The following is a 43,807-nucleotide window of genomic DNA, read 5'->3' as shown; positions in this document are numbered from 1 at the left end:
GGCTATAGGGGGGGCTTTTCCCCGCCGTTTCCGCTCGCGCAGGCCTTCTGGTTTTGGCGCATCGTTCATGGAGCGCTCCTGCCATGACCACTCCCCGGATGCGACAAGAAATTTGGCGTATGTTCAAGTCCCGTCATTGCACCTCGCCATAATGGCGCCATCAATTTATTGCACTGAGTGCAATTATTGATGCTCCCCCCAATACGCCCCGCCGGGCGCACCCAGTCAGAGGCATCCATGGCAGCTTGCTTGCGTTCCCGTCGCGAGGCTCACATCGCCCCGGTCGATCCGGGCGCGTGCGGCGCGGATCACCGCGTAATATGGCCGTTTGTGCTGGTCTTGAGCATGCTCGCGGTCGGCTGCGCGTCCGCGCCCTTGGATCAGGTAGGCTCGCTGCAATCCTATGACGAGTTGAAACCGTCGGACGGTTGGTTGGCCCGCTCGCTGATGCGGGTGAGCAAGGACGACGTGCTCGCGGCAAGAACCGTTCGGATCATTCCGACGGGCTTTTCACCGCCCGCCGCCGGAAAATCGACATTGACGCCGGCGCAGCGCGGCCTGATCACGAATGCCGTCGACAGGACCCTCTGCTCAGGCCTCAGCCAGCGCTTTCAAGTGGTCGCCCTGACCGAGCCGGCCGACCTGACGGTCCACGCCATGGTAACGCATGCGACGCCGACGAATGCGCTGGCGGTCGGCATTTCGAAAGTCGCGTCCACGGCGGTTTCCGTCGCGCTGCCCGAAATGCACGTTCCGGTTCCCCGCCTGCCGATCGGATTGGGCAGCCTGTCGCTTGAAGCCGAAGCGGTTGGCGTCAACGGCAAGCAGGCGGCGGCCATGATCTGGGGACGCGGCGCGAACGCCCTGCTGGATTCGGGCCGGGTCGCCCGGGAGGGCGACGCCTACGAGCTGGCGGCGAAGTTCGGCCACGATTTCAGCAAGCTGCTTGTCACCGGCAAGACGCCCTTCGGCACGCTGCCGTCTCTCCCAACCAGGGCGGAGATGCGCGCCATGATCGGCAGGGAGCCGAAATATCCGGCCTGCAAGGCATTCGGCAAATCGCCCGGACTGGTCGGCTTCGTCGGCGACCGGATGGGACTGCCGCCGGCCTGGACCGACAAGGGAGCCGCGGTGCGCAACGATTGAGGCGACGACGCAAATGCAGAAGAAGTCACCGATGCCGCTTGCCGCGGCGGTTTTTCAACAGGGCAGAAGGATCCGTTTCCTTTGGCTGGCTGCTCCCGTCGTCCTGGCGCCGGCCCTGCTTGCGGAAAGCGGGTGGCCGCAAGGCAGCACCTTTCGCGAAATGCTTGAATTTGCGGGTACCGTGCTGATCCTCCTCTGCATAGGCGGCCGCTGCTGGGCAGCGCTCTATGTTGGCGGACGCAAGAACCGTGAGCTCGTCACGACCGGCCCCTATGCCTATACGCGCAACCCGCTCTATTTCTTCTCGGCCCTTGGACTGGCCGGCGTCGGGCTGACATTCGGGTCGCTGATCCTTTCGGCGTCTCTCTTTGTCTTCACCTGCTTGGTCTTTTCCTATGTCGCGGCTCGCGAAGTGGTCGCGCTGGACGCGATCTTCGGAGAGGCGTATCGGCGCTATCGTCGAAGCGTGCCGGCCTTCTTTCCCCGTCTGCGGCGCGATGACGACGACGTCCTGGGCCCGTCTCCCGTCACCTTCGATTCGGTGGCGCTGAAGCGGACCGCCATCGACGGCTCCTACTTCCTTGCGGCGGTACTCGCGGTCGAATTGTTCGGCTGGCTCCAGTCGGCAGGGCTGGTGACGCCGATGTTCCGATTGTTTTGATTACCGGCTCGCCAGTCCCTTCAGCCGGTAGAGCGCCTCCAGCGCCTCGCGCGGCGTCATCTCGTCGGGATTGATCGCAACGAGCGCTTCGCCCAGCGCATCGCTCTTGACCGGCTTCGGCGCTTCGCGTTTCACCGCCACCGAAAACAGCGGCAAATCGTCGACCAGCCGGTTGGTCTTGCCCGAAACCTCGCCCTCTTCCAGCTGATGCAGGACTTCCCTGGCGCGGGCGACGACCGCTTCCGGCAGGCCGGCCAGCCGCGCCACCTGCACGCCGTAGGAGCGGTCGGCCGCGCCCTTGCCGACCTCGTGCAGGAAGACGACGTCGCCTTCCCATTCCTTGACCCGCATGGTGACGTTATGGAGTCGGGGCAGCTTGCCCGCCAGCACCGTCATCTCGTGGAAATGCGTGGCGAAGATCGCCCGGCAGCGGTTCTTCTCATGCAGGTACTCCACCGCCGCCCAGGCGATCGACAGCCCGTCGAAAGTCGCGGTGCCGCGGCCGATCTCGTCGAGGATCACCAGCGCCCGTTCGCCCGCCTGGTTGAGGATCGCCGCCGTCTCGACCATCTCGACCATGAAGGTCGAGCGGCCGCGCGCTAGGTCGTCCGAGGCGCCGACGCGCGAGAACAGGCGATCGACGACGCCTATATGGGCGCTTTGCGCCGGCACGAAGGAGCCGGTCTGGGCAAGGATGGCGATCAAGGCATTCTGCCTGAGGAATGTCGATTTACCGCCCATATTCGGACCGGTGAGCAGCCAGATGGCGCCGGCCTTGGCGCCGCTTTCGGGCGAGAGGTCGCAATCATTGGCAACGAACGGCCCTTCGCCGGAACGCCTGAGCGCCTGCTCGACCACCGGGTGGCGCCCGCCGACAATTTCGAAAGCGAGGCCGGCATCGACGACCGGCCGGCACCAGCCCTCGCTTTCGGAAAGAAGCGCCAATGCCGCCGACACGTCCAGAGCGGCAAGCGCCTCGGCGCCGGCACGGATGCTGTCCGCCTCGCCGACCACTTCCGCCGTCAGCCGATCGAAGGCGGCGAGCTCGATGCTCAGCGCCCGGTCGGCGGCGTTGGCGATCTTCGATTCCAGCTCCGCCAGTTCCGTCGTGGTGAAGCGCATGGCATTGGCCATGGTCTGGCGATGGATGAAGCGCGCTTTGGCCGCGTCGCTGCCGGTCATGATCGAGTGATGGTTGGCCGTCACCTCGATGTAATAGCCGAGCACATTGTTGTGCCGGATCTTCAGCGAGCGGATGCCGGTTTCCTCGATCAGCGAGCGCTCCAGCCCGGCGATCACCTTTCGCGATTCGTCGCGCAGCGCCCGCATCTCGTCGAGCTCGGCGTGATAGCCGGTGCGCACGAAGCCGCCGTCGCGCCTGATCAGCGGCAGCTCGTCGTCGAGCGCTTCGCTGAGGTGGCGGGCAAGCGCCTCGGGCAGGGCCTTGATCGCGGCCAGCGCCGCGGCGAGCTCGGCGGGCAGCGCGGCCGCCGCGAACAACTCGGCGATCGCTCTCGCAGCCTCGAAGCCGGCGCGCAGAGCCCCCAGATCGCGCGGCCCGCCGCGGTTGAGCGCCAGCCTGGACAGCGCCCTCGGCATGTCGGCGACGCTTTTAAGGCTCGCCCGCAGGCTCTGGCAGAGCCGCACTTCGGAGCGGAAGAAGGAGACCGAATCCAACCTTGCCGCGATTGCGGCCGGGTCGGTCAGCGGCGCCATTAGCCGATCGGCGAGCAATCTCGCCCCGCCGCCGGTCACGGTGTGGTCGATCGCCTTGAACAGCGAGCCGTCGCGGCTGCCGGAGAGCGTGCGCAAAAGCTCCAGGTTGGCGCGCGTCGCCGGATCGATGAACAGCGTCGAGCCCTGCTCCTCGCGCTCCGGTCGCGACAGCGGCGGGCGTTCGGCTTTTTGCGTCTTTTCGACATAGGCGATGGCGCCCGAAATTGCCGACAATTCGGCGCGCGAGAAGGTGCCGAAACTGTCCGGCGTCGCGACCTCGAAGAAGCGCGCGATGCGGCCCGTGGCCGAGGCAGAATCGAACAACGACGGCGGCTGCGGATTGGCGACCCGGCCAAGCACATCGAAGACCGGCCGCAAGTCCGGATCGTGGAAAACCGGCTCGGCGACGATCAATTCGCGCGGGTCGACGCGAAAGATGTCGGCAAGCAGCCGCTCGGCGCTCGTCTCGGCAACGCGGAACGCGCCGGTCGAAATGTCGATCCAGGCCAGCGCGAAGCTCGCCTGGCTGGCAGCGGCGCCGCCAGCCTTCACGCGGCCAAGCGCCATCAGGAAACTCGATTCCGAGGGCGCGAGCAGCTTGTCCTCGGTGATGGTGCCGGGCGTGACCAGCCGCACCACGTCGCGGCGCACCACCGATTTTGAGCCGCGTTTCTTGGCTTCCGCCGGATCCTCGATCTGCTCGCAGACGGCGACGCGAAAACCCTGCGCGATCAGCTTCTGCAGATAGTCGTCAGCCGCATGCACCGGTACGCCGCACATCGGAATGTCGTGGCCCTGGTGCTTGCCGCGCTTGGTCAAGACGATGCCGAGCGCCTGGCTCGCCTTCTCCGCGTCGTCGAAGAACAGCTCGTAGAAATCGCCCATGCGGTAGAACAAAAGCGAGTCAGGGTTCGCCGCCTTGATCTCGATATACTGCTCCATCATCGGCGTGACGCCGCCGGTGGCGGGCGCAGGCGTCGCCGTCTCCTGGGCGTCGGTATCTGTCGGCATGTGCATGTTCATGCCGGGACGCTAGCAGAAGTGGCAGCTCGGTTTAATGCCGGCGGCGCGAAAAGCAGGGGAAGACTGGACGGTTGCGCCGTCAGCAGGAACAGGGTGCTCAAGGCGTGTTGCCTCACGAGGTCGGCCGACATATGGATCGTCCGGGCCCATGAGAAACATGGTGGGGCGATGAAGCAGGACGGACACGAGACGTTCGAGGAGATGGTCGGCCCCGCCGGCTCGCTCGGCCGCATTCGGCTTCTTGCCGCTAACCGAGCCAACCGAACCAGAACCAAAATCAAGGCGTGGACGCGGATACGGCTGCCCTTCATCCTTCCGGCGCGCGGGCCGATTTCGGGCCTCGATGGCGGCATCGACATGCCTCTCCACATCTTCAGTCGCGATCCGCTGATCCTCTATGTACCTGTCGGCGGCAGGCGCCCGCTCTACGCGCTCGCCGCCTTCTGCCGACGCCTTGCGCGACCGCGCGCTACCTTCCTTCTGATGCCGAACTGGACGCTGGAACGGCCGGCCGTCGTCGAGCAGATACGCAAGGATCTCGCCTGGTTCGCCAGGACCTGCCCCAAACACGAGCTGATCTTTCTCTGCAACACAGAGAAAGAGCGACGCCTGATTGCAGGCGTTGGCGGCAATGCAATCTTCTCCAATCACAATCTGATGATCTCGGAAGACGTCTTCCGGCCGCTGCCTGACGTGCCGGTCGAGTACGATGCCGTCTACAACGGCCGCATCTCGCACACCAAGCGGCACTATCTCGCCTTCGAGATCGAAAGACTAGTCCATGTGACGTCCTCGATCGGCGAATTGCCGCCGGCCGGCGACTGCGCCTTCATCCGTCGCCTGCAGGCGCAATCGCCGCTTCACAGCATCGCCAATCCGCTCGTTGATGGCCTGCCCGGCCGGCTGACCTCCGCCGAGGTCAACCGCGTCTACAACCAGGCTGCGGTCGGGCTCTGCCTGTCGGCGGTGGAAGGGGCAATGTATTCCAGCATGGAGTATCTGCTGGCCGGGTTGCCGATCGTCTCGACACCGAGCATCGGCGGCCGCGACGTCTATTTCGATCCGGACTACTGCATTATCGCAGAGCCGGAGCCGGCCGCGATCCGCCGCGCGGTCGAGCGGCTTCGCGACCGGGCCATACCGCGGGAGGAGATTCGCGGCCGCACGCTTGAAAGGGTAAAGGCGGAACGGTTGGAACTGATGGCCTATCTCTCGGCGCTTAAGCGACGCATGGGAAGCGATGATCCGCCCTTCTCCGAATGGCCGTTCGCCGGCACATCTGGGCTGACGCGCTGGGCTTCGGTCAGCGAGCACCTTCGCGAGATTGCCGCGATCTCATCGGGCAAGATTTGACTGTCGCCGGCAGCGCGGAGGAACGCCGTCACTTGATCGCTTGGCGGTTTACAGCGGCTGAGTATGGCCTTAAGCGGTAGTTCAAAAGAATGCGCTCGCCTCAAGAGCGCGAATTGGTGAGGAAAACGTCAGGCATCATGGCCAGGAAAACCGAAAGCAGCGGCCCTTCCGTCAGTCCCGAGGAGGCGCTGGAATTCCACGCCATGGGGCGGCCCGGCAAGCTCGAGATCGTCGCCACCAAGCCGATGGCAACGCAGCGCGATCTGAGCCTCGCCTATTCGCCGGGCGTCGCCGTTCCCGTGCGCGCCATCGCCGAGGATCCGAGCCGCGCCTTCGATTATACGACGCGCGGCAACATGGTCGCCGTCATCTCCAACGGCACCGCCATCCTCGGCCTCGGCAATCTCGGCGCGCTGGCCTCCAAGCCGGTGATGGAAGGCAAGTCCGTGCTGTTCAAGCGCTTCGCCGATGTCGATTCGATCGACCTTGAAGTCGATACCGAGGATGCCGACGAGTTCGTCAACTGCGTGCGCTTCCTCGGGCCTTCCTTCGGCGGCATCAATCTCGAGGACATCAAGGCGCCGGAGTGCTTCATCATCGAGCAGCGGCTGCGCGAGCTGATGGATATCCCGGTCTTCCACGACGACCAGCATGGCACGGCGATCATCTCGTCCGCCGGGCTGATCAACGCGCTGGAGATCACCGGCCGCGACATGAAGACCACCAAGCTGGTCTGCAACGGCGCAGGCGCGGCCGGCATCGCCTGTATCGAACTGATGAAGGCGATGGGCTTTGCGCCGGAAAATGTCATCCTGTGCGACACCAAGGGCGTCGTCTATCAGGGTCGCACCGAAGGCATGAACCAGTGGAAGTCGGCGCATGCGGTCAAGACCGAGGCGCGCAGCCTTGCCGAGGCGCTGGACGGCGCGGACGTCTTCCTCGGCCTGTCCGCCAAGGGCGCGCTCACCACCGCCATGGTGCAGTCGATGGCGAAGAATCCGATCATCTTCGCCATGGCCAATCCCGATCCGGAGATCACGCCCGAGGAAGTGGCCGAGATCCGCACCGACGCCATCATGGCGACCGGCCGCTCGGACTACCCCAACCAGGTCAACAATGTTCTGGGCTTCCCCTATATCTTCCGGGGCGCGCTGGATGTGCGCGCCACCACCATCAATGACGCGATGAAGATCGCGGCGGCCCGGGCGCTGGCCGAGCTGGCGCGCCAGGACGTGCCGGACGATGTCGCCGCCGCCTATCAGGGCAACCGGCCGAAATTCGGCCCCAACTACATCATCCCCGTGCCGTTCGACCCACGCCTGATCTCGGCGATCCCGCTGGCGGTGGCCAAGGCGGCGATGGAGTCCGGCGTCGCCCGCAAGCCGATCCTCGATCTCGACCGCTATGCGCAGGAACTGTCCGCCCGCCGCGACCCGATCGCCTCGACGCTGCAGCGCATCTATGACCGCGTCCGCCGCCAGCCCAAGCGCATCGTCTTCGCCGAGGGCGAGGAGGAGCAGGTGATGCGCGCCGCCGTCTCCTATGTGAACCAGAAGCTCGGCACGGCGATTCTGCTCGGCCGCGACGACGTCATCAAGGACAATGCCCGCAATGCCGGCATCGACCTGAACAAGCAGGGCATCGAGATCATCAATGCCAGGCTGTCGCGCCGCAACGGCATCTACACCGACTATCTCTACGAGCGCATGCAGCGGAAAGGTTTCCTGTTCCGCGACTGCCAGCGGCTGATCAACAACGACCGCAACCACTTCGCCGCCTGCATGGTGGCACTGGGCGACGCCGACGGCATCGTCACCGGCGTCACGCGCAACTATTCCACCGCGCTCGACGATGTACGCCGCATCATCGACGCCAAGCCCGGCCACCGTGTCATCGGCGTGTCGATCGTGCTCGCGCGGGGTCGCACTGTGCTGGTCGCAGACACCGCCGTGCACGACATGCCGAACGCCGAGCAGATCGCCGACATCGCCGAGGAGGCAGCCGGTTTTGCCCGCCGCATGGGCTACGAGCCGAGAATTGCCATGCTCGCCTACTCCACCTTCGGCCATCCGCAGGGCGAGCGCTCCGAACGCGTGCAGGAGGCGGTGCGCATCCTCGACAAGCGCCGCGTCGATTTCGAGTATGACGGCGAGATGGCGGCGGACGTGGCGCTGAACCCGCGCTCCATGGCGCAATATCCGTTCATCCGGCTGACCGGCCCGGCCAATGTGCTGATCATGCCGGCGTTCCACTCGGCCTCGATCTCGACCAAGATGCTGCAGGAGCTCGGCGGCTCGACCGTCATCGGCCCTCTGCTGGTCGGCTTGAACAAGCCGGTCCAGATCGTCTCGCTGAACGCCAAGGATTCCGACATCGTCAACATGGCGGCGATCGCGGCCTATACGGCGGGGAATTGACGAGCCGGCGTATTCAACGACATTGATCGGGAACAAACAAAAGGCCCGCGGCGGCGCCGCGGGCCTTTCCATGTGAGATCGCAGCTTCGATCAGAACGAGCGCTGGAAGCGGACGATGCCGCCGACGCTGTTTTTCTTGTCGGCCTTGGTCCAGTTGAAATCGTCGGCGTCGCCGAACTTGCCGTCGTGGACATAGTCAACTTCGGTCGTGATCGTGAAGCCGGGAACGATCGTATAGGCTATGTTTGCCGCGACGGCGGCGTTCTTGGCATCATCAGCCGAGACCTGAAGGTTGAAGGCAGTCTTTTCGTTGAACTTGTAGGTGCCGCCGCCCCAGACTGCCCAGTTGCCGCCCCACGGCTTGTAGAAGCCGCGGCCTCGACCTGGGATCGCGTAGGCCGGATCGTTGAGATTGTCGTCGGTACCATAGCCGCCCATGATGAACAGCGACAGCTCTTTGCTGACATTGACATCCAGGCGGACCTTGCCGGCCACTTCCTCGTAGTTGCTGTCATAGGCGACGACGCCGGTGATCGCACCCCAGTCGCCCTTGTACTTCAAGCCGCCGACCACATGGGGAACATAGCTGTCGATCGTGCCGGAAATGCCCGTGGAGCCCGTAGTGTCCGAGCCTTCTTCGAGCGAAATCACGCCCGTGATGCCGCTGCCGGCGTCGAAATAGTAGCTGACAACGTTGGTATCTTTCTGGCCGTAATGGATCAGCGTGTCCTGAATGACGTTGCCGGCGTAGCCGATAAACGCGTCATACGGCGATTCATCCTTACCGACTCGCAGTCCGCCGAGCTGAATCCAGGCGAAGCTCAGCGAAACACTGGTGGCGCCGCCGTTCGGAAAGTTGAATTTGGTCTCGGTGTAGGTCTTCAACGTGCCAAGCTCGGTTTCCTGGCCGGTCCAGGTCTTCAGGTTGAAGCGGGCGTTCTTCTTCCAGGTGTCCTGGGCGTCGCCGTCTTCATGGTCGGTGGCCGTGCGGCCGTCGAACGAGCCGACATCGCCCACGCCGGCGTCGTAGCGGATGTAGCCGCCAACGCGCAGGCAGGTCTCGGTGCCGGGGATGTAAAAGTAGCCGGCGCCATAGACGTCGCAGATCTTCACGTATTCGGCCGGTTCCGGCTCGGCGACGGTGACCGCGTCGGCGGCGCGGGCGCCCGAAACTGCGATCAGGGCCGCAGCTGAGCCGAGAAGAAGGCTCTTGATGTTCATTTTCTTGAATCTCCAGTCAAAGGTTCAAGACAGGCCTGACATGCCGTTCGGCTTCTGCCACCCCCGTCCCCATCGTTGAAAAAACACGCGCACCGGGCGCCGCTTCTTCGCTCCGGACATGGCCCAATCGGCGATCGCGCACAACAGAGATTGTGTCGGAAGGGCGGCCTTATAGACTATTGAAAAGGTCTTGTTGCCCAAATATCACGTCATATATTTGTAAAATCGGCACAAATTGCACAATTTATACAATCGGAACGCCAAGGAATCCTGCAAATGTGCAAAATGTGCCAATTATTACAGTTATATGACGCCTAATTATCCGGCGAAATTCTTTCGCTCGGTTGGGTGGGAACCGTGCCGCCGAGCCAGCTCAGGACACGGTGCGCGCGGCGCGGACGACGTCCGCGACCATGTCTTCCCTCAACATCTCTATAGGGACGCGGCCATTAAGCTCGGGCGCGGGGCGGGTCAGCCAGAACCAGGCGAGCCTCGGATTGGCGATCGCCGACAGCACGTCGCTTACGCCCAGGACCGGCCTGCCATCGACGAATTGGGCCAGTGGGAAGACATGTTTGCGGCCGCCCTTGCGCAACGCGACGACCTCGCCGCGCCTTTGCCAGCGATGCAGCGTCGAGCGCGGGATGCGCAGCTTCTCTTCCAGATAGGTCGAGCCGGCGACTTCGCCTGCCCAATCCTCAAGCAGCATCGATTGAAGACCGGCCGCGCGTTCCGCGATATTCTGAAGCCGTCCCGCCCCCGGCGGCGCGCGCCCGGAAGCCTGATCGGACAGCATCGGATTTCCGCTTGCGATTCTGTCCGGCACCGTCCTGAAGAACTCGGAGATGAGCACGGTCCAATCGGCCTTCAAGGAATCGATCGCATGGCGCTGCGCCGGCGGCAGGAAGGGGAGGGCGGCCGCCACGCTGCCGGCGAGCACACTGGCTGAAACCAGGGCCTGTGCGTCCAGCAGGACACCGTGCTGCATCAATGTCTGCTGCACGGCTTCGGTCACTAGGCCTGCCAGGGCCTCTTGCGAAATCCCCTCGGGCGGGGTCTGAAGTTTGGTCATGCGTTCGTCTTGTGGCCCGCGCTCCTCCCAGACGCCGGCGGCTGCTGAAATTCTATCGCGGAAAGCACAGATTGCGGCAGCAATGGACGCCGCGGCCCGGCAGGTTGCTGGCTTGCATCTCTTCACACCCCTGGTCTGGCGTGCCGAAATGTCAGTCGCGGAACGCCCTATCTTTGCGTGTAGGAGCGCTCTGTGACAGGGGCACGACAGACAGGCCGGTTCCGAGCCTGTCCGCGATGACGCAACGGTACGGCGTTCTTATGCAATTTGCCTCGCCGGGCCGTTTAGAGCAGCCCTGCCTGCTCGGCCTCGCGGCGGAGATTCTGGCGCGGGCGCGGGCCGATCTGCTGGATCACCAGCCCGGCGGCCAGCGAGCCGAGGTCGCCGCAATCCTTGAGGCTGCGTCCGGTCGTGTAGCCATAAAGGAAGCCGGCGGCATAGAGGTCGCCGGCGCCGGTCGTATCGACCAGTTCCTTAATCTTCGTCGCCTCGATGGTGACGGTCTCGTCGCCGCGCACGATCACCGAACCTTTTTCGGAACGGGTGACGGCAGCTATTTTGCAGTCCTTGCGGATGGCGTCGAGCGCCTCCTCGAAGGAAGCGGTCTGGTAGAGCGACTTGATCTCGTGGCTGTTGGCAAAGACGATGTCCACGGTGCCTGAGCGCATCAGCTCGAGGAACTCGTCGCGGTAGCGGTCGACGCAAAAGGAATCCGACAGCGTCATCGACACTTCGCGGCCCGCGGCGTGCGCCAGCTTGGCGGTCTGGCGGATGGCCTCCTTGGCGCGCGGCGGATCCCACAGATAGCCCTCGAAATAGGTCACCCTGGCGCCGGACGCCTTGTCGGCCTCGACATCCTCGGGCCCAAGCTCGATGCAGGCGCCGAGATAGGTGTTCATCGAACGCTCGCCGTCGGGCGTGACGAAGATCATCGAGCGTGCGGTCGGCGGCTCGCCAGTGAGCGGCCTGGTGTCGAAGGCCACGCCCTGGGCGTGGATGTCGTGCGTGTAGATTTCGCCCAGCGCGTCGTTCGACACCTTGCCGAAGAAGGCGGCGCGCCCGCCGAGACTGGCGACGCCGGCCGCCGTGTTGCCGGCGCTACCGCCGGAAGCCTCGATCGCCGGTCCCATGCGGCTGTAGAGCAATTCGGCGCGCCTGGCGTCGATGAGGTTCATCGCCCCCTTGATGATGCCGTTGGTCTCGAGAAAAGCCTCGTCGCACTGCGCGATGATGTCGACAATGGCATTGCCGATGCAAAGCACGTCATATTCCGGCATCAAAATCTCCGCCAAGAACCCACCCCGGCTATCTGGCATGCCGGCCGGGCGCGGGTCTAGCGAGTTGCCGCTGCTTTGCCTACCCCGAAAATCGCCATCGCCTTGCTTGACGCCGAACTCGCCGCCGATTGTTCACCGGCTGCGGCAGCGTTCGCGTCGAAACTGGCTCATATCGACCACGGCCTTCGCCGTTATGGTTTCACGGCGATCGAAACATTTCCGCGCCGCCTTGGGCTAGAGCAATTCCGGGAGAAGTGCGCGGCGGTTTCCGTCCGGAATTGCGTAAATCAAAGTTGATTGTTCCCGCAACGGAAGGCGCAGACATGTCCGAAAAGACCGAAATGTCCACCGCCCTCGCGCTGCTCGGCGTCCTAGCGGTGCTGTGGGGCGCCTCCTACACCTTCATCAAGATCGGCGTCGAGACGATCCCGCCTGTCACCTTCATCGCCGCTCGGACCCTGATCGCCGGGGCCATTCTGCTCAGCGTCATCCGCTGGCGCGGCCTTGCCATGCCTGCCGACGCGGCAATGTGGCGCCGGTTCGCTTTCCAGGCCTGCCTCAACAGCGTCGTGCCCTTCACCCTGATCGCCGCCGCCGAGCGTTCGGTCGATGCCGGTCTTGCCACCATCCTCAACTCGACATCCCCTATCTTCACCTTCCTGCTGACGGCCTCGATCACGCGCCATGAGCCCGTCACGGCGCGCAAGCTCCTCGGTGTCGGCGCCGGCATCGTCGGCATCTGCCTCATCATCGGCACGGAGGCGCTTGGCGGGCTTGGCCGTCAAATGTGGGCGCAGCTTGCGATCGTCATCGCGACGGTTTCCTATGCCGGGGCGGCGATCTTCGGCCGCGGCTTCAAGGGCCTCGACCCTATGATACCCGCCGCGGGTTCGATGCTTTGCGGCGCGGTGATGCTCGTGCCGCTCAGCCTGATTGTCGACCGGCCATGGACGCTTGCGCCGTCGGCGGCATCGATCCTGGCCCTGCTCGGCCTGTCGGTCTTTTCGACGGCGCTGGCCTTCGTCATCTATTTCCGCTTGATCCATACGCTGGGCTCGGTCGGCACCACCTCGCAGGCCTATTTGCGGGTGCCGATCGGAGTCGGTATCGGCGCCGTCTTCCTGGGCGAAAGCCTGGGGCCGGCCGCTTGGGTCGGCATGGCTTTCGTCGTCGCCGGCGTTGCGGCAATGACCATTCCGACCAGGCGGGCAGGAGCGATCACGGGAAAAGCGTGAAGGCCGGGCGACGATTTCCCCTTGCAGTTGCGCCGCTCTTCCTCGCCGCCTATCTCGGGGACGTCGTTTCTCGATGAGGGGTCTGCACCCGCCGTGATCCTAGATGCTGCCCGAGCCGCCGCCAGCCGGCTGTTCTCGCCTGAATTCCGCTTCGTCTTCCTCAAGACGCTGGGGCTGACGCTGCTTGCTCTGCTGGCGCTGTGGGCCGGCCTGGAGAGCCTGCTCGAATGGTTGGCCTGGCCATGGCTGCAGACGCTGCTCCCGGGCCTGCCGTCCTGGGCCGGGTGGTTGGGCGGCATCGTTGCCGGGATCGTGCTGGCGGTGGGATTGGCTTTGCTCATCGCGCCTGTGACGGCGATCGTTGCCGGCCTGTTCCTCGACGATATCGCCGAAGTGGTCGAGCGCACCGACTATCCCGACGATCCGCCCGGCCGCGCCGTGCCGGCGCTGCATTCGCTTGTGCTCGCCATCAAATTCTTCGGCGTGGTCGTCCTCGGCAACATCGTCGCGTTGCTTTTGCTGCTGGTGCCGGGCGTCAACATTGCCGCCTTCTTCATCGTCAACGGCTATCTGCTCGGCCGCGAATTCTTCGAATTCGCCGCCATGCGTTTTCGCCCCGAGGCAGAGGCCAAGGCGCTGCGCCGCAAATATGCCGGCACGGTGTTCCTGGCTGGACTGGTCATCGCCGTGTTCCTCGCCGTGCCGCTGCTCAACCTTCTGACGCCGCTTTTCGCGGCCGCCATGATGGTGCATCTGCACAAGGCGGTTTCGGCGCGGGGCCCGGTCTAGTCCTGCTCAGCCGCGCCGCCGCGGAACAGCGCCTGCAGCTTGCCGAACGGCATCGCCGCCCGGGTGAAGCCGAAAGTGCCGTCCTGCTGGATTTCGCGCGCCGCAGTCTCCAGCATGCCATAGGCGAAATTGGTCAGCCACGGCCCGAGCGAGATGCGCTTGACGCCGGCCATGGCAAGATCGGCGACGGTGAAACCGGGGCGGGCCATGACATTGACGGGCCGGCTCACCGACGAGCAGATGGTGCGCACCATGTCGACGTCGCCGATCCCCGGCGCATAAAGCACGTCGGCGCCGGCTTTCTCGAAGGCCTGCAGCCGCTTGATGGTGTCGTCGAGGTCGGTCTTGCCCCAGAGGAAATTCTCGGCTCGCGCGGTGAAGACGAAATCGTGCTTGAGCGCCCGGGCCGCCTCGACGGCGGCCGCGACGCGTTCGGTCGCAAGAGAGAAATCGTAGATCGGGTTGGCGGGGTCGCCCGTGTGGTCCTCGATCGAGCAGCCGGCGAGCCCGGCGGCTTCCGCCGCGAAGATGGTTTCGGCGGCCTGCTCGGGACTGTCGCCCTTGCCGCGTTCGAGATCGGCCGAAACCGGCAGGTCGGTTGCCGCGGTCACGTCGCGGCAATGGTGGATCATGGCTTCGAAGGTCACGGCGCCGTCAGGCAGGCCGCGCGAGAAGGCGAAGCCGGCGCTGGTGGTCGCCAGCGCTTTGAAACCGAAGGATGCCAGAAGCTTGGTCGTGCCTATGTCCCAGGGGTTGGGCATGACGAAGGTGGTAGCATGCAGATCGCGAAAAATCTTGCCCTTGTCCATGGCGAGTCCTCAATCATGAGCGGGGTCCTGCGAGGAATTTATCGCGGCCGTTCGACCCGGGCAAACGAATGCGCTTGGATCAGAAGCGTTTCTCGTTCTCTGCTGACAAACGTTTGAAGGCATCTGAATCCGCCACGTAGCGCGACGTTTTCTTGTTCCAGTGATAGGTGACGGAAACGTCGTGCGAGACCGCCTTGGGCGCCGGCTCCTCGCAGCTTTCACCGCTGGGGTTCGTGGCGTCGGTCACGGTCACCCTGATCGCGGCATAGGGCTTTTCACTTCCGCGCGTCTGGAAGGAAAGGTCCTGGGTACGTTTGTAGGCGCAGACATTCTCGTCGAATGTGTTGATCTGGTCGATCGGTTCGAAGCGGTCGTTGCGGACCAGGATCAGGATCGTGCTGACATAGCCCTGGTTCGAATTGAAATGTGTGCTCATGGTGATGAGCGCGTCGTTGCCGGGACCGATCGCGAGCTTTCCCGGATCGCGAAAATAAGTGCTCTGGTCGGTTCCGACATTGACGGCGTCGAGCAGCTTCGGCTTGCCGGTGAGGTCGTAGAGTGCCAGCACGGCAAATCCCTCGGCGCTGTCTTGCGCCTGGCCGAGGTCGAGAAGCATCGCCAGCCGTTCCTTGCCGCCGGCCTTGATGGCCAGCACCGCAGCGTTCGGCAGGTTGATGGTTTCGGGCGGCGATCCGCCATCGTTGCCGCCGAGGATGTCACGCATCTCGATCGGCGCGCTGCCCTTGTAGAAACCGTCGTCGCCGGCGGCCAGATCAGGCACAATCATTTTCGCGAGCTCGAAATAGGTGACGTTCTGATGTCCGGGAATGGTGCTGCTTAGTTCCGGAAAACTGACGGCTTCGGCGCGCGCGACCGTCCATATGGAAGGCAGCAGCAGGCAGGCGAGCATGAGACGGGATAGAATGGAAATCATCGAAAACACCCCCGGGCCGCACGCTAGCACGGAGTGCGCAAGCGCGCAGCCAGAGCACGATCAGCGGATCGGTACCAGCTTGGCCAATTCGCGCATGTCGTCAAACAGGATACCGCCGGCCGCCGCCAGGCCGTCGCGGTCGGTGAATGGATCGGCGTAGTAGGAGAACACCCGCATGCCGGCGGCAATGCCGGCTTGCGTTCCCGCGACGCTGTCCTCGATGACGATGCAGTCGGCCGGCGCGAAGCCCGTCGTCCTTGCCGCATGCAGGAAGAGGTCCGGGAACGGCTTGCCGCGCCCGACCATGGTCGAGGAGAACATGGCATGCTCGAACAGCGGCAAAAGCCCGGTTTGGCCGAGGGTGATATACATTTTCGAGACCCGAGCCGAGGAGGCGACGCAATAGGCGATGCCGGCCGCGCGGACGGCTTCGACGAACTCACGCACATAAGGGACCGCCTCGACGCCGTGCGAAAAAAGATCCGGCAGGCCGGCATTCCAGCGCTCGACGAAGTCGGCGCCGAGCCTCACCGCGGTCGCCTCTTCGATCTCTTTCTGCACCGAAACCATGCTGCGGCCGGAAAAGTTCTTGCGGCAATATTCGAAGTCCGTCGTAAAGCCGGCGGCAGTAAGCCATTCGGCGAGACGCCGGTTGGCAAGGTTTTCCGTGTCGACCAGGACCCCGTCGCAGTCGAAAATGACCAGCTTTGGAACTTGCATCAAGCCGTGCCGGTCGACCCGAAACCGCCGGCGCCGCGCGTCGTGCCGCCGGCCAGCGCGCGCTCTTCGACCGTAACCTGGGTCACGGCGGCAAAGACGATCTGGGCGATGCGCATGCCGCGCGTCACCGCGAAATCCTCATCGCCGAGATTGACCAGCAGCACCTTCACCTCGCCGCGATAGTCGCTGTCGACGGTGCCTGGCGAGTTGAGGACGGTGAGGCCATGCTTGAACGCAAGGCCCGAGCGTGGCCGCACCTGGCCTTCCATGCCTGCCGGGATTTCCAGGACAAGCCCCGTCGGTACCAGCGCGCGTTTCCCTGGCAGGATGAGCAGCGGCCGGTCTTCCGGCACCGCGGCCCGCAAATCCATGCCGGCGGCGCCCGCGCTCTCATAGGCCGGCAGAGGCAGGCCTTCGCCATGCGGAAGCCTGACGAAACCGACGGTGGGGCCGATGACGGAGGAAGAATGGACAGCCGTGCGCATGAGCCCATTCCTATGGGAGCGAATGCCGATTCGGTCAACTCGACCGTGAAGCTATCCAAGGCTTTCTTTGAGGCGTCACGATGACTTCGCTTTCCAGGTGAAGAAGACAAGATCGTTGCGCTGGTGGAATGCTCATTTGGTGATTGGCGATAACGCCCATCACGTCGTCATCCTCGGGTCTACGCTCCGCTACGCGTCGCTCCGCCCGCGGATGACGAAGAGGCCTTGGCTACCTCAACGCAGTTCCACCGGCACCACGGTCGTCTCCTTGATCTCCTCCATGACGAAGGAAGCCGAGACGTCCGACAATGCCACCTTTGCGATCAGCCGCTGGTAGAGGCGGTCATAGGCCTTCACGTCGGCGACGCGGGCCCTCAGCACATAGTCGAGATCGCCTGACATTCGATAGACGCCGGTGATCTCGGGAAAGCCGGTCACCGCCGCTCGGAATTTCTGCAGCCAGTCCGGGTCATGATTGGAGGTGCGGATCAGAATGAAGACGGAGAGGCCGAGTCCCAGCTTCTCGGCATCGACCAGCGCGACGCGGCCGGTAATGATGCCGTCCTCCTCGAGCCGTTTGACGCGTCGCCAGCAGGCGTTGCGCGACAGCGCCACCCGCTCCGACAGCTGGTCGACGGAAAGCGTGCCGTCGCGCTGCAGTTCTGCCAGCAATCTTCGATCGATGGCATCGAGTTCATGGACCATATTGGGATAAATGTCCCAAAAATGTCCAATATTCAAGGACAATTTGAGATCGATGAACCAAAGCCGTGTGGCACGATACCCACCATCGGGACTCATCCCGGCAGGAGGGATCACCATGACGACCAGGCTTACGGCACTCTTCACCGCTCACCCGGCCAAGGTCGGCGAGACCTATTTCGGCCACATGGCCTTTGCCGCCTGGTTCTGCTCGCGCTTGTCGATGGCGGCCGGTGCCGCGCTCGTTCACGCTTTCTTGCCATTTCTGTTCGAAACTACGGCGAGCCGAATCGTTCGCGAGCTCTATGAGCGCACGCACAATCGAGGCTCGCACGCGGTCAAGGAGCCCCAGGCTCTGATGGATCGCGCCTAGGAACGGTGGAAAGCGATGTGCCGGTGGGCGGCCTATCTTGGTGAAGCAGTCTTCCTCGAAGACATCATCACCGCGCCCTGCCATTCGCTGATCGCCCAGAGCCATTGCGCCCAGGAAGCCAAGTCGCCAACCAATGGCGACGGTTTTGGTCTGGCGTGGTATGGCGACCGGCCGGAGCCCGGCCTCTATCGCGACATCCTGCCGGCCTGGTCAGATCCAAATCTGAAAAGCCTCTGCCGGCAGATCAAATCCGGCTTGTTCCTTGCCCATGTCCGCGCGTCGACCGGTGGCGCCACCAGCCGCATGAACTGTCACCCCTTCATCTCCGGCCGCTGGTCGTTCATGCATAACGGTCAGATCGGCGGCTTCGAGAAGATTCGCCGCGCGCTGGAGAACTCGCTCGCCGACGAAGTCTTCGACCAGCGCGAGGGCACGACCGATTCCGAGCTCTTCTTTCTCCTGATGATCGACCAGGGGCTGGCGACGGACCCGCAAGGCGCGGTGTCGCGGGCAACCGGCCGCGTCGTCGAAGCCTCGCGCCGTGCCGGCATCGAGCCGGCCCTGAAACTGACGGCCGCCTTTTCCGATGGCGAAACGCTCTACGCCGTTCGCTATGCCACCGACAACCATGCGCCGACGCTCTACACCGGCGCCTTCGCCAGGCGCGCCGGCCATTGCATCGTCTCCGAACCCTTCGACCGCGATGGCGGCGACTGGCAGGCGATCCCGCCATCGAGCTTCGTCACCATGACGAGGAGCGGCACCAGCATCCGGCCGTTTGCGCCGGCGGCCCGGTTGGCAATGGCGGTGTAGTCGGAAATAGCGCAACGTCGCGGGACAGTGCCAGCTTCTACACCCTGTCGCAATTCCAATCACGACGGTGGGGTTCGTCGCCCCGCGGCTTACCGGGCGAAGCGCGACAGCGCGTAAGGCGCTAACAGCACATCGCGTTCGCCCTCAAGGATTTCGCGAGCGGCGAACAAGCCGACCGCCGGCGCCAGCGTGATGCCCGAATGCATGACGGCGATGTAGAGGCCGCCGACCCCATCGGCGCGGCTGACGATCGGGAAGCCGTCGGCCGGAGTAGGGCGGTAGCCGACGGTGTGAAAATCAAGCTCCAGTCCATCCGCGCCGCGCAAGGCTGCCTTGGTGATCGCAAACAGCTCCCGCGCGGTGGCTTCCGCGTTTTCGCCCGGATCGCCGCCAGCGAAATCCGAGCCGGCGATGATGCGGCCCTCGGCCGTCTGGCGCATGTGCAATCTCTCGGCATGCACCAGCCCGTTGAGCAATTTCCTGTAAGGCCGGGAGTGCACGATGAGGCCTGGCGGCGTGTCGAGCGGCAGCTCGATGCCGGCTGTCGCGGCAATGGCCGGGGAGCCCGCACCCGCCGCCACGACAATTTCTTCGGCGCTGAGGGTTTCGCCCGAAACAACCGCGCCTGTCACCTTGCCAATCGATAGGGTCAGCCTGTCCACAGCGCCAACAATTACCCGCGCGCCGAGCCGTTCGGCGTCCGCTAGAAGCGCCTTGGCGGTTGCCACCGGCTCGGCGACGCCTTCCTCCGCGACGTAGACGGCGAAATCGGGAGGCGCGACGAGGTTGGGCTCGATCTCTCCCGCCCGCTTGGCGTCGACGCGCTCGATGCCATAACCCCATGACGAGTGTTCGGCGGCATAGGCTTCCAGCCTGTCGGGCGGCAGGTCGAAGCACAGGCCGCCGCACCAGGCGAGCGGTAGTCCGGGCACGTCCTTCGCCAAGCGCGCCCACTCGGCCATGGCGCGGATGCGCAGCCGGAAATAGATCTCGGGATTGCCCCAGCTTGCGTTGATCCATGCGAAGGAATTGGGCGTCGCGACACCGCCGGCGCCACTCCCGGAAACGACCGTCACCCCCGCGCCGGCTTTCGTCAGGTGCCAGGCGATAGAAGCGCCGATGATTCCGGCGCCGATCACGATGACTTGCTTTGGACTGCTCATGCTGGGCCTCAGGGAGATTTTCCCCGTCATGCCACCCTACCGTCCGGACCTCAAGCAAGAAGCAGCTACGCGCTGTCCGCTATTGCCTTCTGGCTCCCGGCGAGCAGGCTCGCCAGCTCTTCACAGCGCCGCATGAGACGGGACGAATCGACCTTCTTCGCCACCGCCAGCGCCGTGCCGAGCTCCAACTCCGCGCCAGTATGATCGTCGAGTTGGATGAGAAGCGCCGCGAGCGAAAGCCTCGCCTCCGCGCAGTTGGTGGGCGAGCCGATCTCGCCCCAGTGCGAGCATGCGGTCTGCAGCTCCCGCACCGCTTCGGTGAAGCGATTTTCCCGCATCGACAGTTCCGCCTTGGCCTCGGCGGTCAATGCCCGGATCGAGGCCATCGGCCAGCGTTGCGGTTCGCTTTCCAGGTCGGCGATCACCGCTTTCGCGCGCTCCAGCCGATCGGTCCGCGCCGCTACCTTGGCGAGCGTGGCGAGAACCATGCCCCGACGCTGCAGCGCCGGCCAGCCGTTCCCGACAAGCGACCGCTCGAGGGCGCTGAATGCGGCTTCCGCCTGGCCCAGTTCCATCTGCAGCATCGCAAAGCCAGGCTGCGGATCCCAGCCAGCGGCATGGGACGCGCGGTAGGCTGCATCCGCCTCGGCGAAATCGCCTGCGGCGAGATGGATGTCGCCCAGCACACGTAAGGCATCGCCTTTCGCCCAGGGCGCATCGAGCGTAAGCTGATCGAGCGCCGCGCGCACCAGCGCCTCAGCCTCCCTCAGCGTGCCATGGACGCCGAGCACCTCGGCCCGATGCAGCCGACACGAGCCCGTAAGTTCCTCCAGCCCATGCCCTCTGCACCAGCCCTCGTAGCTGAGGCTCCATTGGTTGGCTCGCGCCCAGTCGCCGAAATTGCGGCAGGCCCAAAGGATGTTGCAGTAGAGGATGCCGCCGACGATCGGGTCGACATCGCTGGAGAGGCCGAGCGCGGCGGCAAAATCCTGGTCCTCCTGACCGGCTTTTGTTTCCCCAAGGCAGAGCTTGAAGAAGCCGCGATAGATAAGGCCGAGCGATTCCACGACTGGATCTTCGAGATTTTTGCCGACCTCGAAAGCTTGCTCGGCAAGAGCAAGCGCATGCTCCGGCTCGGCCTCCGCGCCCTTGATGCGCGCGCCCATCCAGCACCAGAGGCCATGTTCCCTGCTCTCGGTTGCTTTGTCGATCAGCTGCGCGGCACGCTTGTGCCAACCCTTGGCCGCAGCAAGCTCTCCCCTCTCGAGATGGATCATGGCAAGGGTGATTGCCGGGGAAGCCGCCCGCAGGCGTTCGCCGGCCATGCCGTATTCCGTTGCCGCGCGCGTCAGGAGCGGGATCGCCTCTGAGGGCCGCCCCATGCATTCCAGCGCCAGCGCCCATTCTTCGAGGTCGGCCGTCAGCAACTCGTCGGCGGCGTCTGCTTCCCTGAAAGCGGCCGCGGCCTCGTGCCATTTTCGCGCCGCGACGGCCGCGCGTGCGGCCAGGATTTGCATGCCTGGGCTGGAACGCCTGCTGCCCGTATCGGCCGGCGCCGGCCCCTTTTCCGAAGTGGCTGCCTGGTCGAGGCAAATACGGTAGCCGAAGCGGGGCAGGTTGCGCAGCGCCGCCTCCATGCCGCCCTGGCGCAGAACGCTCCGGGCTAGGCTCGCGACACGCTGCAGCGAAGCCTCGGTCACCGTCACGCCCGGCCAGAGCGTTTCGAGCAACTCGTCCTTGCTCAGGGCGCGGTCCTGGTGGCGCAGCAGGATGGCGAGGAAATCGAAGACGAGGGGCTGCACCTCGATCTCGTTTCCGGCGAGACGAATGGCGCGGGAGCTCTCGTTAAGCTCGAAGTCGCCGAAGCAATGAATTCCCATCGGCAGCAATCCCGGTAACGGCAATAGGCAAAGGATCAGAACAAGATAAGGACGGCGTAAGGACTGTCGGCCGCCTGTTCCGTAATTCTGCGTCTGCCTGGCGGGCCAAGCGAGAGTTTACCTCAGCTGCCCCAGGGATGTCACCGGCACCGATTTGGTCGAGTGCCCGGCGGCATTTGAACCTCAGATGAAGGAGTTTGTGACATGCAGAAATACATCATCGAGCGCGAGATCCCAAAGGTCGGCACTTTCGAGCGCGAGCAGCTTCGCGACGCGTCCAAGGCCTCGAACGCAGTCCTTGCCGAGCTCGGCCCGGACATCCAGTGGGTGGAATCCTTCGTGGCGGACGACAAGACCTTTTGCGTCTATCTCGCCAAGGACGAAGCGATCATCCAGCGCCACGCCAAGATGAGCGGCTTCCCGGCGACCAAGATCACTCAGGTCAAGCGCCTGTTCGATCCGACGACGGCCTACGCCGCCGCCTGATGGGAGGGGATCGATCGTGAAGCGCTTTGCGGAAATCGTCCTTGCCGTCGGCGCCTCGGCGCTGCTTTGCGGCACCGCGGTCGCCCATGACATGCCCGATCCGGTGCTCAACCGGTCTCGGGACATGGCGGCCAAGTACCTCGACATCAAGGTTGCCAAGGCGGAGGGCTACCAGCAGCTGTTCGAATGCACGACGCATGACGAGCACGGCACGATGGGGGTCCATTTCATCCATCCCGGCCGCGCCGGCGACGGCAGGCTGGTGCTCGGCGAACCCGACGTGCTGACCTACGAGCCCGAAGCCGATGGCTCGATGCAGCTTGTCGGCATGGAATACCTCGTCTTCGAGAAGGACTGGAAGGGCAAGGGCGTTCCTGAATTCCTCGGCCGCACGCTGCAGCGCAAGACGACGGTGGGTATTCACCCGGTGGATCCCTATTACGAGCTCCATGTCTGGCACTGGCGGCACAACCCGGCCGGCATGTTCGCCGACTGGAACCCGTATGTGAGCTGTGAGCACGATCGGTCCTGAGGACCCGTCGGCACAGCCTCCGGGAGGGCCGTGGACGGCCCTCCCGCTTTCATCACTCAACCGCAAGGGAGATACGACCATGTCCATCCTTGGGCAGGAATTGATCACCGACCGGACGGTTCTCAGGCGCCTCTTTGCCGCAGCCGTCGAAACCTGCCACTCCGGCATAGTGCTCGTGGCGCGCATCGTGCGCATTCGCAGGGACCGGGCCAGGCTGGACGATCTGCCGGATTATCTGCTGCGCGACATCGGCGTCGGTCGCTCGGAGATACGATCGGTCACCAGGTTCGGCTGCAGGGAGCATGGCGAGGCCTGACTATGTGCAGGGCCCTGCCGTGGCGGCGAACACGCTCCCTGCGAACCGATCCGCCCGAAACTGTCGACAGGCCGGCCATGCGCTGCTAGAAGCCCGCGCCACAGACAGGATTCCAAAAAATTGGCAGAAGACATCGAACAGGCGGTATCGCGCCGCCGCACTTTCGCGATCATCGCCCACCCTGACGCCGGCAAGACCACGCTCACCGAAAAGCTGCTTTTGTTCGGCGGCGCCATCCAGCTTGCCGGCGAGGTCAAGGCCAAGAAGGACCGCATCCAGACGCGGTCCGACTGGATGAAGATCGAGCGCGAGCGCGGCATCTCGGTCGTCACCTCGGTGATGACCTTCGAATATGACGACAACGTCTTCAACCTGCTCGACACGCCCGGCCACGAGGATTTCGCCGACGACACCTACCGCACGCTGTCTGCAGTCGACTCCGCCGTCATGGTCATCGATGCCGCCAAGGGCATCGAGCCGCGCACGCTGAAACTTTTCGAGGTCTGCCGGCTGCGCGACATCCCGATCATCACCTTCGTCAACAAGATGGACCGCGAGAGCCGCGATCCGTTCGAGATTTTGGATGAGATCGAGCAGAAGCTGGCGCTCGACACCGCGCCCGTCACCTGGCCGATCGGCCGCGGGAGGACCTTCTCGGGCACCTACCATCTGGCGCAGAACGCGGTGCGCAGGAGCGACGATGAGAAGGAACGCACGCCGGTCAACGGTCCGGATTCCAACCGCGTCGCCGGGCTTTTGCCCGAAAACGAGCGCAACGACTTCATCGAGGAGTTGGAGTTGGCGCGCGAGGCCTGCCGGCCTCTCGATATCGACGCTTTCCGCGAGGGCCATCTGACGCCGGTCTATTTCGGCTCGGCGCTGCGCAATTACGGCGTGCGCGACCTGATCGAGGCGCTCGGCGCCTACGGCCCGTCGCCGCGCGCCCAGGAAGCCGATGAGCGCACGGTCGAGGCGACCGAGGACAAGATGACGTCCTTCGTCTTCAAGATCCAGGCCAACATGGATCCAAACCACCGCGACCGCATCGCTTTCGTCCGCGTCTGCTCCGGCAAGCTGGAGCGCGGCATGAAGGCCAAGCTGGTTCGCACCGGCAAGCCGATGAGCCTGTCCGCGCCGCAATTCTTCTTTGCCCGCACCCGCGTCACCGCCGACGAGGCCTTCGCCGGCGACGTCGTCGGCATCCCCAACCACGGCACGCTGCGCATCGGCGATACGCTGACCGAGGGCGAGGAGATCCTGTTCCGCGGCGTGCCGAACTTCGCCCCGGAAATCCTGCGCCGCGTGCGCCTCGGCGACGCCATGAAGGCCAAGAAGCTGAAGGAAGCCCTGCACCAGATGGCCGAGGAGGGCGTGGTGCAGCTTTTCTCGCCGGAGGACGGTTCGCCGGCCATAGTCGGCGTCGTCGGCGCCCTGCAGCTCGACGTGCTGAAGGAACGGCTGAACATCGAATACACGCTGCCGGTGGATTTCGAGATGTCGCGCTTCTCCGTCTGCCGCTGGATCTCGGCCGACGACAAGGCGGAGGTGCAGCGTTTCATCGAATCGCATCGCGGCGACATCGCCCGCGACCTCGACAACGATCCGGTGTTTCTGGCCCAGCACGCCTTCTCGCTGAACTATGAGGCCGAGCGCTGGAAGGCGATCCGCTTCACCGCGGTCAAGGATTACCAGGTCCGCGATAAGGCGGCGTGAGCTGTTTTTCCCTGCCCCCCTTGTGGGGGAAGGTGGCCTCGCGAAGCGAGGTCGGATGAGGGGTGCTCCAGGGATCGCCAAGGTCTCACTCCGCTGGAACACCCCTCATCCGTCTCGGCGCTGCGCGCCGATCCACCTTCTCCCACAACAAGGGGAGAAGGCAAAGTCGCGCTCACCCCTTCGCCGCTTCCTCGATCTTGGCGATATCGATCTTGCCCATCTGCATCATCGCCGACATCACACGACCGGCCTTCGCTCTGTCCGGATCCAGAAGCAGTTTCGGCAACTGCTCCGGCACGACCTGCCAGGAGACGCCGAATTTGTCTTTCAGCCAGCTGCACTGGCCGGGCTCGCCGCCCTCGGTGAGCTTCTCCCAGAAATAGTCGACCTCTTCCTGCGTCTTGCAGTCGATCGACTGCGACATCGCCTCGTTGAACTTGAAGTACGGACCGCCATTGAGCGCCTGGAACGGCACGCCATCGAGCTCGAACGTGGTCATCAGCACCTTGCCCTCATCGGGGTGACCCGCGGGCCAGCGCAAAACGCTCAGCACCTTCGAGTTCTTGAAGATGGAGATGTAGTGGTTCATCGCCTCCTCGGCCTGGCCATCGAACCACAGGCAGGTGGTGATCTTTTGCATGTCGTGCTCCTCGGACTTATGTTGCTACATCTTCAACGGCGGGTCGGCGATTTGTGCCGTTCATACCGTCTGTCTCAAGGACGGATCGATAGGGCACGATCCGACAGTGATTTCAAATTTTCCTGAAGAATCCTGGCGCAGCGCAAAATTGTGGCAAGGCCGGGTCATGGCCGCTATAACCGCTGCCGACCAAAATTTGAGCGCCGCCCGCCGCGCAGCGGCGTGGCCAGCCAGCAAGGACAATTCAATGCCTGCCTATCGTTCCCGCACCACCACCCACGGCCGCAACATGGCCGGCGCCCGCGGCCTGTGGCGCGCCACCGGCATGAAGGACAGTGATTTCGGCAAACCGATCATCGCGGTGGTCAATTCCTTCACTCAGTTCGTGCCCGGCCACGTGCACCTGAAGGATCTCGGCCAGCTCGTCGCGCGCGAGATCGAGAAGGCAGGCGGCGTCGCCAAGGAGTTCAACACCATCGCCGTCGACGATGGCATCGCCATGGGCCATGATGGCATGCTCTATTCGCTGCCGTCGCGCGAGCTGATCGCCGATTCCGTCGAATACATGGTCAACGCGCATTGCGCCGACGCCATGGTCTGCATCTCCAATTGCGACAAGATCACCCCCGGCATGCTGATGGCCTCGCTTCGCCTCAACATCCCGACCGTCTTCGTTTCCGGCGGCCCGATGGAGGCCGGCAAGGTGGTGTTGGCCGGCAAGGCGCAAGCGCTCGACCTGGTCGACGCCATGGTCGCCGCCGCCGACGACAAGATATCCGACGAGGACGTCAAGGTCATCGAGCGCTCGGCCTGCCCGACCTGCGGCTCCTGCTCGGGCATGTTCACCGCCAATTCGATGAACTGCCTGACCGAGGCGCTAGGCCTGTCGCTGCCGGGAAATGGCTCGACCTTGGCCACCCATGCCGATCGCAAGCGCCTGTTCGTCGAGGCCGGCCATCTCGCCGTCGATCTCGCCCAGCGCTATTACGAGCAGGACGACGAAACGGCGCTGCCGCGCAGCATCGCCTCCAAGGGCGCTTTCGAGAACGCCATGGCGCTCGACATCGCCATGGGCGGCTCGACCAACACGGTGCTGCACATCCTCGCCGCCGCCCATGAGGGCGAGGTCGACTTCACCATGGAAGACATCGACCGGCTGTCGCGGAAAGTGCCGGTGCTCTGCAAGGTGGCGCCGGCCAAGTCCGACGTGCACATGGAGGACGTCCACCGCGCCGGCGGCATCATGGCGATCCTCGGCCAGCTCGACCAAGCCGGCCTGATCAATCGCGACCTGCCGACGGTGCACACCGCTACGCTCGGCGAGGCGCTCGACCATTGGGACATCGCCCGCACTTCGGCCGAGAATGTCCGCGACTTCTTCCGCGCCGCCCCCGGCGGCGTGCCGACCCAGGTCGCCTTCAGCCAGGACCGCCGCTGGGACGAACTCGACCTCGACCGGGAGAAGGGCGTGATCCGCTCGGCCAAGACGCCGTTCTCGAAGGATGGCGGCCTTGCTGTGCTGAAGGGAAATCTGGCGCTCGACGGCTGCATCGTGAAGACCGCCGGCGTCGACGAGTCGATCCTGAAATTTACCGGCCCGGCCCGTGTCTTCGAGAGCCAGGACGCTTCCGTCAAGGCGATCCTCGGCAACGAGATCAAGGCCGGCGACATCGTCGTCATCCGCTATGAGGGGCCGCGAGGCGGCCCCGGCATGCAGGAGATGCTCTACCCGACCAGCTACCTGAAGTCGAAGGGCCTCGGCAAAGCCTGCGCGCTGATCACCGACGGCCGCTTCTCCGGCGGCACGTCGGGCCTGTCGATCGGCCACGTCTCGCCGGAAGCCGCTGAAGGCGGCGCGATCGGCCTGGTCCAGGAAGGCGACACGATCGAGATCGATATCCCCAACCGCACCATCCGGCTCGCCGTCAGCGATGCCGAGCTCGAAGCGCGCCGCGCGGCGATGAACGTCAAGGGCGCCGACGCCTGGAAGCCGGCCGAAAAGCGCAAGCGCAAGGTGACGACGGCCCTGCGCGCCTACGCCGCCTTCGCCACCAGCGCCGACAAGGGCGCGGTGCGGAAAGTGCCGGAGTGAGGAGCGCTTCTCCTTCTCCCCTTGTGGGGTGAGAAGCGGTCCGCGTTAGCGGACGAAAAGCCAATTGCTTGGCTTTTCGAGCTTCGAACGCCCTGAGCCTGCGAAGGGCCGGGTGGTGTCGCCGAAGGCGCGGGTGCTCCAGGGAAAGGCAGCGTCTCACTCCGCTGGAACACCCCTCATCCGTCTCGGCGCTATCGCGCCGATCCACCTTCTCCCACAAGGGGAGAAGGTGGAAGTCGGCACTACGGCATCAGCTGATATTCATAAAGCTTCTGATAGAGCCCGCCTTGCTTGAGGAGGGTCCTGTGCGGGCCGCTCTCCTGCACCTTGCCCTTTTCCAGCACCACGATGGTGTCGGCTTGATGCACGGTCGACAGCCGGTGCGCGATGACGATCGTCGTGCGTCCGACCGTCAGCTGCTGCAGCGCGTCGCGGAACAGCGCTTCCGACTCGGCGTCGAGCGCGCTGGTCGCCTCGTCGAGCAGCAGTATCTCGGCATTGCGCAGCATGGCGCGCGCGATCGAGATGCGCTGGCGCTGGCCGCCGGACAAAAGCGATCCGTTCTCGCCGACCTCCGTCTCGTAGCCCTTGGCCATGGCGCTGATGAAGTCATGTGCGTTGGCGGCCTTGGCGGCGGCGATCACCTCTTCATCGGTCGCGTGCTCGCGGCCGAGGCGGATATTGTGCATGATCGTGCCGGCGAACAGGAATGTGTCCTGGCTGACATAGGCGATCTTCTTCCGGAGCGAATCGAGCGTCGCGAAGGAGATGTCCTGGCCGTCGAACATCACCCTGCCGGTCTGCGGGTCGTACATGCGCATGATCAGGTTCAGGATCGTCGACTTGCCGCTGCCCGACGGCCCGACCAGCGCCGTCATCTTGCCGGCCGCGAGCGCCAGGTTGAAGCCCTCGAACACCGGCGGGCTTTCCGGATAGGCGAAGCTGACATTGTCGAAGCGGATTTCGCCCGGTCCAGGTTGCAGCGGCCTCGCGCAAGGTTTTTCCGCGAGCGTAAGCGGCCGGTCGGCGAGCTGGAACATCATGCGCACGCCGACGATGCCGGTCTCGAGCGAGATGCGAACGCGGGCCAGGCGCTTAGCCGGCTCATAAGCGAGCAGCAGCGATGCGATGAAGGCCATGATGTTGCCCGGCATCTGCCCGCCCTGCAGCACCAGGAACCCGCTGATGAAGACCGCGCCGGCGATCGCCAGGCCGGCAATGGTTTCCATCACCGGGCTGGTGGCCGCCTCCAGCGTGGCGATGTTGTTGGCGCGGTTCTCGACGTCGGAGACGGCCTGGTACATGCGTTTGCGCATCGCGCCTTCAAGGTTGAAGGATTTGACGACGCGTACGCCGATCGCCGTCTCCTGCATGACATGAACGATCTGCCCAAGCGAGCGGAATTCCATGGCGGCGATGTTGCGGACGCGCTTCAGGATGCGGTTGACGCCGTAGATCGCCACCGGCCCGACGACGAAGCAGATCAGCGACAGCGCCGGCTGTTGCCAGATCATGACGCCTACCAGCACGGCCAGCGTCACCAGGTCGCGCACATAGGACGTCACGACGAGATCGAGTACGCTGCGCGCCGCCTGCGCGTTGCTGGTCATGCGGGCGATCAGATCGGCCGACGAGGTCGAGTGGTAGAACTCGATGCCTTGTTCCAGGATGCGATCGTAGATCTTGCGCTGCCGGTCGGCGATGATGGCGTTGCCGACGCGGCTCATGAAATAGGCCTGGACGAAGGTGGCGAGCCCCTTCACCAGGAAGATCCCCGCGACCCCGGCAGCGATCAAATTGACGCGGTCGAGCCTCTTGAAGACGACGAATTCGTTGGTGATCTCACGCAGGATCCAGGCGCTGGCGCCGGTCATGGCGGCCACCACCAGCATCGACACGATGGCGGCGCCATAGCCGAATTTGTGCTCTTGGAAGGATTCCCTCACGAGCCTCGCGACAAGGCGCTGGTTCTCCGTGGAGCGGAAGAAGCGAAACAACGGCCGATCCTGTGTCTGACTTGCAAAGAATTTCGGATTCGCCACGAGGGCGCGAGGCGGCTTATAGAGCGAGTTGCGGCGCGATGGAACCTTTCGGCTGCCGGGGAAAGAAAAGGCTGCGCGAGGCCGCCTTTTCGGCCACGATGATCGCCAGGTCTTGAGAGGGTGACGACAGATGGATTTCGACCTCATCGTGCGCGGCGGCACGCTGCCGGACGGCAGGGTTGCCGATATCGGCATTGCCGGCGAAACCATCCGCGCGATCGAGCAGAAGCTGACAGGGTCGGCGCCCACAGAGATCGACGCGCGCGGCAACCTTGTTTCGCCGCCCTTCGTCGATCCGCATTTCCACATGGACGCCACCCTGTCCTACGGCATTCCGCGCATCAACGCGTCAGGCACGCTGCTCGAGGGCATCGCGCTTTGGGGCGAGCTGAAGCCGCTGCTGACGCATGAGGCCGTGCGCGAGCGCGCGCTCGCCTATTGCGACTGGGCCGTGTCGATGGGCCTGCTCGCCATCCGCAGCCATGTCGACGTCTGCGACGACCGGCTGCTCGCGGTGGAGGCCCTGCTCGACGTCAAGAAAACGGTCGCGCCCTATATCGACCTGCAGCTGGTGGCGTTTCCGCAGGACGGCCTCTATCGCTCGCCGACGGCGCTCAAGAACACCGTCCGGGCGCTCGACATGGGCGTCGACATCGTCGGCGGCATCCCGCATTTCGAGCGCACCATGGCCGACGGCACCCGCTCGGTGACGGAGCTTTGCGAGATCGCGGCGAAACGCGGCCTGATGGTCGACATGCACTGCGACGAGACCGACGATCCGCTGTCGCGCCATATCGAGCAACTCGCTTACGAAACGCAGCGTCTCGGCCTGCAGGGCAGGGTGGCCGGCTCGCATCTCACCTCCATGCATTCGATGGACAATTACTACGTCTCGAAGCTCCTGCCGCTGATCGCCGAAGCCGGTGTCTCGGCCATCCCCAACCCGCTGATCAACATCATGCTGCAGGGGCGCCACGACACCTTCCCGAAGCGGCGCGGCCTGACCAGGGTGAAGGAGATGCTGGCGCTCGGCATCCGCGTCGGCTGGGGGCAGGATTGCGTGCTCGACCCCTGGTATTCGCTGGGCACCGCCGACATGCTCGACGTCGCCTTCATGGGTCTGCATGTGGCGCAGATGTCGAGCCCGGCCGATATGGCGCGCTGCTTCGACATGGTCACCAACGTCAACGCCGCGATCATGGGGCTCGACCACCTCGGCCTCGCCGTCGGCAAGCGCGCCAGCCTTGTTGTGCTCGACGCCGGCAACGCGATCGAGGCCGTTCGCCTGCGCCCCGAACGTCTCTGCGTCATCGCCAGGGGCAAGATCGTCGCCGAACGGACCAGGCAGGAGACGCGGCTGTCGATTTCCGGACGTCCGGCGCAGGTGAACCGGCGGCACAGGGCGGGTTAGAACCAGCCGATTTCCGCCGCTGGTCTTACCGGTTGGCCGATTTTCCCTCGTCAAACCGGCGGCCTGCGGCTAGGGAGCGGCATGGCTCAGACCATCGCCCGCAATTTCACGATCCGGAACATGTTGCTCGCCGGCATCCTTTTGATGCTTGCCGGCGACTTCATGTTCGCGCTGAACGATGCGATGGGCAAATGGCTGGTCGCCAGCTTCTCCGTCGGCCAGGTTGTGCTGATCCGCTCGATCGGCGCTTTCATCGTGCTGGGGCCCATGATCGCCAACCAGGGCGCGGGCAAGCTGTTCCAGATGGAAAGGCCGGCGCTGCAGCTCCTGCGCGTCGTGGCGACGACGCTCGACACCGGGCTTTTCTATGCCGCCGTCGTCCACCTGCCGCTCGCCGACGTGATGAGCTTCTACATGGCCGGGCCTATCTATGTCGCCGCGCTTTCGCACCTCTTGCTCGGTGAAAAGGTCGGCTGGCGCCGCTGGCTGGCGATCCTCGTCGGCTTCTGCGGCGTGCTGATCATCCTGAAGCCGTCCTCGGCGGCTTTCTCGCTGTCGTCGAGCTATGCGCTGATCGGCAGCGTGGCCTTCGGCTTCGCCATCATCCTTGGCCGGCGTTTGCGTGGAACGAGCGACACGACACTCGTTACCTGGCAGACCATCGGCACGCTGATTGTCGGCGCCGCGCTGACCATCGGCGCATGGAATACGCCCTCGGCGCTCGACTTCGGCGCCATGCTCTTGCTTGGCGTTGTGTCCTGCGCGGCCCATCTGATGATCACAAGGGCGCTGAAGCTGGCACCGGCCTCGACGCTGGCGCCGCTGCATTACAGCCTGCTTCTGTGGGCCATCGTCTTTGGCCTGGTTTTCTTCGGCGATGTGCCGAGCCCGCGCATTCTGTTCGGCTCCGCTATCGTCGTGCTTGCCGGCATCTTCATCTTCCATCGCCAGAAGGTGGTGGAAGCCGTGGTGCCGCCCGAGAACGTGCCGAAGGGCGTCAATTAGCTTCTTAGCACAGAAATTTTGACCGGTCGGCTATGCGTGCGTTGGCAGATACATGCTTTGGCGATTGGCCGAGACGCCTATCGGGTCGTCATCCACGGGCGGAGCAAGGAGCGAAGCGACGCGCGCAGACCCGAGGATCCATGCCGTGACTTCAAAGCGCTGCGGCGGTCCAGAATTCTGCACCGTTGCACACTTCGGTCCAGGTAACGGCATGGATTCCAGGGTCTGCGCGCGTCGCTTCGCTCCTTGCTCCGCCCTGGAATGACGAGGTTCGGGAGCCTTCGGCTCATCGCCAGCGTTTGCGCTGACTACCCCAAACGGACGTTGATAGCCTTGCCCGACAAGCTTGCAATTCAAAATCACTGTGTTGAGGAACCAGGGCAACTTCACGAAAGTTTTTTGCGGTGCAAATCGCCATCCGGATGCAATCTGTGATTGATTCCGGCAGGGCCGGCAGGATATCTATAACCTGGAAAATTGCGCTATTTGGGGGGAAATCATGGGCAGTTTCTCGATATGGCATTGGCTCATAATTCTGATCATTATCGGCTTGCCATTCTTGTTTGTCTTGAGGGCGCCGCCGGCCGGCGTCAATCGCTTCGGTGACACGCCGCCGTCGATGAACTTTGGTGAAGCGATTGCAAGCTTTTTCCGAAATTATGTGAACTTTTCCGGCAGGGCCAGTCGCTCGGAGTTCTGGTATTCCTACCTCTTCATAATCATCGTCGCCGTTCTTATGGGGATAGTCGATATCTTTGTGGGAAACGAAGCCGTTTCGTCGCTTTGGAATCTTGCCGTTCTTCTGCCGACACTTGCCATGACCGCGCGCCGGCTGCATGACATCAACAGAAGCGGTTGGCATCAGCTGCTTGCGGGATTCTTCCCCATCGGCACCATCGCGCTACTCATCTGGTATTGCAAAAAGTCCGACGAAACAGGGTCGTTGAACGAGATACAAAGGGTTTTCAGGTAACGCGCTGGGATGGCTCTAGCCCAGGCGTACGGCGGCGAGGTGTCGCGAAAACTCCGCCGTTTCCATCAGCGTCTTGCAGCGGGCGAAGCGGCCGTCGGCATAGGCGCGGAAATCGTCGGCCGGATTGTCGTTGGCGAGCTGGATCAGGCCCCACAGCGTCCACAAAAGGTCGCACATCGCCTTGTAGATGACGACGCGGCCCCGCTCCGCCGGCCGCGCCTCGCCGGTGAAATAAGCGCGCATCAGTTCCTCGTCCTGGGCGGCATCGAACCTGCCCTCGACCGAGAGGTCACCGAGGTCCCAGAGCGGATCGTTCATGCCGGAATATTCCCAGTCGACGATCCACATCCGCTCGCCCGTATCGAGGAAGTTCTCGCACAGCGGGTCGCAATGGCAGGCGGCAAGCGGGATGGCCTGCGCGGCAAGCGCCGCGCGCACCGCGCCTGCCTCGCGCACCACGTCGTGATACCCGGCGGGCAGCGCCACGTCCTTGGTCGACAGGACCTTGAGATAGTCGTCGATCATCGCGAACAGCTCGAAGCGGAAGGGAAACACCGCACCCGAAGAGTGGAGTTTTCGGAAGGCCTGGCCAGCCCGCGCCGGGCTGCCCGGCCGCACCTTGAATTTTTCGGGCGACATCGTCTCGGCGCCGGCGATGAAGCGCGTCGCCATCACACCGGACGCCGGATCGGCATAAAGCACTTCGGGGCTGACGCCGGCCCTGGCCGCTTCGCGCGCCGCCACCGCCTCGTTGGCGCGGTTGATGTATTCCTCCGTGCCCTTGCCGGGGATGCGCAGGCACACGTCACCCGCCCTGTAGACCCTGTTGGTTAGGCCGCCTAAGCGCTCCAGCGGCCCATCATAACTCGCCAGCACCGGAACGGCCGCCAGCGCCGCGCGCAGCTCGTCGGTCATGTCGTGTCCCCTTCACGCCATTGTTGTCGTTCTGACGGTTCCACAGTTTTGGCGGCTTGACTATGATCCTTTGCACATGAATCGGCTTCGAGGGGCGACGATGACGGACGGCAAGCACAGCGGCTCGCTAAGCGCGGCCTACGCGGCGAAGCGGCCGGAGGACGTGGCCGCGATCTATGACCACTGGTCCGAGACCTACGATGCCGACATGTCGGCCGCCGGCTATCGCCATCCGACGATCTGCCTGGCGCTGCTTGCCCGCCACCTGCCGCGCGGAGCCGAACCCTTGCTCGACGCCGGCGCTGGCACCGGGCTGATCGGTGAGTGGCTGGCCATCACCGGCTATCCGCGGGTCGAGGCGCTCGACATCTCGCAAGGCATGTTGGACAAGGCCGGCGCCAAGGGAGTCTACACGGCGCTGCATCGGCTGGCGATGGGCGACGCGCTGCCCTTCGCCGACGGCGCCTATGCCGGCATCATTTCGGCGGGCGTCTTCACCTCGGGCCATGTCGGGGTCGAAGGCCTGGACGAGTTGATCCGCATCTGCCGTCCAGGCGGCGTCATCGTGCTGACCGTCAAGAACACGCTGTGGGATGCTGGCTTTGCGGAGCGGATCGCCGAGTTGGAAGCGCGCGGCGCGATAAGCCGCCTCGAAGAGACGCGACCCTACGCCTCAATGCCCGGCGAAGGTGATACTGTCCCGAGCCGTTGCCTGGCACTGCGCGTCAGCTGACTCGCGCTGCGCATCATCTGACCCGCGCTGCGCGGATCAAGCCTTTATCTTCACGCCGGCCGGGTCGTACATCGCCTCGAGATGGATCTTTGCCGGCGTGCGTTCCATCGCCACGACCAGCTCGTAGTCGCCGGAGGCGAGGAACTCGTCGCCGAGGCCGTCGGCATTGCGCACATAGCCGTAGCCGATGTTCTTCTCAACCGTGTAGCCATAGCCGCCGCTGGTGAGGTAGCCCACAGGCTCGCCATTGCGCAGGATCGTCTCGCGCCCAACCAACACGACCTCCGGGTCATCCACCGTGAAGCCGGCAAAGCGTTTTGTGGGCGGCTTGCCGGTCGCCTTCTCCAGCGCCTTGCGTCCGACGAAGTCGGTGTTCTTGCGAAGCTTCACCGCCCAGCCGAGCCCCGCTTCCAGTGGCGTGTCGTTCGGCGTGATGTCGGAGCCCCAGGCGCGATAACCTTTTTCGAGCCGGAGCGATTCCAGCGCCCGGTAGCCGACCGGGCGAATGCCGTGCGCCTTGCCCGCCGCCATCAGCGCATCGAAAACCTCGCCGGTGTCGGCGATCGGCACATGCAGCTCCCAGCCCAGCTCGCCGACATAGGTGACGCGCAGCGCCTTCACGCTATGGCCGGCAATTTCGATTTCTCGGGCATGGCCGAAGGGGAAGGCGGCGTTCGCAACGTCGGCCTCCGTCACCGCCGACAGCACGTCGCGGGCGCGCGGTCCCATCAGCGACAACGTGCCGAAATCCTCCGTGACGTCCTCCAGCCTGGCATCGAGGCCGGAGCCGATATGGTCGCCTATCCAGGACAGGTCATGCGTGCGGAAGCCGGTGCCGGTGACGATGTAGAACCGCTCCTCGCCCAGCCTCGACACGGTGAGGTCGGCCTCGATGCCGCCGCGCGTGTTGAGAAGCTGCGTGTAGGTGAGCCGCCCGACCGGCTTGTTGACGTCGTTGGCGCAGATCCAGTCGAGCGCCTTCAGCGCGTCGCTTCCGGTCAGCTCGTATTTGGCGAAGGAGGACTGATCGAAGATGCCGACCTTCTCGCGCACATGCCGGTGCTCGTCGCCGACCGGGCCGAACCAGTTCTGGCGGCCCATCGAATAGACGTCTTCGGCGGCTACGCCGTCGGGCGCGAACCAGTTCGGCCGCTCCCAGCCGAGCTTGGAGCCGAACACGGCGCGATGCGCCTTCAGCCGCTCGTAGAGCGGCGAGACGATGCGCGGCCGTCCCGAGAGATACTCTTCGTGCGGGAAGCCGATTGTGTAATGCTTGCCATAGGCCTCCAGCGTGCGGTCGCGGACCCAGTCGCGGTCGCGGTGCAGGCCGGAGAAGCGCCTGATGTCGACCACCCAGAGATCGAGCGGCGCCTCGCCGTCGACCACCCATTGCGCCAGCACCCAGCCGGCGCCGCCGGCCGACGCGATGCCGAAGGCGTTGAAGCCTGCCCCGACGAACATGTTGGCGCATTCCGGCGCCACGCCGAGGATGAAGTTGCCGTCCGGCGTGAAGCTCTCCGGCCCGTTGATCATCTGCTTGACGCCGACATGGGCGAGCGCCGGCACACGCTCGATCGCCTGGCTCATATGCTGTTCGAAATGATCGTAATCGTCGTCGAACAGGCGAAATTCCCAGTCGTTGGGCACGTCGCCGCCGGGAAGCCCGGTTGCCCAGGCCTGCGGGTTGGGCTCATAGCCGCCCATCACCAGTCCGCCGACCTCCTCCTTGAAATAGGTGCGGCGGTCGGGGTCGCGGATCGTCGGCGCGTCGTTGGCCAGCCCTTCGATCCTCTCGGTGATGATATACTGGTGCTTGACCGGCTGCAGCGGCACGTTGATGCCGGCCATCGCGCCGACCTGCCTTGCCCATTGCCCGGCGCAGTTCACCACCTTGTCGCAGGCGATGTCGCCCCTGGAAGTCCTCACCGCCGTGATGCGGCCGTCCTTCATCGTGAAGCCGGTGACGCGCACGTCCTCGAACAGTTTCGCGCCATGCATGCGCGCGCCCTTGGCGAGCGACTGGGCGATGTCGGAGGGGCTTGCCTGCCCGTCGGTTGGCAGCCACGAGGCGCCGACCAGGTCGCCCGTCTCCATCAGCGGCCACATGCGCTTCACTTCCGCCGGCGACAGAAGCTGCATGTCCATGCCGAAGCTTTTGGCCGTGGTCGCCAGCCGCTTGAACTCGGTCCAGCGGTCGGCATTGGTCGCGAGCCTGATGCAGCCGGTCATCTTCCAGCCGGTTGCCAGGCCGGTCTCGGCCTCCAGCCCCTTGTAGAGCTCGACCGAATATTTGAGGACCCGCGTGATCGAGGCCGACGAGCGCAATTGCCCGACCAGGCCGGCGGCGTGCCAGGTCGAGCCCGAGGTCAGCTTGCCCTGCTCGAGCAGCACCACGTCCGCCTTGTGGTCGCGCGCCAGATGATAGGCGGTGGAACAGCCGATGATGCCGCCGCCGATGACGACGATTTCGGCATGGCTGGGCAAGGTCATGGCTTGGTCCCGTATTTCGTCCGGTAGTTGTCCAGCGCCGCGTCGAGCCGGACGAGGTTTTCCTCGGTATAGGCGACATAGTCGATGCCGGGCGCGTCGAGATAAAGCTCGGAGACCATGCTCCACATCGCCTCGCGCAGCAGCGAGGCGCATTGCATGGCGGCGTGCGAGCGGCGGATCTCGCTGTCCGGCTCCTTCATGAAATAGGCGGTCAGGAAGGCGAAGGATTCCTCATCGCTCAGGCCGGCGTTGGAGGCGGCGCCCGCGAGATCGAACATCGCCGTGTTGAAGCCGGCATATTCGAAATCGATCAGCCACAGCCGCTTGCCGTCGTCCAGGATATTGGCCGGCAAAAGATCGTTGTGACCGAAGACGATCGGCAGCAGTTTTTGCGCCCGCTCGAGCTCGTCGGCCAGCGCAAGATAGCGCGACAACTGATCCTTCTTGCGGCTGCCACCTTCGTCCAGCGTGCGCGCATAGTCGCGGACGACGTGGAACACCCAGAACATGAAGCCGGCGCCGGAGACATGGCTCGGCATCTCGCGATGGAAGCCGCGCAGCAGCGCCGCCACGCGGCCGAGATTGGCCCGCACATCCTCGGCGAGAAAGGTCTTCGCCCCGAGAAACGCCGTCACCAGGATGCCGGGCTCGGCATAATGCACGGCCGGCGCGAATCCAGCGGCATGCGCGGCCCGCGCCGTCATCACCTCGCGCTCGCGAAAGACGTGGTGGAACGGAAAGTCCTGGCCGAAGCGCACGACATGCCGCCCCGCGGCATCCGTGACGACAAAATTGGCGTTGCTGAGGCCGCCCGGCAGCGGCTCGATCTCGATGCTGCCGTTCCAGCACGGCAAGGCGCGGATGCGGTCTTCGGCGCTCACGGCTTCGCTCCGGCCTCAACCGGTCTCACGGAAAACGACGATGGGACAAAATAAAAAAGCCTCGTCGGTGCGAGACGCCAGGATCGGTATCCCGCACCGCACCGACGAGCCCCTTGGCCAGGTTCAGGATCCCGGCATCCGCCCCCGCGGATTCGATAAAAGCTCAAATCTGGCTGGTTCCAGACGATCTGGTCACCAGGTTGCGGCTCTGCCATCATCCTCCCTTAGCAGTTCCGAGCCCTTGTGACTTGCAACCACTCTCATGCCCAGGTGGCAGAGCTGTCAATCAAAAGCTGTGACTTTTTTTGGGTGTTTTGCCCGAAAATATAAGCAACTCCTTTCAAAGCGTTGTCAAAGCCTTAAATTCGGTCAAGATCCCGGGCATTCCATATGATCCACTCGAAACGGCATGGCGAAATCCTGCGGCTCCTCGGCGAGGAGGGCACGATCAGCATAGCCAGCCTTGCCGAACGTCTCGGCGTCTCGCAGGAAACGGTGCGACGCGACGTCAAGCCGCTCGCCGATGACGGGTCGGTGCTGAAGATGCACGGCGCCGTCGGCCTTGCCTCGATGGTGGGCGAGGCGCCGTTCGAGCGGCGCATGCGCGAGAATGCCGAAGCCAAGCGCCTGATCGCCAGGATGGTCGCGGCCACCATCCGCGATGGCGAGGCGATCATGCTCGACACCGGCACGACCACATCCTTCCTGGCGCGCGAGCTGCTTGGGCATCGCCGGCTGACGGTGGTCACCAATTCCTCCGACATCGCTCGCACGCTGGCGACGGTGAACGGCAACAAGGTCTATATGGCCGGCGGCGAGCTGCGCAGCGACTCGGGCGCGGCTTTCGGCATTTCGGCGATCGAGTTCGTCAGCCGCTTCTCGGTCGATCATGCGGTGATCTCGATCGGCGCCGTCGATGCCGACGCCGGCCTGACCGACTACGAATTGGAGGAGGCGGAGTTCGCCCGCATGGTGCTGTCGCGCGGCCAGCGCTCGCTGGTCGTCACCGACCATACCAAATTCGGCCGCCAGGGGCTGGTCAGGGTGTGCGGCTTCGACGGCTTTTCCGAGCTTGCCACCGACCAGCCGCCGCCGCCCGACATAGCCGCCGCGCTGAGCCGGGCAGGCGCGCGCTTGGCCATCGCGACGGCCTGATCACCGCGGACAAAGCCCGCTTTCTTTCCCGCGCGCGGCAGTGTTTAGTCCGGCCATGGCTTTCACAATCCGCCAGCTCCAGTTCTTCGTTGCCGTCGCCGAGCAGGGCACTGTGTCGGGAGCCGCGCAGAATCTCTCGATCTCGCAGTCCTCGGTCACGGAGGCGATCAAGGAGCTGGAGAGCGATCTCGGCGTCGAGTTGTTCGAGCGCCATCCGCGCGGCCTCAACATCACCCATAAGGGCCACCAGTTCCTGCGCCACGCCACCAAGATCCTGGCCGATGTCTCGGATGCGCGCCGTTCTTTCTTCAGCGACCAGGCTGTCGCTGGCGGGCGCCTGCAGCTCGGCGTCACCTCGCTGGTCGCCGGCTACGTGCTGTCCGATCTGCTCGCCCGCTACCGTCGCGCCTATCCCGGCGTCGAGGTCTCCGCCATCGAGGACAATGGCGACTATCTCGAGCATCTTCTGGTCGGCGGCAAGCTCGACATCGCCGTCATGGTCACGTCCAACCTGCGCGACCGCACCGCGCTGCAGTCGGAAATCCTGGAAGTCTCGGCTTACCGGCTGTGGATCCCGCTCAGCCACAGGCTCGCCAGCGCCGACATCATCTCGATCGGCGATATCGCCTCCGAGCCGCTGATCATGCTCACCGTCGACGAGATCGAGGAGAACACCGGCAAGCTGCTGTCGGCGATCGGCGCGAGACCCCATGTCGCTTTTCGCACGCGTTCGGTGGAAGCGGTGCGCAGCCTTGTCGCCACCGGCGCCGGCGTGGCGCTGCTGCCCGACCTCGTCTACCGGCCCTGGTCGCTGGAGGGCGATCGCATCGAATCGCGCGATATTTCCGGCTCGCTGCCGGTCGTCCAGGTCGGCACCGTCTGGCGCCGCGGCTCCGGCCTGCCGCAGGCCGCGCGCGACTTCATCGGCCTCGCCCAGTCGCAGCGCATGGTGCGCCGCTGAAGCAATTCCAGGAAAAGCGTGAAACGGCCGGCTCGAACCCGTAAAGTGCGGGCAGCGATCGATGAGGGCAACCGAAAGCGAGGTCCGCCATGCCGCAATCCGCGCAGCCAAACACGCAGCAAGCCGCTCTCTGGAACGATGCCAGCGGAAAGGCCTGGGTCGAGATGCAGCCGATCCTCGACGGCGTGCTGGCGCCGTTGGCGAGCCTGGTGGTGGATGCCGGCTATCCCGGGGAAGGGGGCACGGTTTTGGACATCGGCTGCGGCGCCGGCGCCACGACCCTGGCGATGGCCCGCCGCGTCGGAAATGGCGGCCGATGTGTCGGCGTCGACATCTCGCGGCCGCTTGTCGCCCTGGCCACGGAGCGCGCGCGGGCGGAAGAGGTGGCGAACGCAAGTTTTGAGTTCGGCGATGCCCAGCAATATGCGTTCGAATCCGGACGCTTCGATGCCGTTGTCTCGCGCTTTGGCGTCATGTTCTTCGACGATCCCGTTGCGGCGTTCACCAACATAAGACAGGCCGCAAGGCGCGGCGGCAAACTCGCCTTTGTCGCTTGGCGCGGTCCGCGCGAGAATGATTTCATGACGACCGCCGCACGAGCGGCAGCACCTTTCCTGCCGCAGGCACCCGTGCCGGATCCCGAAGCGCCGGGACAGTTTGCCTTTGCCGACGGCGCCAGGGTGAGGCGGATCCTTGAAGCAAGCAACTGGTCGTCAGTTAAAGTCGAACAGGTTGACGTCCAGTGTCAGATCGCCGAACGCCATCTGATGACATATGCCGCCCGGCTAGGGCCGGTCGGCGCTGCGCTGCGGGAGGTTGACCAGGCAACGGCCGAGAAAATCACCGCGGCCTTGCCTGCTGCATTCGCGCCCTTCGTGGCGGACGGCGAGGCTCGTTTCAACGCCGCCTGCTGGCTGGTCACGGCGTTGGCCTGAAGGCATTTTGATATCGGAAAAACCGATATCGGCTTTCTGATAAATGAATTTGCGAAACCGGATTTTTCACAGCACCTTTCGCTCAGGGAACAAAGCCGCGCCCTGAGAGCGTTGCCGTCGGAGCATGGAGCTCCGACCCTTTGTAGTTTGCGCATGGTCCTGAAAGCCGAACTGGTTTCGGGGTCATGCGCCAAAATGGGAGATCGATGATGAATGCATTCCTGAAGTCGTGCACGGCGCTGACTGTCGCGCTTACTTTTTCCGGTCAGGCCATGGCCCAGGTCAAGGAACTCGGCAAGGGCGAGGGCGAGGTCAACATCGTTGCCTGGCCGGGCTATATCGAGCGCGGCGAGACCGACAAGGGTTATGACTGGGTGACGGCTTTCGAGAAGGAAAGCGGCTGTAAGGTCAACGTCAAGACCGCCAACACCTCGGACGAGATGGTCTCGCTGATGAACGAGGGCGGCTTCGATCTGGTCACCGCTTCGGGCGATGCCTCGCTGCGCCTCGTCGCCGGCAAGCGCGTGCAGCCGATCAACACCGATCTGATCCCGAGCTGGAAGACTGTCGACGACCGCCTGAAGGACGCGCCCTGGTTCACCGTCGACAAGGTGCATTACGGCTTACCCTATCAGTGGGGCCCGAACATCTTGATGTACAACACCGATGTCTTCAAGGAAGCGCCCAAGAGCTGGAACGTCGTCTTCGAGGAAATGAAGCTGCCCGACGGCAAGTCGAACAAGGGCCGCGTCCAGGCCTATGACGGCCCGATCCACATCGCGGATGCCGCCAATTACCTGATGTTCCACAAGCCGGAACTTGGCATCAAGGACCCCTACGAGCTCAACGAGGACCAGTACAAGGCGGCGCTCGACCTGTTGCGCACGCAGCGCACGCTGGTCGGCCGCTATTGGCACGATGCAGCGATCCAGGTCGACGACTTCCAGAACGAGGGTGTGGTCGCCTCTGGCTCATGGCCCTATCAGGTCAACACGCTGGTCGCCGCCAAGAAGCCGGTCGCTTCCACCGTGCCGGAAGAAGGCGTCACCGGCTGGGCCGATACCACCATGATGGAAGCCGACGCCGCCCATCCGAACTGCGCCTATATGTGGCTCGAGCATTCATTGTCGCCGAAGGTCCAGGGCGACGTCTCGGCCTGGTTCGGCTCGCTGCCGGTCGTGCCCGCCGCCTGCAAGGGCAATGAACTGCTCGGCGACGAAGGCTGCAAGACCAACGGCTACGACAATTTCGACAAGATCAAGTTCTGGAAGACGCCGGTGTCGAAATGCGCCAGCCAGAACGACCAGTGCGTGCCGTACTACCGCTGGGTGTCGGACTATATCGGCGTCATCGGCGGGCGGTAGCGCCATTACCCTTCTCCTTGTGGGGAGTGTCGCCGCTTGAGCGTCAGGGTGGGGGCGGTCTGATGGTTCGCGCTGTCACCCCCACCCGCGGCTTCGCCGCGACCTCCCCCTCGAGGGGGAGGTAGAGCGCCGCGCGAACATCTCAGACCCGGCAACTGACTGACAGGCCCATGACCTCTGCCGTTTCCTTCAAACAAGTCTCACGCCATTTCGGCAGCGTGCGCGCCGTCGACGCGGTCGATCTGGAGATCGCGCCGGGCGAATTCTTCGCCATGCTCGGGCCGTCCGGTTCCGGCAAGACGACGTGCCTCAGACTGATCGCCGGCTTCGAGCAGCCGACGGCCGGCTCGATCTCCATCTTCGGCGAACGCGCCGAAGGCGTTCCGCCCTATCGCCGCAACGTCAACACCGTCTTCCAGGACTACGCGCTGTTCCCGCATCTCAATGTTCTCGACAATGTCGCCTACGGCCTGATGGTCAAGGGCGTCGGCAAGGCCGAGCGGCTGAAGGCTGCCGAGGAAGCGCTGTCGCTGGTGCGCCTGCCGGGCTATGGCGCGCGCCGCCCCGGCCAGCTCTCCGGCGGCCAGCGCCAGCGCGTCGCGCTCGCCCGGGCGCTGGTCAACCAGCCCAAGGTGCTTCTGCTCGACGAGCCGCTCGGCGCGCTCGACCTCAAGCTGCGCGAGAACATGCAGGAGGAGTTGAAGTCGCTGCAGAAGGCGCTCGGCATCACCTTCGTCTTCGTCACCCACGACCAGGGCGAGGCGCTTTCCATGGCCGACCGCGTCGCCGTCTTCAACGACGGCAGGATCATGCAGGTCGGCACGCCGGAAGATATCTACCAGCGGCCGAACACGCGCTTCGTCGCCGATTTCGTCGGCTCGTCCAACGTGCTGCCGCCGGATTTCGTCCAGCGCTATTCCGGCCAGCATCGCTGGGGCAGCCTGCGTCCGGAGTCGATCCGCGTCTCAAGCGCGACCAGCGGCGACGGCGTCGCCGCGCGCCTGGTCGGGACCAATTATCTCGGCGCCACGACAAGGCTGGCGCTCGATGCCGAGGGGTTGAGGCTGCACGCCGTGGTGCCGGCGGGAACGGCGCTGCCGGCGGAAGGCGAGGCGGTGATGCTCACCTTCAATCGCGACAGCCTGCATCTGATGGATGAGCCGGCATGATCGCGCTTGGAATAATGGCCAGTCGAGCAGGCGAGGCGCTCTACGGCGCCCCCCTCTGGCCTGCCGGCCATCTCCCCCACAAGGGGGGAGATTGGCAGTTTCGGCGCCCCGCTCATCCTTCCGACGTTGGTGACTGGCGAAATCGCAGGCGACGGCTGATCTCCCCCCTTGGGGGGGAGATGTCCGGCAGGACAGAGGGGGGCGC

Annotated in this window: 38 protein-coding genes; 22 read left to right on the top strand and 16 right to left on the bottom strand. The window is 64.4% G+C overall.

Going from position 1 to position 43,807, the window contains the following annotated elements; genetic code table 11:
* Positions 1 to 177: 177 nt before the first annotated feature.
* The gene (locus tag EOA23_RS04680) at positions 178 to 1,146 is read left to right on the top strand and encodes a DUF3313 domain-containing protein (protein WP_245473992.1); all 969 of its coding nucleotides are present in this window, start codon (positions 178 to 180) and stop codon (positions 1,144 to 1,146) included.
* A 13-nt stretch (positions 1,147 to 1,159) separates the two neighbouring features.
* Positions 1,160 to 1,807 carry an isoprenylcysteine carboxylmethyltransferase family protein gene (locus tag EOA23_RS04675; protein ID WP_127303046.1) on the top strand — a complete coding sequence of 216 codons (648 nt, stop codon included), beginning with the start codon at positions 1,160 to 1,162 and terminating at the stop codon, positions 1,805 to 1,807.
* Here the strand turns inward: EOA23_RS04675 and mutS are convergent, their stop codons facing one another.
* A complete protein-coding gene (gene mutS, locus EOA23_RS04670) occupies positions 1,808 to 4,546 on the bottom strand; it encodes a DNA mismatch repair protein MutS (RefSeq protein ID WP_127303045.1) in 2,739 nt (912 codons plus the stop codon). It abuts the gene before it with no gap.
* A gap of 168 nt (positions 4,547 to 4,714) precedes the next feature.
* Here mutS and EOA23_RS04665 point away from each other — a divergent pair, with 168 nt between their 5' ends.
* Both EOA23_RS04665 and EOA23_RS04660 read left to right on the top strand, forming a co-directional pair.
* Positions 4,715 to 5,899, top strand: coding sequence for a glycosyltransferase (locus EOA23_RS04665; protein ID WP_127303044.1), 1,185 nt, complete (start codon positions 4,715 to 4,717; stop codon positions 5,897 to 5,899).
* 137 nt (positions 5,900 to 6,036) lie between these two features.
* A complete protein-coding gene (locus EOA23_RS04660; protein ID WP_127303043.1) occupies positions 6,037 to 8,316 on the top strand; it encodes an NADP-dependent malic enzyme in 2,280 nt (759 codons plus the stop codon).
* Positions 8,317 to 8,406: 90 nt separating this feature from the next.
* Here EOA23_RS04660 and EOA23_RS04655 read toward each other — a convergent pair whose 3' ends face one another.
* The 3 genes from EOA23_RS04655 to EOA23_RS04645 all read right to left on the bottom strand — a co-directional run bounded on the left by EOA23_RS04655 (position 8,407) and on the right by EOA23_RS04645 (position 11,886).
* The gene (locus EOA23_RS04655; protein WP_127303042.1) at positions 8,407 to 9,537 is read right to left on the bottom strand and encodes a porin; all 1,131 of its coding nucleotides are present in this window, start codon (positions 9,535 to 9,537) and stop codon (positions 8,407 to 8,409) included.
* A gap of 373 nt (positions 9,538 to 9,910) precedes the next feature.
* Positions 9,911 to 10,552 carry an antitoxin Xre/MbcA/ParS toxin-binding domain-containing protein gene (locus EOA23_RS04650; protein WP_348628549.1) on the bottom strand — a complete coding sequence of 214 codons (642 nt, stop codon included), beginning with the start codon at positions 10,550 to 10,552 and terminating at the stop codon, positions 9,911 to 9,913.
* A gap of 341 nt (positions 10,553 to 10,893) precedes the next feature.
* Positions 10,894 to 11,886, bottom strand: coding sequence for an adenosine kinase (locus EOA23_RS04645; RefSeq protein WP_126062983.1), 993 nt, complete (start codon positions 11,884 to 11,886; stop codon positions 10,894 to 10,896).
* A gap of 323 nt (positions 11,887 to 12,209) precedes the next feature.
* On the opposite strand from EOA23_RS04645, the gene EOA23_RS04640 reads away from it, so the two are divergent.
* Both EOA23_RS04640 and EOA23_RS04635 read left to right on the top strand, forming a co-directional pair.
* Positions 12,210 to 13,121: an EamA family transporter gene (locus EOA23_RS04640; protein ID WP_127303041.1), complete on the top strand. Its 912-nt coding sequence runs from the start codon at positions 12,210 to 12,212 to the stop codon at positions 13,119 to 13,121.
* A 93-nt stretch (positions 13,122 to 13,214) separates the two neighbouring features.
* The gene (locus EOA23_RS04635) at positions 13,215 to 13,910 is read left to right on the top strand and encodes a sulfate transporter family protein (RefSeq protein ID WP_127303040.1); all 696 of its coding nucleotides are present in this window, start codon (positions 13,215 to 13,217) and stop codon (positions 13,908 to 13,910) included.
* Here the strand turns inward: EOA23_RS04635 and EOA23_RS04630 are convergent.
* From EOA23_RS04630 to EOA23_RS04610, 5 genes are all read right to left on the bottom strand, one after another.
* Positions 13,907 to 14,719 (bottom strand): oxaloacetate decarboxylase, encoded by an 813-nt coding sequence (locus EOA23_RS04630; RefSeq protein WP_127303039.1) that lies wholly within the window; start codon positions 14,717 to 14,719, stop codon positions 13,907 to 13,909. The genes EOA23_RS04635 and EOA23_RS04630 overlap by 4 nt on opposite strands.
* Before the next feature lie 79 nt (positions 14,720 to 14,798).
* Entirely contained in the window at positions 14,799 to 15,653 is an 855-nt protein-coding gene (locus tag EOA23_RS04625; RefSeq protein WP_127303038.1) for a hypothetical protein, read from the bottom strand.
* 60 nt (positions 15,654 to 15,713) lie between these two features.
* On the bottom strand, positions 15,714 to 16,373 hold the full coding sequence (locus tag EOA23_RS04620) for an HAD family phosphatase (RefSeq protein ID WP_189341500.1): 660 nt from the start codon (positions 16,371 to 16,373) through the stop codon (positions 15,714 to 15,716).
* Positions 16,373 to 16,858: a dUTP diphosphatase gene (gene dut, locus EOA23_RS04615; RefSeq protein WP_127303036.1), complete on the bottom strand. Its 486-nt coding sequence runs from the start codon at positions 16,856 to 16,858 to the stop codon at positions 16,373 to 16,375. The genes EOA23_RS04620 and dut overlap by 1 nt, the downstream gene beginning before the upstream one ends.
* Positions 16,859 to 17,092: 234 nt before the next feature.
* Positions 17,093 to 17,563 (bottom strand): Lrp/AsnC family transcriptional regulator, encoded by a 471-nt coding sequence (locus EOA23_RS04610; protein ID WP_127303035.1) that lies wholly within the window; start codon positions 17,561 to 17,563, stop codon positions 17,093 to 17,095.
* A gap of 115 nt (positions 17,564 to 17,678) precedes the next feature.
* On the opposite strand from EOA23_RS04610, the gene EOA23_RS04605 reads away from it, so the two are divergent.
* Together EOA23_RS04605 and EOA23_RS04600 are read left to right on the top strand one after the other, a co-directional pair.
* Entirely contained in the window at positions 17,679 to 17,933 is a 255-nt protein-coding gene (locus EOA23_RS04605) for a DUF6356 family protein (RefSeq protein WP_126062975.1), read from the top strand.
* A gap of 15 nt (positions 17,934 to 17,948) precedes the next feature.
* Entirely contained in the window at positions 17,949 to 18,746 is a 798-nt protein-coding gene (locus EOA23_RS04600) for a class II glutamine amidotransferase (protein WP_127303034.1), read from the top strand.
* A gap of 89 nt (positions 18,747 to 18,835) precedes the next feature.
* Here the strand turns inward: EOA23_RS04600 and EOA23_RS04595 are convergent, their stop codons facing one another.
* Together EOA23_RS04595 and EOA23_RS04590 are read right to left on the bottom strand one after the other, a co-directional pair.
* A complete protein-coding gene (locus EOA23_RS04595; RefSeq protein ID WP_127303033.1) occupies positions 18,836 to 19,909 on the bottom strand; it encodes an FAD-binding oxidoreductase in 1,074 nt (357 codons plus the stop codon).
* A gap of 65 nt (positions 19,910 to 19,974) precedes the next feature.
* Entirely contained in the window at positions 19,975 to 21,789 is a 1,815-nt protein-coding gene (locus EOA23_RS04590) for a winged helix-turn-helix domain-containing protein (protein ID WP_127303032.1), read from the bottom strand.
* Positions 21,790 to 21,993: 204 nt separating this feature from the next.
* Here EOA23_RS04590 and EOA23_RS04585 point away from each other — a divergent pair, with 204 nt between their 5' ends.
* The 4 genes from EOA23_RS04585 (at position 21,994) to EOA23_RS04570 (ending at position 24,836) form a co-directional block, all read left to right on the top strand.
* Positions 21,994 to 22,275: a DUF4242 domain-containing protein gene (locus tag EOA23_RS04585; protein ID WP_067003570.1), complete on the top strand. Its 282-nt coding sequence runs from the start codon at positions 21,994 to 21,996 to the stop codon at positions 22,273 to 22,275.
* 16 nt (positions 22,276 to 22,291) lie between these two features.
* Positions 22,292 to 22,807 (top strand): hypothetical protein, encoded by a 516-nt coding sequence (locus EOA23_RS04580; protein WP_127303031.1) that lies wholly within the window; start codon positions 22,292 to 22,294, stop codon positions 22,805 to 22,807.
* 79 nt (positions 22,808 to 22,886) lie between these two features.
* Positions 22,887 to 23,123, top strand: a complete 237-nt coding sequence (locus EOA23_RS04575) for a DUF1127 domain-containing protein (protein ID WP_127303030.1) — start codon at positions 22,887 to 22,889, stop codon at positions 23,121 to 23,123.
* A gap of 120 nt (positions 23,124 to 23,243) precedes the next feature.
* Entirely contained in the window at positions 23,244 to 24,836 is a 1,593-nt protein-coding gene (locus EOA23_RS04570) for a peptide chain release factor 3 (RefSeq protein WP_127303029.1), read from the top strand.
* 172 nt (positions 24,837 to 25,008) lie between these two features.
* On the opposite strand, the gene EOA23_RS04565 is transcribed toward EOA23_RS04570, so the two are convergent.
* The gene (locus EOA23_RS04565) at positions 25,009 to 25,476 is read right to left on the bottom strand and encodes a VOC family protein (RefSeq protein WP_127303028.1); all 468 of its coding nucleotides are present in this window, start codon (positions 25,474 to 25,476) and stop codon (positions 25,009 to 25,011) included.
* A gap of 247 nt (positions 25,477 to 25,723) precedes the next feature.
* On the opposite strand from EOA23_RS04565, the gene ilvD reads away from it, so the two are divergent.
* Positions 25,724 to 27,568 (top strand): dihydroxy-acid dehydratase, encoded by a 1,845-nt coding sequence (gene ilvD, locus EOA23_RS04560; protein ID WP_127303027.1) that lies wholly within the window; start codon positions 25,724 to 25,726, stop codon positions 27,566 to 27,568.
* Between the two features lie 242 nt (positions 27,569 to 27,810).
* Here ilvD and EOA23_RS04555 read toward each other — a convergent pair whose 3' ends face one another.
* Positions 27,811 to 29,565, bottom strand: coding sequence for an ABC transporter ATP-binding protein (locus EOA23_RS04555; protein WP_127303026.1), 1,755 nt, complete (start codon positions 29,563 to 29,565; stop codon positions 27,811 to 27,813).
* A gap of 175 nt (positions 29,566 to 29,740) precedes the next feature.
* Between EOA23_RS04555 and EOA23_RS04550 the strand changes: the two genes are divergently transcribed.
* From EOA23_RS04550 to EOA23_RS04540, 3 genes are all read left to right on the top strand, one after another.
* Positions 29,741 to 31,021 carry an amidohydrolase family protein gene (locus EOA23_RS04550; protein WP_127303025.1) on the top strand — a complete coding sequence of 427 codons (1,281 nt, stop codon included), beginning with the start codon at positions 29,741 to 29,743 and terminating at the stop codon, positions 31,019 to 31,021.
* Positions 31,022 to 31,102: 81 nt separating this feature from the next.
* Positions 31,103 to 32,026 (top strand): DMT family transporter, encoded by a 924-nt coding sequence (locus EOA23_RS04545; protein ID WP_127303024.1) that lies wholly within the window; start codon positions 31,103 to 31,105, stop codon positions 32,024 to 32,026.
* A 499-nt stretch (positions 32,027 to 32,525) separates the two neighbouring features.
* Positions 32,526 to 32,999 (top strand): DUF805 domain-containing protein, encoded by a 474-nt coding sequence (locus EOA23_RS04540; RefSeq protein ID WP_127303023.1) that lies wholly within the window; start codon positions 32,526 to 32,528, stop codon positions 32,997 to 32,999.
* Between the two features lie 15 nt (positions 33,000 to 33,014).
* Here the strand turns inward: EOA23_RS04540 and EOA23_RS04535 are convergent, their stop codons facing one another.
* Complete coding sequence (locus tag EOA23_RS04535; protein WP_127303022.1) at positions 33,015 to 33,914, bottom strand: phosphotransferase family protein; 900 nt, start codon at positions 33,912 to 33,914, stop codon at positions 33,015 to 33,017.
* A 100-nt stretch (positions 33,915 to 34,014) separates the two neighbouring features.
* Here EOA23_RS04535 and EOA23_RS04530 point away from each other — a divergent pair, with 100 nt between their 5' ends.
* Complete coding sequence (locus EOA23_RS04530) at positions 34,015 to 34,647, top strand: class I SAM-dependent methyltransferase (RefSeq protein ID WP_127303021.1); 633 nt, start codon at positions 34,015 to 34,017, stop codon at positions 34,645 to 34,647.
* A 36-nt stretch (positions 34,648 to 34,683) separates the two neighbouring features.
* On the opposite strand, the gene EOA23_RS04525 is transcribed toward EOA23_RS04530, so the two are convergent.
* Both EOA23_RS04525 and EOA23_RS04520 read right to left on the bottom strand, forming a co-directional pair.
* The gene (locus EOA23_RS04525; RefSeq protein ID WP_127303020.1) at positions 34,684 to 37,137 is read right to left on the bottom strand and encodes an FAD-dependent oxidoreductase; all 2,454 of its coding nucleotides are present in this window, start codon (positions 37,135 to 37,137) and stop codon (positions 34,684 to 34,686) included.
* The gene (locus tag EOA23_RS04520) at positions 37,134 to 38,018 is read right to left on the bottom strand and encodes a phosphotransferase family protein (protein WP_127303019.1); all 885 of its coding nucleotides are present in this window, start codon (positions 38,016 to 38,018) and stop codon (positions 37,134 to 37,136) included. Before EOA23_RS04520 ends, EOA23_RS04525 begins: the two co-directional genes overlap by 4 nt.
* 390 nt (positions 38,019 to 38,408) lie before the next feature.
* Here EOA23_RS04520 and EOA23_RS04515 point away from each other — a divergent pair, with 390 nt between their 5' ends.
* The 5 genes from EOA23_RS04515 (at position 38,409) to EOA23_RS04495 (ending at position 43,602) form a co-directional block, all read left to right on the top strand.
* Entirely contained in the window at positions 38,409 to 39,173 is a 765-nt protein-coding gene (locus tag EOA23_RS04515) for a DeoR/GlpR family DNA-binding transcription regulator (RefSeq protein WP_126062960.1), read from the top strand.
* A 55-nt stretch (positions 39,174 to 39,228) separates the two neighbouring features.
* Positions 39,229 to 40,134 (top strand): LysR substrate-binding domain-containing protein, encoded by a 906-nt coding sequence (locus EOA23_RS04510; protein ID WP_126062959.1) that lies wholly within the window; start codon positions 39,229 to 39,231, stop codon positions 40,132 to 40,134.
* Between the two features lie 89 nt (positions 40,135 to 40,223).
* Positions 40,224 to 41,069, top strand: a complete 846-nt coding sequence (locus tag EOA23_RS04505) for a class I SAM-dependent methyltransferase (protein WP_127303018.1) — start codon at positions 40,224 to 40,226, stop codon at positions 41,067 to 41,069.
* A gap of 209 nt (positions 41,070 to 41,278) precedes the next feature.
* On the top strand, positions 41,279 to 42,433 hold the full coding sequence (locus EOA23_RS04500; protein ID WP_127303017.1) for an ABC transporter substrate-binding protein: 1,155 nt from the start codon (positions 41,279 to 41,281) through the stop codon (positions 42,431 to 42,433).
* Positions 42,434 to 42,603: 170 nt separating this feature from the next.
* The gene (locus tag EOA23_RS04495; RefSeq protein WP_127303016.1) at positions 42,604 to 43,602 is read left to right on the top strand and encodes an ABC transporter ATP-binding protein; all 999 of its coding nucleotides are present in this window, start codon (positions 42,604 to 42,606) and stop codon (positions 43,600 to 43,602) included.
* Positions 43,603 to 43,807: the final 205 nt, after the last annotated feature.

This window comes from Mesorhizobium sp. M2A.F.Ca.ET.042.01.1.1, assembly GCF_003997405.1.
In the GTDB taxonomy this organism is placed as follows: domain Bacteria; phylum Pseudomonadota; class Alphaproteobacteria; order Rhizobiales; family Rhizobiaceae; genus Mesorhizobium.
This window is presented reverse-complemented; position numbering and strand designations above follow the sequence as displayed.

Excerpts from the sequence above, each read along its gene's own strand:
- EOA23_RS04525 (WP_127303020.1), bottom strand. The coding sequence starts at position 37,137 with ATGACCTTGCCCAGCCATGCCGAAATCGTCGTCATCGGCGGCGGCATC.
- EOA23_RS04600 (WP_127303034.1), top strand. The coding sequence starts at position 17,949 with ATGTGCCGGTGGGCGGCCTATCTTGGTGAAGCAGTCTTCCTCGAAGAC.
- EOA23_RS04640 (WP_127303041.1), top strand. The coding sequence starts at position 12,210 with ATGTCCGAAAAGACCGAAATGTCCACCGCCCTCGCGCTGCTCGGCGTC.
- EOA23_RS04545 (WP_127303024.1), top strand. The coding sequence starts at position 31,103 with ATGGCTCAGACCATCGCCCGCAATTTCACGATCCGGAACATGTTGCTC.
- EOA23_RS04500 (WP_127303017.1), top strand. The coding sequence starts at position 41,279 with ATGAATGCATTCCTGAAGTCGTGCACGGCGCTGACTGTCGCGCTTACT.
- EOA23_RS04565 (WP_127303028.1), bottom strand. The coding sequence starts at position 25,476 with ATGCAAAAGATCACCACCTGCCTGTGGTTCGATGGCCAGGCCGAGGAG.
- EOA23_RS04630 (WP_127303039.1), bottom strand. The coding sequence starts at position 14,719 with ATGGACAAGGGCAAGATTTTTCGCGATCTGCATGCTACCACCTTCGTC.
- EOA23_RS04535 (WP_127303022.1), bottom strand. The coding sequence starts at position 33,914 with ATGACCGACGAGCTGCGCGCGGCGCTGGCGGCCGTTCCGGTGCTGGCG.
- EOA23_RS04575 (WP_127303030.1), top strand. The coding sequence starts at position 22,887 with ATGTCCATCCTTGGGCAGGAATTGATCACCGACCGGACGGTTCTCAGG.
- EOA23_RS04590 (WP_127303032.1), bottom strand. The coding sequence starts at position 21,789 with ATGGGAATTCATTGCTTCGGCGACTTCGAGCTTAACGAGAGCTCCCGC.
- dut (WP_127303036.1), bottom strand. The coding sequence starts at position 16,858 with ATGCGCACGGCTGTCCATTCTTCCTCCGTCATCGGCCCCACCGTCGGT.
- EOA23_RS04610 (WP_127303035.1), bottom strand. The coding sequence starts at position 17,563 with ATGGTCCATGAACTCGATGCCATCGATCGAAGATTGCTGGCAGAACTG.
- EOA23_RS04675 (WP_127303046.1), top strand. The coding sequence starts at position 1,160 with ATGCAGAAGAAGTCACCGATGCCGCTTGCCGCGGCGGTTTTTCAACAG.
- EOA23_RS04540 (WP_127303023.1), top strand. The coding sequence starts at position 32,526 with ATGGGCAGTTTCTCGATATGGCATTGGCTCATAATTCTGATCATTATC.
- EOA23_RS04665 (WP_127303044.1), top strand. The coding sequence starts at position 4,715 with ATGAAGCAGGACGGACACGAGACGTTCGAGGAGATGGTCGGCCCCGCC.
- EOA23_RS04595 (WP_127303033.1), bottom strand. The coding sequence starts at position 19,909 with ATGAGCAGTCCAAAGCAAGTCATCGTGATCGGCGCCGGAATCATCGGC.
- EOA23_RS04645 (WP_126062983.1), bottom strand. The coding sequence starts at position 11,886 with ATGCCGGAATATGACGTGCTTTGCATCGGCAATGCCATTGTCGACATC.
- EOA23_RS04620 (WP_189341500.1), bottom strand. The coding sequence starts at position 16,373 with ATGCAAGTTCCAAAGCTGGTCATTTTCGACTGCGACGGGGTCCTGGTC.
- EOA23_RS04585 (WP_067003570.1), top strand. The coding sequence starts at position 21,994 with ATGCAGAAATACATCATCGAGCGCGAGATCCCAAAGGTCGGCACTTTC.
- EOA23_RS04660 (WP_127303043.1), top strand. The coding sequence starts at position 6,037 with ATGGCCAGGAAAACCGAAAGCAGCGGCCCTTCCGTCAGTCCCGAGGAG.
- EOA23_RS04510 (WP_126062959.1), top strand. The coding sequence starts at position 39,229 with ATGGCTTTCACAATCCGCCAGCTCCAGTTCTTCGTTGCCGTCGCCGAG.
- EOA23_RS04605 (WP_126062975.1), top strand. The coding sequence starts at position 17,679 with ATGACGACCAGGCTTACGGCACTCTTCACCGCTCACCCGGCCAAGGTC.
- EOA23_RS04515 (WP_126062960.1), top strand. The coding sequence starts at position 38,409 with ATGATCCACTCGAAACGGCATGGCGAAATCCTGCGGCTCCTCGGCGAG.
- mutS (WP_127303045.1), bottom strand. The coding sequence starts at position 4,546 with ATGAACATGCACATGCCGACAGATACCGACGCCCAGGAGACGGCGACG.
- EOA23_RS04505 (WP_127303018.1), top strand. The coding sequence starts at position 40,224 with ATGCCGCAATCCGCGCAGCCAAACACGCAGCAAGCCGCTCTCTGGAAC.
- ilvD (WP_127303027.1), top strand. The coding sequence starts at position 25,724 with ATGCCTGCCTATCGTTCCCGCACCACCACCCACGGCCGCAACATGGCC.
- EOA23_RS04530 (WP_127303021.1), top strand. The coding sequence starts at position 34,015 with ATGACGGACGGCAAGCACAGCGGCTCGCTAAGCGCGGCCTACGCGGCG.
- EOA23_RS04625 (WP_127303038.1), bottom strand. The coding sequence starts at position 15,653 with ATGATTTCCATTCTATCCCGTCTCATGCTCGCCTGCCTGCTGCTGCCT.
- EOA23_RS04550 (WP_127303025.1), top strand. The coding sequence starts at position 29,741 with ATGGATTTCGACCTCATCGTGCGCGGCGGCACGCTGCCGGACGGCAGG.
- EOA23_RS04655 (WP_127303042.1), bottom strand. The coding sequence starts at position 9,537 with ATGAACATCAAGAGCCTTCTTCTCGGCTCAGCTGCGGCCCTGATCGCA.
- EOA23_RS04495 (WP_127303016.1), top strand. The coding sequence starts at position 42,604 with ATGACCTCTGCCGTTTCCTTCAAACAAGTCTCACGCCATTTCGGCAGC.